Below are 56192 nucleotides of genomic sequence, written 5' to 3'. Positions count from 1 at the left end.
TGCAGGGCAGGCCAGCAGGGCGGACAGGGCAAGTGCCCGGATCACTCCGGGTCGCTGGCGTAGATCAGGCGCTCGGCGCAAGGGGCGACGCGCAGGATGTTGGTCGATCCCTGCACGTTGAAGGGCACACCGGCGGTGACGATGATCTGGTCTTCTTCGGTGGCGTAGCCGCCCTCACGCGCCGCGCGCGCGGCCGAGACCACGGCGCCCTTGAACCGGTCGATTTCGCCGGTGATGTAACACTGGCAGCCCCATGTCAGGACCATCCGGCGGGCGACGTCGATCAGGGGGGTCAGCGCAAGGATGGGCACCCGCGGGCGTTCGCGGGCCACCAGTGCGGCGGTGGTGCCCGATTGGGTGAAGCAGCAGATCGCCTTGATATCGACGGTCTCGGCGATTTCACGGGCGGCGGCGACGATGGCATCGGCAGTGGTGGAGCGCTTGATGGTGCGCGAGGCCACCATGATCTCGCGGAAATTGGGGTCGTTCTCGACCTCGAAGGCGACATTGCTCATCGTCTGCACGGCCTCGACGGGGTAGCTGCCCGCCGCCGATTCCGCCGACAGCATCACCGCATCCGCACCTTCGTAAAGGGCGGTCGCCACGTCCGACACCTCGGCCCGCGTCGGCATCGGGCTTTCGATCATCGACTCGAGCATCTGGGTGGCGACGATCACCGGCTTGGCGGCCGAGCGGCATTTGCGCACCAGACGCTTCTGGATCGGCGGCACGTTCTGCACCGGCAGTTCCACCCCCAGATCGCCGCGCGCGACCATGATCCCGTCGGACACGGCAAGGATTTCGTCGAAGGCCTTGACGGCGGCGGGCTTCTCGATCTTGGACATGATGGCGGCGCGACCATTGGCCAGCGCGCGCGCCTCGAGCACGTCGGCGGCACGTTGCACGAAACTGAGCGCAAGCCAGTCGACGCCAAGCGCGCAGACAAACTCCAGATCAGCCAGATCCTTTTCCGACAGCGCGGCCAGCGGCAACACCACATCGGGCACGTTCACGCCCTTGCGGTTGGACACCGGGCCACCGGCGATCACGGTGCATTCGGCGAAATCCGGGCCGCACGCATCGACACGCAGGCGCACCTTGCCGTCATTGACCAAAAGGCGCGCGCCCGGTTCCAGCGCCGCGAAAATCTCGGGATGGGGGAGGTTGACGCGCCGCGCGGTGCCCGGCGTCGCGTCCAGATCGAAGCGGAAGGAGGCGCCGTTCTTGAGGATATGCCCCTCGTCATCCGCGAAGACCCCGCAGCGCAGTTTCGGCCCCTGCAGGTCGGCAAGGATGGCGATGGGGCGGCCCACATCGCGTTCCACCTTGCGGATCGCGGCATGGCGGGCGCGAATCTCCTCATGGCTGCCGTGCGACATGTTCAGGCGGAAGACATCCGCGCCCGCCTGATACAGCTTGCGGATCATGTGCTCCCCGTCCGAGGCGGGGCCCAAGGTTGCCACGATCTTGACGTTGCGGTCGCGTTTCATCGGTCGTTTCCTCGTATTCTGCCGTCGTGGCCCGCGCCGGTGTTAGCGCAAACATCCCTGTTCTTACTGCTCTATGGCGCAAATCCGGTCGTCGGACAACCGGCTTGCCCCAGGCACTGGCCAAGCTTTTGCAAACTGCCTATGTCCGCAGTCGAGACACATGAGGACCATGACGACATCATGACGCCAGCCTTTGAGATCGAGGGCGCGGATCGGGGCGGGCGCTGGGTGGTGACCTGCGACCATGCCTGCAACCTTGTGCCGCCGGAGGTGGCGGAGGGCGATCTCGGCCTGCCGCAGGCCGACATGGCGCGCCATATCGCGTATGATGTCGGCGCGGCGGGGGTGGCGCGCCATCTTGCGCAGGCGCTCGACGGGCCGGTGATCCTGTCCGGGTTCTCGCGGCTGGTGATCGACCCCAACCGGGGCGAAGATGACCCGACGCTTCTGATGAAGATCTATGACGGCTCGATCATCCCAGCCAACCGCCACGCCGATGCGGCAGAGGTCGAACTGCGTCTCGACCTGTTCCACCGGCCCTATCACGCCGCGCTGGCGGGGCTGATCGCGGACCGCGACCGGCCGGTGATCGTGGCCATCCATTCCTTTACCCCGCAGTTGGTCGGCCGCCCGCCGCGTCCGTGGCATGTGGGCGTGCTTTATGCAGGCGACACGCGACTGGCCTTGCCGCTGCTGGCGCGGCTGAACGCCGAGCCCGACCTGTGCGTGGGCGACAACCAGCCCTATTCCGGCCATCTGCCCGGCGACGCGCTGGATCGCCACGCGGTGCAGCCGGGGCGGCTGCATGTCTTGGTCGAGATTCGCAACGATCTGATCGAAACACCTCAGGCACAGGCGGATTGGGGCAAAAGGCTCGCCCCGCAGCTGGTCGCCGCGCTGGCTCAGGCGGAATTGGGCAACAGTTCCGATTGATGCCCCTGCATTGTTTCGGCTTGCGGAGTGATGCGCGCAGCCTATTGACTTAATTCGATAAAAAGTAATCCCTTCGATCGCGTAACGATCATCGGGGGATGTAATCTTGGAACTTTTGCTGCTGTTTTTGCCGCTTGCGCTATTGGGTGCCCTTGGCCTTGGCGGCGACGACGATGATGATCCGGCCCAGGCAGCCACGCCGCAGGGCAACGGCATCGTCCGCGGCGGCAGCTCGGACGATGAAACCCTGACCGGCACCGCGGGCGACGACATGATCTTTGCGGCAGGCGGACCCGATTTCGTTTCCGGCGGCGCGGGCGCGGATTTCCTGTTCGGCGAAGCGGGCAACGACACGCTTGTCGGCAACGCGGGCGACGATGTTCTGCTGGGTGGTGCGGGCAATGACAATCTGCAGGGCGGCGCAGGCCGTGACCTTCTGCTGGGAGGGGCGGGCCGCGACCTGCTTTTCGGCGGTGCGGGCGATGACCTGCTCATCGGCGGCAGCGATCAGGACACGCTTTTCGGCGGGGATGGCGACGATATCCTTATCGGGATCGAGATCACGCCCGAAGCCATTGCGGACGGCATCTTTGCCGAGTTCGGGGCCGAACTGCGCAGCCAGATCGAAATCCGGCACGGCAGCGCCACCGCCGACCGGTTCGACACGCGCATCGCGGCGGCGATCTCCTCCGCGAATGTCGAGCAGCTCGCCCCGGGCGAGATCGGGTCGGTTCCGCGGCCCGACATCTTGTCGGGCGGCGAGGGCAATGACACCTTGATCGGCGATCATGGCGACGTGATGATCGGCGGCGGCACGAACACCGCTGACCTTTTCGTGGTCGTGAACCGCGGCGAGATGGCGCCCGTGACGATCCGCGATTTCGAAGCCGCCGACCGGATCGAGATCGATCCCGGCAACGCGATCGGCACCTTGTCCTTCACCAACCTCGACGAAGGCACCCTGATCCTTGTCGGCACAGAGGCGGTCGCGGTGATCGAGGGCATCTACGATCCCACCATCCTGATCCCGCGGGTGACGCTGAGCACGGCAGAACCCTTCTTGTGACGGAAGGACAGGCGTGCGCGGGCTGGGGGTGACAAATGCACCGGCCCGTCCCATCTTGGGGGGAACGCTCAGGAGACGCCGATGCCCGACCTAGACCCCGCGACCCGCACCGAACTGGAAGCCGCCGCCTTTCGTCGCCTGCTGGACCATCTCAACCAGCGCGCAGATGTGCAAAACATCGACATGATGAACCTTGCTGGCTTTTGCCGGAACTGCCTGAGCCGCTGGTATCAGGAAGCCGCAACCGAACGCGGGCTGGACATCGACAAGGAGGCTGCGCGCACCATCGTCTACGGGATGCCTTATAACGACTGGAAGGCGCAGCACCAGACCGAGGCGGACGAGGCGCAGAAAGCCGCCTTCGCCAAGTCGAACCCCGGCCATTGACCGCGACAGCCCCAGATCCAGGCATAGATCCCGGCCCGAACCCGGCCTTTGACTACCGGCCGCCCGACGCGCCGCTCGATATCGTGCATGCTGACGACCAGATCGTCATCGTCAACAAGCCCGCCGGCCTGTTGTCGGTGCCGGGCAAGGGCGATCACCTGTCCGATTGCCTGCTGGCGCGGCTGAAGGGTGCCTTTCCGACCACGCTTTTGGTGCATCGGCTGGACATGGACACCTCGGGCGTGATGGTCTTTGCGCTGACGCCGCACGCCCAGCGCCATCTGGGGCTGCAATTCGAGAAGCGGCAGATGAAAAAGACCTATGTCGCCCGCGTCTGGGGCGAGGTGGCCGAGGCTGCGGGGGAAATCGACCTGCCGATCGGCGTCGACTGGCCCAACCGGCCGCGCCAGCATGTCGATCCTGAAAACGGCCGCCCGGCGCAGACCGACTGGCGGCGTGTCCGGGTGGAGGAGGGGACGACGCGGATGCGGCTTTACCCCAAGACCGGGCGGTCACACCAGTTGCGCGTGCACATGCTGGAGATCGGCCATCCGATCCTTGGCGATCCGTTCTATGCGACGGGCGCGGCGCGCGATTACCCGCGCCTCATGCTCCACGCCGAAAGCCTGAAGCTGCGGCATCCAGACGGCGGGAAAGGGCTGCTGTTTCAGGCGAAGACGCCGTTCTGACCGAGGCGCGCTGAGCCGCAAGCCATAGCGCGTCGAGATCCCTGAGCGCGGCTGCGTCAAAGCGGTCCGCCTCTTCCCAGTAGCGCCCCGAGGGCACCATATAGCCCAGTTCGGCCTCGCGCGCCTGTGCGGCGGCCAGCGCCGGCCCATCGGGCGCGACCGGCAGCGTATCCGCCAGATCGTCGAGCGTGGCACGTGGGAACACCAGTCTGCTGTCTTGCCACGACAGGTTCACGCAAGCGCAGCCCTGTGCCGCGGCCAGCATCTGCAGCCGCGCGGCCTTGCCCTCGAGGCTTTGCAGCGTGATGTCGGCGCGCAGCGGGTCGGCGGTGCCGGTACCGTAGAAATGCGTGCGCCCGGTCGCGGCATAAACCATGTCGCAGCCGAAAAACGCCATCACGCGGGGTTTCAACGCGCCCAACGCCCAATACCCGGCGGTGAAGGCCATGGTGCCGCCCGCGTAGACGAAGCCGCCATAGGTGTTCTGCACCGGCACATAATCGCGCGCCTCGATGCGGCGCTGGCATGCCAGCAGGCCCGGGGGGCGGTGTTCGGGCGGGAAATCCTCGGGGTGGATCGACACGTCCCAATCCGGGCGCAGGCGCCAAGCGTTGTTGATCGCCACCACCTGATCGAACACCGACCGGTCCCAACTCTTTACCGCCACGGCAGCCGGACCGCTGCCGAGGATCAAGACAATCGGGCCCATGCCACGCTTCCTTCTGCCGTCTGAGTCGGAGATAGGCGGATTGCGCGACGGGACCACGACAAATTTCCGCACTGCGGCGAAACCGCAGTGCGGATGACATCAATCCCAGTCGCTGACGGTCTTGACCTCGAGGAATTCGTGGATGCCCCAAGGGCCACCCTCGCGGCCATTGCCCGATTGTTTCATGCCGCCAAAAGGCGAGCCCTTGCCGAACCCCTTGCCGTTGCATTCCACCATCCCCGACTTCAGCCGTCGTGCCATGCGGCGCAGCCGGTCCTTGTCGGTGGTCTGGATGTAGTTGGTCAGGCCATAGACCGTGTCATTGGCCATGCGCACCGCATCCTCCTCGGTGTCGAAGGGGATGATCGACAGAACCGGGCCAAAGATTTCCTCGCGGTAGATCGTCATGTCGGGCGTCACATCGGCAAAGACCGTGGGCCGGACAAAGAAGCCGCGGTTCAGGTGACCGGGCCGCCCCGTGCCGCCCGCGACCAGCCGCGCGCCTTGGTCGATGCCGGTCTGGATCAGCGTCTGGATCTTGTCGAACTGCACTTCGCTGACGACAGGGCCGATCCCGCGCCCTTCTTGGGCAGCGGGGATGACGGGGGTTTCTTCGGCGACGCGGGCGGCGATCTCCACCGCTGCCTCATAGCGGTCGCGTTGCACCAGCATCCGGGTCGGCGCGTTGCACGATTGGCCCGAGTTGTTGAAGCAGCGGGTGGCACCCCGCTTGACCGCCTTGTCGTCGGCGTCAGCGAAGATGATGTTGGCGCCCTTGCCACCAAGCTCAAGGCTCACGCGCTTGATCGTGTCGGCCGCCGCGATGGAAATAAGGCGGCCTGCCCGCGTCGATCCGGTGAAGCTGACCATGTCGACATCGGGATGGGCTGACAGCTGGCTGCCCACGCCCGGCCCGTCACCATTCACAAGATTGAACACGCCCGGCGGGATGCCCGCGGCATCCACGATCTCGGCAAAGACCAGACCCGACAACGGCGCGACCTCGGAGGGTTTCAGCACCATCGTGCAGCCCGCCAGAAGCGCCGGCGCGACCTTGAGCGCGATCTGGTTCATCGGCCAGTTCCACGGCGTGATCAGCGCGACCACCCCGATGGGTTCGTGGAAAATGCGCTCGCCCGGTGCGTGAGGCCCAAGCGGGCGGTCCCATTCCATCTCTTTCGCGGCGGCCAGAAAGCCCTCGAAATGCCAATCGCCCGAGGTGACCTGCTGCTGGCGGGACCAGTCGATGGGCGCGCCCATTTCGGCGGTGATCGCCTGCGCCATGTCCTCGGCCCGTGCGGTATAGGCGGCAAGCAGACGCTCCAGCGCGGCGATGCGCTCGGGGATCGGGGTGGCGGCCCAGCCGTCGAAGGCCGCGCGGGCGGCGGCAACGGCGGCATCGGTGTCGGCCTGATCGCCCAAGGAAATCGTCGCGCAGACCTCTTCGGTCGAGGGGTCGATGACGGGCAGCGGGCGCAGCGTGGCCGGAGCGACCCAGCGCCCGTTGATGTAGAATTCGGTGCTATGGTGCATGATCGTCTCCCATGTTCGGGGCACAGCCTGTCATCCCCGGCCGTGGGCTTCAAGGCGACAGGGCGACAGGGCAGAGGCCGCGAACGACCATCTTGCCGGGGGTGAGATCGCAAAACATACGACCGCTGTGCCGCGCTGCGGCGGAATGTCCCGACTTATTAAGAACGAGTTCGGGTTTGGGCGGTGAACCTGTCACGCAAAGTCCCTATGTGAAGAGTGATTGACGACGCAAATAAAAATGGAGCCGACCCATGGGCCTGCGCATCAACGACATCTTCCCCAACCTGACCGTCGAGACCGATCAGGGCAGCTTTGCGATGCACGACTACCAAGGTGACAGCTGGCTCATCTTGTTCTCGCACCCCAAGGATTTCACGCCGGTCTGCACCACCGAATTCGGGGCCGTGGCGCAGCTGGCCGACGAATGGGCCAAGCGCAACACCAAGGTCATCGGCCTGTCGGTCGACAAGGCCGCCGAGCATGTGAAGTGGAAAGCCGATATCGAGGCGACATCGGGCGCCAAGGCCGGGTTCCCGATCATCGCCGATGACGACCTGACGGTGTCCAAGGCGCTCGACATGCTGCCCGCCGACGCTTACCTGCCCGATGGACGCACCGCCGCCCACAGCGCAAGCGTGCGCGTGGTCTACATCGTGTCACCCGATCACAAGGTGCAGCTGATGATGACCTACCCGATGTCGGTCGGACGCAACTTTGCCGAGGTGTTGCGCGCGCTCGATGCGTTGCAGGCGACCTATGGCGTACCGATCGCCACGCCCGCCAATTGGGTGCATGGGCAAGACGTGATCGTCGCCCTGTCGCTCGACACGGAGGCGGCGCGGGCGCGGTTCGGCGAGGTCGACGTCAAGCTGCCCTATCTGCGCACGGTCAAGATGCCTGCCTGACCACTCAGGCGCAAACGTGGAAAGGCCCCGGTCACGCCGGGGCCTTTTTCTATCCACCGCTGCCGAAGCCGTCAGGCTTGAGGATACAAGTAGGCCGTCACCCCGACATCGACGTTCTCATACAGGTCGATGACATGCGCGTTGACCATTCGCACGCAACCCGACGAGGCCGAGGTGCCGATCGACCACGGTTGCGGCGTTCCGTGGATGCGCAGGTAGGTGTCGCGGTTGCCTGCATAGAGGTAGAAGGCGCGCGCGCCCAACGGGTTCTCTGGGCCGCCGGGAACGCCACCGGCGAATTGCGCATAGACCTGCGGCTCGCGGGCGATCATGTTCGCGGTCGGGGTCCACGACGGCCATTCCGCCTTGCGACCGATGCGGAAGGTGCCCGGCTCGTAAAGCCCCGGCCGCCCGATCGCCACGCCGTAGCGCATCGCGGTGCCATCGGTGCCGATGTGATAGAGATAGCGCGCCACCGCATCGACATGGACATCGCCCGCCCGCAGACCTGCGCGATGCTGCACGCGCGTCGGCATGAAGCGCGGGTGCAGACCCCAAGGATTGTTGGCATTGGGATCAGGATCGGGGCGCGTCACGGAGGCGTCGAACGACACCCGGTCCTGCGCCAGCACAGGCCCCGCAATGGCGCCGGAAAACAGCGTGGCGGTCGTGATGATGAAATGCCGGCGTGTCAGCATTGCGTCACCTCCTTCGTGTCGGGACGGAGAATCGTCATTAAATCACAGTTATATCTGTCCATTTTCCACCCTGTGGACAAGTGGCATGCACCTCACGAATTGGTCACCAGGGCAAGGCGGAGGCTTGCGACTCTGGCAGGCGGACGGCCTGACGCGGTCATCTTGTGGCAAAGCTGACACAAGACCCCCTATGTCGTGGATCAGCCGCGATGGCGCGGCATCGGGACAGACATCTGACAGTGTGCCGGACAGCGCGCGCAGGTGCCGGTTTCCCGGCCTGTGCGGGGAGCGGCCCGGTTCGGGTCTGTGCCGGGAAGACGACCGCCGGCGCGGTCCGTACCACCCGACGGACGCGTTGCGCTACGCCGGAACACAACGCGAAAAGGGCGCGCCCTTTTCTAGGCGCGCCCTCTGTCAGCTTTTTGATTCCAAGGGAAAGATCAGTCAGCCGCTTCTTCGGGCTGCTTTTCCAACTCTTTGCCGGTGGCCTGATCGACCATCTTCATCGCCAGACGGACCTTGCCGCGCTCGTCAAAGCCCAAGAGCTTGACCCAGACCTCCTGCCCTTCCTTGAGCACGTCGGAGGGGTGGTTCAGGCGCTTGTTCTCGATCTGGCTGACATGCACGAGGCCGTCACGCTTGCCGAAGAAGTTCACGAAGGCACCGAAATCGACGATCTTCACGACCTTGCCCTTGTAGATGCCGCCCTGTTCCGGCTCGGCCACGATCGAATAGATCATGTCGTAAGCCTTCTGGATCGACTCGGCGTTGGGGCTGGCGATCTTGATCACGCCATCGTCGTTGATGTCGACCTTGGCGCCCGACAACTCGACGATCTCGCGGATCACCTTGCCGCCCGACCCGATCACTTCGCGGATCTTGTCGGTCGGGATCTGCATCGTCTCGATGCGCGGGGCATGGATCGAGAACGCGCCCGGGGCGGTCATCGACTTGGCCATTTCGCCCAGGATGTGCAGACGCCCAGCCTTGGCCTGTTCCAGCGCCTTTTTCATGATCTCGGGCGTGATGCCCGCGACCTTGATGTCCATCTGGAGCGAGGTGATCCCGGCCTCGGTGCCCGCGACCTTGAAATCCATGTCGCCGAGGTGATCCTCGTCGCCCAGAATGTCGGTCAGGATGCCGTAAGAGCCGTCATCTTCCAGCACGAGGCCCATCGCCACACCGGCGACGGGTGCTTTCAGCGGCACGCCCGCATCCATCATCGACAGCGAACCGCCGCAGACGGACGCCATGGACGAGGAGCCGTTGGACTCCGTGATCTCGGACACGACGCGGATCGTGTAGGGGAAATCGGTCGAGGCGGGCAGCACGGCCTGCAGCGCACGCCATGCCAGTTTCCCGTGACCGATCTCACGACGGCCGGGGCTGCCCACACGACCCACTTCACCCACCGAATAGGGAGGGAAGTTGTAGTGCAGCATGAAGTTCTGCTTGGACGTGCCGTGCAGGGCGTCGACGAATTGCTCGTCATCGCCGGTGCCCAGCGTGGTCACGACAAGGCCCTGCGTCTCACCACGGGTGAAGAGCGCCGAACCATGGGTGCGCGGCAGAACGCCGGTCTGGCAGTCGATGGCGCGGACGGCATCGAGGGCACGGCCATCGATCCGGCGGCCGTTCTTGACCACGTCCGAGCGCATGACCATGGATTCCAGCTTTTTCAGCGCGGACCCCAGATTGGCGTCGGACAGCTGGTCCTCGGTCAGGGTTTCCTTGATCGCAGCTTTCGCGGCGGCCACGGCCGTGGTGCGTTCCTGCTTGTCGAGGATCGCGTAGGCGGCGCGCATCTGCGCCTCGCCCGCGGTCTTTACCGCATCGTAAAGCGCGGAGTAATCCGGCGGCTGGAAATCGAAGGGTTCCTTGGCGGCATCCTCGGCCAGATCGATGATCAGGTCGATCACCGGCTGGATCTGCTCATGCGCGAAGACGACCGCGCCCAGCATTTCCTCTTCGGACAGCTCATAGGCCTCGGACTCGACCATCATGACCGCGTCTTTGGTGCCCGCGACGACCAGGTCGAGACGCTGGTCGGGGTTGTTGCGCAGGTCCTGCATGTCGTCGACGGTCGGGTTCAGGATGTATTCGCCATCCTCATAGCCCACGCGGCAACCCGCGATCGGGCCCATGAAAGGCGCGCCCGAGATCGTCAGCGCGGCGCTGGCCGCGATCATCGCGACCACATCGGGATCATTGACCAGATCGTGCGACAGCACCGTGCACATCACCAGAACTTCGTTCTTGAAACCGGGCACGAAGAGCGGGCGGATCGGGCGGTCGATCAGGCGCGCGGTCAGCGTTTCCTTTTCGGACGGGCGCGCCTCGCGCTTGAAAAAGCCGCCGGGAACCTTGCCGGCTGCGTAATACTTTTCCTGATAATGGACCGTGAGAGGAAAGAAATCCTGCCCGGGCTTGGCTTCCTTGGCGAAGGTCACGTTCGCCATGACGCTGGTTTCGCCCAGTGTGGCGATGACGGAGCCATCGGCCTGACGAGCCACACGGCCCGTTTCCAGCGTGAGCGTCTCTTCGCCCCACTGCATCGACTTTTTCGTGATATTGAACATCTATCGTTTCCTGTTCGAAGGCACTCCGGGCCCCTGCCCGGTCCTTCAGTCAAATGGCGGCCCCATTGCCGCCGACCCCCTTATCATTCCATGCGCCGGGGTCAGGGCGTCACGTCTCAGATGGCCGCGCCTTACAGGTTTTCCTCGCTGTTGGAAAGCGGTTTGCAAGATCGGCAGGCCGTGCCAAGGCCGGACCGGAGCCGCGTCGGCAGCGATCCGGTGGCCGGCCCCGCATGCGCCGGCGGTGCGGCGCAAGGGCCGCAGTCAGTCACGCCCATCGGCCCGGAAATAGGCCGCCATCATCGCCGAAACGGTATCGGCCATCGCGCGCTGTTCGACCGCGCCGATGTCGGACTGGATGAGGAGCGCGCCGACATAAGCCGCATATTCCAGCTTGGCGGCCATCCGGGCGCGATCTTGGTCGATGCCGAACCGCTCGGCGTATAGCATCGTAAGGACCTGCAGCCGCCGCGCATCGGCCGCGGCCACGATGGCGGCCACGGCGCCATTGCGCCGGGCGACCTCCCGGATTCCCAGTTCGACATGGAAATCGACCTGCATCGCCATCTCGGTCAGCAGCCGCTCCTTTTCCCCGGCGCTGGCGGCGGCGGGAAAGCGCGCCACCAGCCCTTCGGTATGGGTCAGCACCCAGTGTCGTGCCATGGCTTGCAAAAAGGCGTCGTGATCGTCGAAATGATGATAGAACGACCCCCGGGTCACGCCCGCGGCCTTGCAGACAGGCGCCAGTTTGACCGCCTCGGCCCCGCCCTGTGCCAATTGGCGCAGGCCCAGATCCAGCCAATCCTCGCGCGTGAGGCGGGCGCTCACGCGAGGATGCCCCACAGGCCCAGAAACGCCACGGGAAGGAACAACCAGCCTTGCGGCAAATCCGCATGGCGCTGCCGCAAGGCGATGACGAGACCTACACCGCATAGCCAGAAGGCCGCGGCCAGCCCGGCGCCTGCGACCCCATAGGCCGCGATACCGGAAACTGCGGCGAGCGTGAAGAAAACCGCCATTGCGCCGATCGCGACCGAGGTGAAGTGCCAGCACAGGAAGTGCGTGTCGCGCACGACCGGGTCCAGTGCGCTGAGCCGCAGCGGCCGGAGGATCTGGCGGCCGCCCGCGACAAGGTGCAGGGCAAGCCATGCGGCGGACAATGCGGCGGCAAGGGTGAAGGGGATCATGGCGCCCTCCTTTCTTTGCATATCTTATGGTATGCTGTATCCGCGACGTCCATACCATTTGGTATGGTATGATCCGCCCGCGGCAAAGAAAAAGGCCGCACGCGGCGGCCCCTTTCACGATCTTGCCGGACTTTGCCTCAGCGACGGATGCCGAGACGGCCGATCAGGCTGGAGTAGCGCGCCTCGTCCTTGGACTTGACGTAGTCCAGAAGCTTGCGGCGCTGCGCAACCATCATCAGAAGGCCACGACGCGAGTGGTTGTCCTTCTTGTGGGTCTTGAAATGCTCGGTCAGGGTGCCGATGCGGCTGGTCAGGATCGCGACCTGAACCTCGGGCGAACCGGTGTCGCCTTCCTTGGTCGCGAATTCGGTCATCAGGCGCTGCTTTTCTTCGGGCGTAATCGACATCGTGGTCTCCTGTTCAAAGGGTGATGGCACAAGCCGGGATGTCGTCCAGCAGGGCCCGTGGAGGTATCGCGCACCAAGCGGCGCGGATGGGGGCGTATAGGCCCGGTCCGCAGGCTTGGGAAGAGGGCGACCCAGCCAAAATGCGAAAACTTGACCCATTCGCCGCAATACAGGACCAAACCTGCCATGGTTTCGGCGCAACCGCCCGCCAGCCTTAACTGTGATCGGTCCGGCCGGCTTCATCTTTTCGCAAGGATGCGGCACGGTCCGCTCGCACAGTCCCGTGAACGAATCACGGGGGGCGCAGGATCGCACCGCCGGACCTGCAGGGATTGTGCGGCTCGTCAGAAGGCGTTCCTCGCGGCACAGAACGTGCAACACGGTTTTTCGGGTTTTGCACGCATGGGGATTGGCGATGTTGGCGGCTGGTGGGCTTCTGATACTTCTGGCGATGGGGTATGCTGTCAGCGGCATGATCTCGGATGGTGATATCGCAGCACCGCAAGGCGCTGGCGGTGCCGCCGAACCTGACACCGCGGATGACGAGGGGCAGATGGCCGAGGGCACGGGTCTGGCCGATCTTCTGTTCGGCGACGATAGCGACGACGAGCCCGCCCCGGACGCCGAGGTCGGGCCGGATGCGCCGGATGGCGGGACGGAGCCGGACATCCTGCGCCTTGGACCCGGCGATCATGCCACGGGAAGCGCGGATGCGGATGTCTTTGCCATCGCGATGCCGGCTGCGGGCACGGAAGATGGCATCGTTGCCGACGTGCCGCGGATCAGCGATTTCGAGGCCGGCGTCGACCGGCTGATCCTCGAATTCGACGGCCTTGCAGAAGACGCGCCCGAGATTTCTCTGGACAGCGACGGCACACCCGATGCGACCACCGTTCTGGCCAATGGCCTGCCCGTGGCGCTGCTGCTGGGCGTGACGGCGATGGACCTGTCCGATGTCGAAGTGCAGATGACCGGCAGCGCCGACCCGGTCGCCGACACCACTGTGACCGACACGGGGGGCGATGACAGCATCGAGGGCCATTTTGGCGCGGATCTGATGGATGGTGGGACAAATGCCGACATGCTCGACGGGCGCGCTGCCATGGCCGAGCTTCTGGCCGGTGGGCATGACGCGATCACCGGAGGGGTCGGGCATGACACGATCGAGGGGAGCGCGGGCAATGACATGCTTGTCGGCAACGAAGGCGATGACGTGCTGCTGGGCGGCAGCGGCGCCGACGAAATCTATGGCGAAGACGGCGACGACCGGATCGAGGGCGGGGCGGGCCCCGATTTCCTTGTCGGCGGTGAAGGGAATGACAGCATCTGGGGCGGGGATGACAACGATCTGATCTTCGGCGGCGCGGGCGACGACCTGCTGTCCGGCGATGAGGGCGACGACTACCTACAAGGTGGCTTTGGCGCCGACACGCTGCTGGGCGGGGCGGGCAATGACCGGCTTGATGGTACCTTCACGACGGGCGGGTCCATTTTCGTCACCTTCGATCAAGATGAGGGCGACATCCTCGACGGCGGTGATGGGGATGACACCATCTTGATCGGCGCGCGGGACATCGCGACGGGCGGTGACGGGGCTGACAGGTTCGTGACCGGCAGCTACATCGAGACGGCCGAGGTCGCGGGCCATGTCACCGATTTCGACCCGAGCATGGATGTGATCGAGGTGATCTTCGACCCCGACCTGACGCCCGACCCGGTGATCACGGTCGAGGATTTCGACGACGGCACCGGGGCGAACATTCTGTTCGAGGGTCAATTGATCCTGAGCGTCAGCGGGGCGCAGGGGCTTGATCCGGCGCTGATCGAACTGCGCGAGGTCGTGCCCGACCGGGCAGCCTGAAGGGCCAGACCGATCAGCCGGTGAAATGCGGTAGCATCGCCGCAAGGAAGGCATCAGGCGCTTCCTCCATGGCGAAATGGCCGCATCCGCCGATCACGGTGCCGGTCACATTCTCCGCCCAAGCCCGCCAGATGGCCAGCGGGTCGCCGCGGCGCGCGGGAAACCCGTTCTGCGCCCAGACAAAACGGAGGGGCGCCGCGATCTTGCGGCCCGCGGCGCGGTCGGCCTCGTCCAGCGCGCTGTCGATGGTGGCACCAGCGCGGTAGTCGTTGCACATCGCCGCGATGCGCGCCGGGTCTGCCGCCTGCCTGCGGTAGCTGGCCAGCGCCTCGGGCGCGAAGGGTGACAGGTCGCCCGCCAAGGTCCAACTGGCCAGCGTGCGGGCGATGTAGCCCGGGCCATCGGCGGAGATCAGCGTCTCGGGCAAGGGCGCGGGCTGGGCGAGAAAGGTCCAGTGATAGGCCTTGAGCGCCAGTTCCGCAGTCCAGGCCGACCAGAAATCGGCCGTCGGCACGATTTCCACGATGCCCAGCCGGTCGATGCGGTCGGGAAGATCCAGCGCCATCCGGTAGGCCACCCGCGCGCCCCGGTCATGGCCGATGACATGGGCGCGCGCGATGCCAAGCGTGTCCATCAGCCCGGTGATGTCGCGCGCCATCACGCGTTTGGAATAGGCGTGGTTGGCGGGGTCGTTGGGCGGCACGTCGCTCTCGCCATAGCCGCGCAGGTCAGGCACGATCACGTCGAAATGGCGCGCAAAGGTCGGCGCGACGCAGTGCCAGGCCATGTGGGTCTGCGGATAGCCATGCAGCAAGATCAGCGCAGGGCCCGACCCGCCGCGATGGACCGACAGGTGCAGGCCGTTGGTAGCGACATGGGTCTTGGTGAACCCCTCAATCCCCGACATCCGCAGGCTCCCATGGTTGCGGCTGCACGTCATAGCCGATGTAGAGCGGATGCTTTGGGTGGCCCGCCTTGCTCAGCCCCAGATGCCACAGCGCCACGTCGGAACCGCGCAACATCGCCTCGACCTGCGGGCCGCGCCCCAGATGCGCGCCATGGGTGCCCCATGCGCAGATCACGCGATGTGCCCAATCCAGCGAGCCGAGAATGGCCGCGTCATTGCCGGGCCCCACCGGATCGGCGGCGGCGCGCATCACGCGGGGATCGGTGGCGCGATAGGCGAAGATGTTGAGCACGCGAAAGGCGCCATAACCCAGCGCCCGGGCGCGGCGCTCGCAGCGCTCAACGGTGGGGTCGTTCTGCACCTCGGTCGCGGTGGAGGGGTTGAGCATGACAAAGGCCGCGCGCGGCCCTGCGTCGTCCCAGACACGGGTGAGCGTGTAGCGAAAGGCCTCGCAGTCGGAATATTCCGCGACAGAGGCCGCATCGCCCTTGAGGTGCTGGCGCGTGATCATGGCCCGCTTATGCCGTGCCAAGACCCCGAGGGAAAGCCGCGCTCAGAGGTTGAACACCCGGTCGGGGTGCAACTCGCCGGCGCGCAGCCGCCCCACGGCGACTGGCAGACCCTGATACGAGGCCCAGGCCAGATCGCCGTACTCCGCCGCACCCGGCAGCACCTGACCGGGATTGCCGTTCCTGAGCCGCGCCGCGCCCGCATCGGTCGCCTTGAGTTCCGGCAGATCGGCCAGCGCCATGGCCACGGGGTGCAGCAGCGTGTCGATCTCGGGCGTGCGGGCCAGCGCCTCGATCTGGTCCATCGTCACCGCAGCCTCGATGTCGAAGGGGCCGACCCAGGTGCGGCGCAGGCGCAAGACATGGCCAAAGCACCCCAGCACCTGCCCGAGGTCGCGCGCGATGGAGCGGACATAGCCGCCCGAGCCGCAGACAAAGTGCAGCTCCGCATGATCGACGTCGGGCGTGGCAGTGAGGTCGAGCGCATCAACGTAAAGATCGCGCGCCTCCAGCTCCATCACCTCGCCAGCGCGCGCGATGTCATAGGCGCGTTCGCCATCGACCTTGACGGCGGAAAACTGCGGCGGAACCTGCCTGATGTCGCCGATGAAGGCGGGAAGCGCGGCGCGGATATCCTCGGCGCTCGGGCGCAGATCCGAAGTGGCGATGATCGCCCCCTCGGCATCGTCGGTGGTGGTGGCAGACCCCCAGCGCAGGGTGAAGTCATAGCCCTTCAGCGCGTCGCCCAGATAGGGGATGGTCTTGGTCGCCTCGCCCAGCGCCACGGGCAGCATGCCGGTCGCGTCGGGATCAAGCGTGCCGGCATGACCCGCCTTCTTGGCATCAAAAGCCCAGCGGACTTTGTTGACAACGGCGGTCGATGTCAGGCCCGCCGGTTTGTCGACCATCAGCCAGCCCGATACATCCCGTCCCTTGCGACCGCGCGCCATTGTCCGCTCCTGAACCTTGGAAAGATCGGGGGGCTACCCGCCCGACGGGGCCACGTCAACAACCGTGCCGATGATCGGCCCGATCGGCAGCCCGATATCGGCCCGCCCGATGCCCGGCGCATAAAGCCGCGAGACCCGCCCGTCGAAATAGAGCGCCTGCCGCACGCCCAATTGATCGCGAAAGAAACGCGCGAAATGGTGGAAATTCACCGGAACATCCGAGATCACCAGATGAACGATCCGCCCGCTTTCGTCCACGCCCACACCGTTGCGGATATTGCGGCTGGAGCCATCAGCGATGAAGCGCGGATGCAGGGCGCCGTCGATAACCAGCATCGGCCCCGATTGCGTGGCGTCACGACAGTCGGGCGGGTTTTCGGCAAAGGCACGGCTTTCGACGATCTGCGCCTCACCCCCGGTCAGGCACAGCACGCCATTGGGAAGGAGGCCGAAATTGCCGGGCCCGGCCGCGGTGATGACACGCATCTCCTCCACCCCGTTCTCGACGTATAGGCCGACGGGGCCGCGATCCTCGTGGAACATGCCGGCATTCATAGCCACACCAAGGCGGCGGCCGGGCGGCAGGGCCTGTTCGATGCGGGCAAAGCTGCCGTAGATCGCGCCGGCCTCGTCGCGCAGGAACAGGCGCAACTCGTCTTGCGTCAGATCGACGGCGCAGGTGGTGAAGGGCGCATTGTCAAAGACGATGGTTTCGCAGGCCATGGCGGGCGTGCCCGCAAACCCGGCCAGCAGGGCAAGGACACGGATCATTCGCCCCCCTCCGCGCCATCCCCCTCGATGTCGCGGCGCACGTCGTCGCGGTCGAACAGGGCGCGCGTCTCGTCCATCCGGTCGAAGGTCTCGTCGATCAGAAAACGCAGGTCGGGGGCGTATTTCAGCGACATGTCGCGCATGATCGCGCGGCGCAATTCGCCCCGGTTGCGGCTGAGCGCCTTGATCGCATCCTCGCGCCGTGCCCCGCCCAAGGGCATGACATAGACGGTCGCGATCTTGAGGTCGGGCGAAGTGCGCACCTCGCCCACGGTGATCGACATGGCGTTGAGCTCGGGGTCATGGACCTCGGCGCGCGACAGCACGGTCGACAAGACACGCCGGATCAATTCGCCTACACGAAGTTGCCGCTGCGACGGGCCTGCGCCCTCGGAATGCCGGTTCTTTGCCATGTCGTGCCTGTCGTTTGCTTGCCCCGCACTTAGGGCGTGCAGGGCCTGCCCGCAAGCGAGCGCTTTCCGCCCGCGCGGTGTTCCGCTATCAGCGCCGCACCGAAACGGAGGGTCGAGCCATGGCAGACAGCGTGGGCATCGCAGTGATGGGCGCCTCGGGGCGCATGGGGCGGATGCTGATCGATACGGTCACCGCGTCCCACAAGGCGCATCTTGTGGGTGTCACCGAACGGCCCGGCCACGACTGGATCGGCCGCGATCTGGGTGAAGCGCTGGGTGGGGCAAAAACCGGCGTGATGGTCCATTCCGATCCGCTGGACGTGATCGTCAAGGCGCAAGCGGTGATCGATTTCACCACGCCCGAGGCAACGCTGGCCCATGCCGCCCTGACCGCGCAGGCGCGCTGCGTACATGTCATCGGCACCACGGGCCTGACCGATGCGGATATCGCGGCCCTTGATGCGAGCGCCCGCCATGCGGTCATCGTGCGGGCAGGCAACATGAGCCTCGGGGTCAACCTGCTGACGCGGTTGGCGCAAGAGGTCGCCCATGCGCTGGACGCCGATTTCGATGTCGAGATCGTGGAAAGCCACCACCGCCACAAGGTCGATGCGCCGTCCGGCACCGCCCTGATGCTGGGCGAGGCGGTGGCGCGTGGGCGCGGCGTGAGCTTGTCGGAAGTGTCCGACCGGGGCCGCGACGGCATGACGGGCGCGCGCAAGCGGGGCGACATCGGCTTTGCCGCGATCCGGGGCGGCGACATCGTGGGCGAGCATGACGTGATCTTTGCGGGCATGGGCGAACGCATCGTGCTGAGCCATGTCGCGACAGACCGGGGCATTTTCGCGCGCGGCGCGCTTAAGGCCGCGCTTTGGGGTCAAGGGCAGGCGCCGGGGCATTATTCGATGATGAGCGTTCTGGGATTGGCGTGAATCCGCCCATTGCTTGATTTCGAGCCGGTGCTTTCTATCTGGCAAGGTCGTCATCAGCCATTGGAGAGTGTCGGTCATGACGCGTGCCATTTTTGCCGTGCCCGGCGTTGTCGTGGGCGCATTCCTGAGCCTTGCAGCCGCCAGTCCGGCCGCGGCAGAGGACTTCAGCGTGGTCAACAGTGCTGACCGCTTCGTGTCGCTGGTGAACGGACGCGAATTGCGCCGCCTTGGCATCCGGCTGAACGTGACGCCCGAGGGGCAGATCATCGGCCGAGCTTTTGGCGCCCCGGTCACGGGGGATTGGACATGGCAGGGCGGTTATTTCTGCCGCGACCTGTTCTGGAACGGGGACGATCTTGGCTACAATTGTCAGTTGGTTCAGGAAAGCGGCGACACGCTGCGCTTTACCTCCGATCAGGGGGCGGGCATGTCGGCGGACCTGACGCTGCAGTGAACGGGCGGGTGCGCCCGAAGGCCCACCAGACCCACATCGCTATCGGGGCATCGTCCCTTGCCCCCACCGTCGGTCAGAAATCGACCGCGATCCCCTTCTTCTCCCAATCGCCGTAACGCACGGGCTCCGGCCCGTCGCGGCCGCCCAGTTCCACCGGCAGATCCAGAGCCTTTGCGTTTTTCCGACGCTCCTCGGCTTCGGCCAGTGCGCGTTGCGCTTCGGGCGGCAGGTGCGACAGGTCGCGGGGGTTTGATACATCGTCGGACATGGCGGAAATCCTTGTCGTTGGCTCAGGCGTGATATACGCGCCGGGGCTTCGGGAACAAGGGTTGCGCCATGGGGCTTGAGGCGAGACAGGCGGCGATACGGACGCTGGACGCGGTGCTGCGGGAAAAACGAATGCTGGCGCATGTGCCCGCCGACACGCGATTGGTCCCTGCGGATCAAGCGCGCGCAGGGCGGTTGGTGTCGCTGGTGTTGCGCCATCTCGACCCGCTCGACGCCTGTATCGCGCCCTATCTCGACCGCAAACCGCCGCTGCCCGCACTGCTGCTCTTGCGTCTGGCCGCCGCCGAATTGCTGGTCGCGGGCGAGGATGCCCATGGCGTCGTCGACAGTGCCGTGACCATGGCCAAGCGCAACAAGGGCACGGTGCGGATGGCGGGCATGATCAATGCCGTCCTGCGCAAAGTGGCCGTGGAGGGGCCGGAGCGGTTCGCGGACCTGCCCCCGCAGGCGCTGCCGGATTGGATCGGGGGCCCGGTCAGGAAACGTTGGGGCAAGGACGTGCTGCACGCCATCGAGGCCGCGCATATGCCCCTGCCGCCGATCGACCTGACGGTGAAACCGGGCGTGACGCTTGACCTTCCCCATGCGACACAGCTGCCCACCGGCAGCTTGCGCTTTTCCGCCGGCACACAGATCACCGCCCTGCCTGGCTATGAGGACGGCACGTTCTGGGTGCAAGACGCTGCCGCAGCCCTTCCGGTGCGGCTGTTGGGCGATGTGGCGGGCGCGCGCGTGCTTGACATGTGCGCCGCGCCGGGGGGCAAGACGATGCAACTGGCGGCCTTGGGCGCGCAGGTGACGGCGCTGGACCTGTCACAGAGCAGAATGGACCGGGTGGCACAAAACCTCGCGCGCACCGGGCTGTCGGCCGATCTGATCGTGGAAGACGCCTTCGACCATGCGGGCGGCCCCTATGACGCGATCTTGCTCGATGCGCCCTGCAGCGCAACCGGCACGATCCGCCGCCATCCCGACCTGCCCCATGTCAAGGACCGGACCGAGGTCGAGCCGCTGACGCGCCTCCAGATGCGGATGTTCGACCACGCGTTGACCCTTCTGAAACCCGGCGGGCGGCTGGTGTTCTGCACCTGCTCGCTCTTGCCGGTGGAAGGGGAATTCCAGGTCACGGCCGCGCTGAAGCGGCACGAGGGGTTGCGGGTGATCCCCGCAGATGCGGTCGCGCTGGGGGGCGAGGCATCATGGCAAGGCCCCGAGGGCGGGTTGCGCCTGCGCCCTGATTTCTGGGCCGACATCGGCGGGATCGACGGGTTTTACATGGCTGCCCTCACCCGCATGTGACTCTGCCGTGACTCTGCGCGCCCCGCCGCGTATCGTGCCGCGCAAAAACCAAGACCCGAGCAGGTCCCGCCCATGTCCGAGCAACCCGACAGCGACACAGCCGCACCGCCCCCCGAGGGGCGGGTGCGCGCGGCCGACCGTTGGGCGGTCTGGCGCGCCGGTCTGACCGGGCCGCGCGTGAGTGGCTTTATCTGGCAGCCCGAACCCAGTTTCGCAGGCTCCGAGGCGCGCGGGCGGCAGCTTATGGCGGGCAACCTCGTGCTGGGCGGGCATCTGGTCGAGACGGCGGGCCGATTGCCATGGGATATCGCGCCGCCCAACGAGGCGTTTCTAGAGGGGCTGCACGGGTTCGACTGGCTCGATGATCTGGCCAGCGTGCCGGGCGGGACGGGCCGCAAGACCGCGCAGGATTGGCTGTCGGGCTGGCTCGCGCGCTACGGGCGCGGGAGGGGGCCGGGCTGGACGCCCGATCTGACCGGACGGCGGCAGATGCGGCTGATCACCCATGCACTGATGTTGATGAACGGCCAGACATCCGAGGACCGGCGAGGGTTCTTTGCCGTTCTGGCTCGGCAGGCGGGGCTGTTGCAGGCGCGCTGGCGGCAGACGCGGCGCGGCCTGCCCCGGTTCGAGGCGCTGACCGGCCTTGTCTATTCCGCCTGCGCGCTGAACGGCATGGAAACCGCACTGAAACCCAGCCTGCGCTTTCTGGCACAGGAATGCACAACGGAAATCGACGGAACCGGCGGAATCGCCACCCGCAACCCCGAGGATCTGCTGGAGGTGTTCCACCTGCTGACCTGGGTCGCAGCGATCCTAAAGGATATCGGCAAGGCGCCCGATCCGGCAGTCAACACGGCCATTGCACGCATCGCGCCGACCCTGCGCAGCCTGCGCCACGCCGATGGCACGCTGGTGCGCATGCAGGGTGGCGGGCGCGGGACGCCGGGGCGGCTCGACACGGCGCTGGCGCGGTCCAACGTGCGACCCTCCCGCCTCAAGGGGCTGGCGATGGGATATGCGCGCATGGGCGGGCGGCGGGTGTCGCTGATCGTCGATGCCGCGCCGCCGCTGCTGGGGCCGGGCAGTTTCGATGCTCATGCCTCGACCTTGGCCTTTGAACTGGTCTCGGGGCGGCAGCCGGTGATCGTGTCTTGCGGGTCGGGCAAGCGGTTCGGTACGGCGTGGCGGCGGGCGGGGCGGGCCACGGCCAGCCATTCCACGATGACGCTGACGGGCTATGCCAGCGCCCGGCTGGCGCGCGGTGGCGAACGGCAAGACCCCGAGCGGCAAGATTTCGTGAGCGGCCCCACCACCATCGAAGTGCAGGAGGCCGAGATGAAGACAGCCGAGGGGATCGCGCTGAGCCACGACGGCTGGCGCAAGACACATGGGCTGGTGCACCTGCGGTCATTGCAGCTTGACCGCGATGGCAGTCTTTTGCGCGGCGAGGACGGGCTGGCCGCGATGACCGAACGCGACCGGGTGACGCTGGACCGGGTGCTGAGGCGCCTGCCGGGCGACATCGGGTTGCGCTATGCTGTGCGGTTTCATCTGCATCCGGACGCTGCGGCCGAGATCGACATGGGCGGCACTGCCGTCTCGATCCAGTTGCCGGGGCGGGAAACATGGGTGTTTCGCTACGGTGGCGAGGCCAGGCTGACGCTGGAACCGTCGGTCTATCTGGATGGAGCGCGGGTCAAGCCGCGCGCGACAAAACAAATCGTTCTCACCGGCGCGCTGACCGGTTATGGCAGCGCGGTGAGCTGGACGCTCGCCCGCCCGGTCGGCCTCTTGCCCGCGCCGGGCGAGGACGAGACAGAGGACTGAGAGGACTTCCCCCATGACCGATACCGTGCCGCCGCTGCGCGCGCTGATTTCCGTGTCCGACAAGACCGGGCTGATCGAGTTTGCCACCGCGCTGGCGGGCCGGGGGGTCGAGCTGCTGTCGACGGGCGGCACTGCCAAGGCGTTGCGCGATGCGGGTCTGCCCGTGCGCGACGTGGCCGAGGTGACGGGCTTTCCCGAGATGATGGACGGGCGCGTGAAAACGCTGCACCCGAAGGTGCATGGCGGATTGCTTGCTTTGCGCGACAACCCCGAGCATCTGGCGGCGATGGAAGCGCATGGGATCGGCGCGATCGACCTGCTGGTGGTGAACCTCTACCCGTTCGAGGCCACCGTCGCCTCGGGCGCGGATTACGACACCTGCATCGAAAACATCGACATCGGTGGCCCTGCAATGATCCGGGCGGCGGCCAAGAACCATGCCTTTGTTGCGGTTGTGGTCGATCCCGAGGATTACGCCGATGTGTTGGCGGAACTTGCCGCCAATGGCGGGACCAAGCTGGCCTTTCGCCAGCGGCTGGCGCGCACGGCCTATGCCCGGACGGCGGCCTATGACGCGGCGGTCTCGGCCTGGATGGTGCAGGCGCATGACGACCCCGCGCCGCGCCGCCGCGCCTTTGCGGGCGTGATGAAGCAACGGATGCGCTACGGCGAGAACCCGCATCAGGATGCGGCGTTCTATGTGGATGGATCGGGTCGCCCCGGCGTGGCGACAGCCACGCAGCATCAGGGCAAGGAGCTGAGCTACAACAACATCAACGACACCGACGCGGCCTTCGAGCTGGTGGCGGAATTCGCGCCCGGGGATGGCCCCGCCTGCGCGATCATCAAGCACGCCAACCCCTGCGGTGTGGCGCGGGGCGCGACCTTGCTGGACGCCTATCGCAAGGCCTTTGACTGCGACCGCACCAGCGCCTTTGGCGGGATCGTCGCGTTGAATCAGCCGTTGGACGCGGCCACGGCGGAGGAGATCGTGAAGATCTTCACCGAGGTGGTGATTGCGCCCGAGGCTGACGAGGCCGCCCGCGCGATCTTTGCCACCAAGAGAAACCTGCGCCTGCTGACCACCGGCGCGCTGCCTGACGCGCGCGCGCCCGTGACGGCCTTCAAGCAGGTCGCGGGCGGGTTTTTGGTGCAGGACAAGGACACCGGCCAGATCGACCCCGAGGAATTGCGCGTCGTCACCAAGCGCGCGCCGACCAGCGCAGAGCTGGCCGATCTTCGGTTCGCGTGGACGGTGGCCAAGCATGTGAAATCGAACGCCATCATCTATGTGCGCGACGGTGCGACTGTGGGCGTGGGGGCTGGCCAGATGAGCCGGGTGGACAGCTCGACCATGGCGGCGCTCAAGGCCGGGCGTATGGGGACCGAGCTTGGCCTGCCCGAGACACCCGCCAAAGGGTCGGTCGTTGCCTCTGACGCGTTCTTTCCGTTCGCCGACGGTCTGCTGGCCGCGGCCGAGGCGGGCGCGACGGCGGTGATCCAGCCCGGCGGATCGGTGCGCGACGACGAAGTAATCGCTGCTGCGGATGCGGCAGGGCTGGCGATGGTCTTTACGGGCATGCGCCATTTCCGGCATTGAGAGCCAAGGGCTGATGCGCCTCAAGACGCACCTTGCACCTACAGAACACGCACGAGGGCCGATGAAACTGCTGCTGATTTCCGCCGCGATCTGGTTCGCGCTCGACCAGGTGTCGAAATACGTCGTGGTCCATGCCATGGGGCTGGCCACGCGCGGCATCATCGAGGTCTATCCGCCCTTCCTGACCTTCAAGATGGGCTGGAACACCGGGATCAATTTCGGCCTGTTCTCGGGCGGGCCCGAGATGACACGCTGGATCTTGATCGCCGTTGCCATCGCCATCACGGCTTGGCTGACATGGTGGGCCAGAAACGGTCTGACCCGGCCCATCGCGCTGATGTCGGCCGGCGCGGTGGTGGGCGGCGCGCTGGGCAACACGCTGGACCGGCTGCTTTACGGGGCTGTCGCGGATTTCCTGAACATGTCGTGCTGTGGCATCAACAACCCCTTCGCCTTCAACGTGGCCGATATCGGCATCTTCGGGGGCGCCTTTGGCTTGCTGATCTTCGCCAATGACAGCAAGATGACCCGTGACGGGGCGTGAAAATTGCGATAGACCCCGGCCCGAGACCGATTAAGGAAGCCGCGATGCCGCGCCTGATGACAACGCTGACGCTGGGGGCCGTGCTGATTGCACTGGCGGCTTGCGGGCGGGGTGATCCGCGGCTCATGAACATCCGCAACACGGAATCCGGGCCGGATGAGTTTGCGATCCTGCCGACCAACCCGATCGAGATTCCCGCCGATCTGGCCGCGCTGCCGCCGCCCACGCCGGGCGGGGTGAATCGCGTCGACCCCGACCCCGAGGGCGATGCGATCCGGGCCTTGGGCGGAAACCCCGAACGGGCGAACCGGGCTGCGGGCGATATCGTGAACTATGCGGCGCGGTTTGGCGTGACGCCAGAGATCCGGGGCACGCTGGCCGCGGAGGATCTGGAATTCCGGTCGCGCAATCAGGGCCGCGTGCTGGAACGGCTCTTCAACACCAATGTCTATTTCAGCGCCTACCGAGACCAGGCGCTGGACCGCTATGCCGAGCTTGAGCGCCTGCGCCGCGCGGGCGTGCGCACGCCTGCGGCCCCGCCGCCGGAAGCACGCCAATAAAGCAGGTCACGTCCGCGTCAGGCCCGTTGATACGGCGACGCAAGCCTTTATCTCCTGCACAACGCCTACCCTATGGAGGACTTGCATGCTGCGTCGCCTCACGCTTGCCCTTGGGCTGATCCTGACACCGATGGCCGCCCTGGCCGCAGGTGAGGTAGAGGAATTCTTTCTCGACAACGGCATGCAGGTGGTGGTGATCGAGGATCACCGTGCCCCTGCCGTCACCCACATGGTCTGGTACCGCGTGGGCGCCGCCGACGAACCGCCGGGCCAGTCTGGCATCGCGCATTTTGTCGAGCATCTGATGTTCAAGGCGACAGACACCATGACCTCGGGCGAATTCAGCCAGGTGGTCGAGGCAAACGGCGGGTCCGACAACGCCTTCACCGCGCAGGATTACACCGGGTATTTCCAGCGCGTCGCGGCAGATCGTCTGGGCCTGATGATGCAGATGGAGGCCGACCGGATGCGCAACCTGCGTTTCGACCCGGTCGAGGTGGCCACCGAACGCTCCGTGATCCTCGAGGAACGGGCGCAACGCACCGACAGTTCGGCGGGCGCGCTGTTCAATGAGCAGATGCGCGCGGCGCTGTTTTTGAACCACCCCTACGCCATCCCCATCATCGGCTGGCGCCACGAGATGGAGGGGCTGACCATCGAGCATGCGCAGGCGTTCTACGACACATGGTATCACCCCAACAACGCGATCTTGATCGTCGCGGGCGATGTGACCCCAGACGAGGTGCGCGCCTTGGCGCTTGAGCATTACGGCCCGATCCCGGCGTCCGACACCCTGCCCGAGCGCGCCCGCCCGCAAGAGCCGCCCCATATCGCCGACCGTCGTCTGATCTACGAGGATGCGCGGGTGGCGAACCCTTATGTCTCGATCCAGATGCTGGCCCCCGTGCGCGAACCCGGCGATCAGGCCGAGGCGGCGGCGCTGGTCTATCTGGCCGAGATCCTTGGGGGTGGGCAGACATCGCTCATGTCGCGGCGGCTGCAAAACGAGGAGCAGCGTTCGCTTTATGCCGCGACCTTTTACGACAGCACCAGCTTTGATCCTTCCAGCTTCAGCCTCGTGAACGTGCCGGTGCCCGGCGTGTCGCTGCAGGAGGCCGAGGCGGATCTGTGGCGCATGGTCGACATCTTTCTCGAAGAGGGGATCGACACCGATCAATTCGCCCGCATCCAGTTCCGCATCGAGGCGGGCGAAATCTATGCAGAGGATGACACCGCCGGTCTGGCGCGCGCATACGGAATGGAACTGACCACCGGTCTGAGCCTTGCCGACAGCGACAGCTGGACCGATGTTCTGGCCACCGTGACGCCCGAGGATGTGATGGCTGCGGCACAGCGCCTGTTCGATGACCCTTCGACTGTCACCGGATACCTGATGCGCCCGTCTGATCCGCAGGCCAACACGGTGGAGGTAAGCCAATGATCGCCCGTCTCGCAGCAGGTCTGTTCGCGCTGGCCCTCGGATTTCCGGCGGCGGCAAACATCGAGATCCAGCAAGTCACCTCGCCCGGCGGGGTCGAGGCATGGCTGGTCGAGGATCGGTCCATCCCCTTTGTGGCGCTGGAATTCTGGTTTGTCGGTGGCTCGGCGCTGGACCCCGCGGACCGGCGCGGCGCGACCTATCTGATGACCGGCCTGCTTGAGGAAGGCGCGGGCGAGATGGACGCGCAGGGCTTTGCGGCAGCCGTCGAAGGATTGGCCGCCAGCTTCGAATTCGACGCCTCGCGCGATGCGGTGACCGTCAGCGCGCGGATGCTGACCCAGAACCGCGACGCGGCGGCGGACATCTTGCGCGCCGCCCTTGTGGAGCCACGCTTTGACGCCGATGCGATCGAGCGGGTGCGGGGCCAAGTATTGTCGATCATCGAAGGCAATGCCCGCGATCCAAACGACATCGCAGCCACCACTTTTGCGGCCATGGCCTATGGTGACCACCCCTATGGATCGCCGCAGGAAGGCAGTGCCGAAAGTGTCGCGGCGCTGACCCGCGACGACCTGATCGCCGTGCATCGCAGTACATTGACCCGCGGCAGAGTCGCCGTCGGCGCGGCCGGTGACATCTCGCCCGAGGATTTGGGTGTCTTGATCGACCGCATTCTGGGCGATCTGCCCGCCGAGGCGCCGCCCCGTCCCGGACCGGTTGTCAACAACTTGGCGGGCGGCGTGACGGTGGTGGAGTTTCCCAGCCCGCAATCGGTGGCCTTTTTCGGCCATGCCGGCATCGAGCGGGACGATCCCGATTTCTTTGCCGCCTTCGTCCTCAATCAGGTGCTGGGCGGCTCGGGCTTTCAGTCGCGGCTGATGGGGGAGGTGCGGGTCAACCGTGGCCTGACCTATGGCATCGGCAGCTTCCTGTCTCTGGCCGACCTGTCGCCCGCGCTCTTGGGGCAGTTCTCGTCCTCCAATGAGCTGATGGCCGAAGCCATCGAAGTGGTGCGCGCGGAATGGGTCGATCTGGCGGCAAATGGCATCACGCAAGAGGAACTGGACGCCGCCGTGCGCTACATGACCGGGGAATACCCGTTGCGGTTTGACGGGAACGGCACCATCGCGGGAATTCTGGCGGCGATGCAATCCGACGACATGCCGGTCGATTACATCGTGAACCGCAACGCCTATGTGGAGGCCGTGACGCTGGAGGACGTGCAGCGTGTCGCCGCCCGGCTGCTCGACCCCGAGGCGCTGCATTTCGTGGTCGTGGGCCAACCGCAGGGCTTATCCCCCGGAAACTGACGCGGCGGGCCTTGGATCGACTCGGGGGGACATGCTAGGTTTAGGGCCATGTCTCTCGACGACCCCAAGATACGCCAAAATTCTGGCCGTCCGATCATCCGGCAGCTGGATGAGACCGCGATCAACCGGATCGCGGCGGGTGAGGTCGTGGAACGCCCCGCCTCTGCCGTCAAGGAACTGGTCGAGAACGCGCTGGATGCGGGGGCGACCCGTGTACTGGTCGAGGTGGCGGATGGCGGCAAGAGCCTGATCCGCGTCACCGATGACGGTTGCGGGATGGGCGCGGACGACCTGCCGCTCGCCCTGTCGCGGCATGCGACGTCCAAGATCGACGGGTCGGACCTGCTGAACATCCGGAGCTTCGGGTTTCGCGGCGAGGCGCTGCCCTCGCTGGGCGCCGTCGGGCGGCTGAAGATCACCAGCCGCGTCGCGGGCGAAGATGCTCATGAGATCCGCGTGTCCGGCGGCGATGTCGCGCCGCTGCGCCCCGCCGCGCTGTCGCGCGGGACCGTGGTGGAATTGCGCGACCTGTTCTTTGCCACGCCCGCCCGGCTCAAGTTCATGCGCAGCGACCGGGCCGAGATGCAGGCGATCACCGATGTGGTGAAGCGGCTGGCGATGGCGGAACCGGGCGTGGGCTTCACCCTCAAGGACGTGACCGAGGGCGAGCGCGTGATCTTGCGTGCCGAGGCCGAGAGCGGCGATCTGTGGGACGGGCTGACCGGGCGGCTGCGCGGGCTGATCGGGCGGGATTTCATCGACAACGCGGTCCGGATCGAGGCCGAGCGCGAGGGGCTGCGCCTGATGGGCTATGCCGCCCTGCCGACCTATTCGCGCGGGGCCGCGGTGGCGCAGTTCCTGTTCGTCAACGGCCGCCCGGTGCGCGACAAGCAACTGATCGGGGCCTTGCGCGCGGGCTATATGGATGTGCTGGCGCGCGACCGGCATCCGGCCGCCGCTCTGTTTCTCGACTGCCCGCCCGACCGGGTCGATGTGAACGTGCACCCCGCCAAGGCCGAGGTGCGGTTCCGCGATCCCGGCGCGGTGCGGGCGCTGGTGGTCACGGCGCTGCGGCAGGGGCTGGCGCAAGAGGGGCGGCGCGCCGCCTCAACCGTCGCCGATGGTGTCCTTGGGGCCTTCCGGCCTGAAGCCTCCGGACCCCGCATCTATCAGATGGACCGCCCGTCGCAGGCCAGCCTGATCCGCGCCCGCGACTGGCAGGCCCCGGCGTTTGAGGAAAACGCACTGCCGTGGGTGCCCTCCGCCCGTGTCGAGGACAGCGCGCCGGTGCCCGAGGCGACAGCGCGGCCCCTTGGCGCGGCCCGCGCGCAGATCCATGAGAATTACATCATCGCCCAGACCGACAGCGGCATGGTGATCGTGGATGCCCATGCCGCCCATGAACGGCTGGTCTATGAACGCCTCAAGCGCCAGATGGACGACGCGGGCATCGCCCGGCAGGCCCTTTTGATCCCCGAGATCGTGACGCTGGGGTCAGGTGCCGACAGGCTGCTGGAACATGCCGGTGACCTTGCGGCGCTGGGGCTGGTGATCGAGCCCTTCGGCCCCGGCACCATCGCGGTGCGCGAGACACCTGCCCTGCTGGGCGCGGTCGCGGTCGAGCCGCTCTTGCGCGACATCCTTGATCAGATCGACGATCTGGGCGGGTCCGAGGCCCTGCGCGCGCGGCTGGATGCGGTGCTGTCGCGCATCGCCTGCCATGGATCGGTGCGTACGGGGCGGCGCATGAGTGCCGAGGAGATGAACGCGCTCCTCCGCGAGATGGAGGCGACGCCGAAATCGGGTCAGTGCAACCACGGCCGCCCCACCTTCGTCACGCTGGCGCTGTCCGACATCGAACGGCTGTTCGGGCGAACATGATCCGGATCGGCGATGTCACGCTCGATTTCGGCGATCCGCTCACGCTGGCCTTTGCCATCTCGCTGGCCGCACTGGTCTTGCTGATTGTCCTCGTCTTGTCGGCGCTGCGTACGGCGAACCGGTCCTCGCGCATGGTCGAACCCTTGGCGCAGCATATTGGCGGTCTTGGCCGGACAGTCGAAAGTCTGGGCCAGGGGCAGGAAAGGCTGGTCGGCGGGCTGCGCCATGTGTCCGAGATGCAGGCACTGGCACAGGCCCGGATGATCGAGGCGATAGAACGTCGGCTTGAGGATGTGCAGAAAGGCATGTCCGACACGCTGCATGGCACAGCGACCCGCACCGCGCGGTCCTTGGGCGAATTGCAGCAAAAGCTCGAGCAGATCGACCGCGCGCAGGCCAAGATCGAGAAGCTTTCGGGCGATGTTCTGTCGTTGCAGGACATCTTGTCGAACAAGCAGACGCGCGGCGCCTTTGGCGAGATCCAGCTGGGGGACATCGTGGCAAAGGCCTTGCCGCCCGATGCCTATGTGTTTCAGGCGACCCTATCGAACGGCAAGCGGGCCGATTGCCTGATCCGCCTGCCCAATCCGCCCGGCCCGATCGTGATCGACGCGAAATTCCCCCTCGAAGCCTATGAAGCGCTTGTGAGAGCGGACGGGGCCGAGGCGCGGGCGCGGGCGCTTCGCGATCTTGGCGCGGCGGTGCGGGTGCATATCAAGGCCATCGCCGAGCGCTACATCATCGAGGGCGAAACCGCCGATGGCGCGCTGATGTTCCTGCCGTCCGAGGCGGTCTATGCCGAATTGCACGCCCGCCTGCCCGAGGTGGTGCGGGCGGGATTCGATGCGCGGGTCTGGATCGTGTCGCCCACCACCTGCATGGCCACGCTGAACACGATGCGCGCGGTGATGAAGGACGCGCGGATGCGCGAACAGGCGGGCGAAATCCGTCGCGCGCTGAAACAGTTGCACCGCGATGTCGGCATCATCGAGGAACGCGCGGGCAAGCTGGAAACCCATATCCGGCAGGCGGGCGAGGATGTGGCCGGGATCCTGACAGCCACCGCCCGCGCCGGCAAGCGGGCCGAGCGGCTGGACAATTTCGATTTCGAAGAACTCGCCCCCGAACCCGCACCATCAGGGGTCGTGCCGTTGCAACGCCCCTGACGCGCCGCTCCGTCAGGGGCCGCACGATTAGGGATTGCGGGCCGTGGCCTCGTTCCCGCGGAGCAAGAAGAACAGCCCGCCCGCCGTGATCAGCGCCTGAAACTGCCAGCCCAGCCAGTGCCCGCCGCCATAGACCACGACGATGACCGCCAGTGTCGAGGCCGCGATCGCGAAACCCGCCAGCCGTGTCAGCACATCGCCAGACCAATGCAGGATCAGGCCGCCGAGGATCAGCGCCGCGGGCGCTGCGAAATCGGCCAGTGTCGCCAAGGCAAAGGCCCAGAGCGCGATGCCGAAGGCCTCGGCATTGGCGGCCATGCCGCCTTCCACCTTCAAGATCCCCTGATGGACAAGGATGGCGGCCAAGGGTACGCGCAGCGCCCATTGCGCCAGACCGAACCGCGGCGACCGTTCGCTGACGCGGATGACGGTATCGAGTGCAGACATCTCAGACCTCCATTCAAACGTTTCAGAAATTTTTGAAGCCGTCTGCGCGGAGAGATAGACAGGTAGGCTGGCGGGAAAAGGGCCCGGCCCTGACAGGTCGATAACAATGGCGTCAGGATCGGGGGGACTCAGACCCGCTCGATGGCGATGGCCGTCGCCTCGCCCCCGCCGATGCAGATCGCGGCGATCCCGCGCTTTAGCCCGTGGCGTTCCAGCGCATGGAGCAGCGTGACCATGATCCGCGCCCCTGAGGCCCCGATGGGATGGCCCAGCGCGCAGGCCCCGCCATGCACGTTCATCTTGTCGCGCGGCACGCCCATCTCGTGCATGAAGGCCATGGGCACGACGGCAAAGGCCTCGTTCACTTCCCATAGGTCGACATCGCGGACGGACCATCCGAGCCTGTCGAGCAGCTTGCGCGCGGCAGGCACCGGGGCGGTGGGGAACAGGTTGGGTTCCTGCGCATGGGAGGCATGACCAAGGATGCGCGCGCGGATCTTGAGCCCCTGCGCCTCTGCGGCCCCGGCGCGCGACATGACCAAGGCCGCCGCGCCGTCCGAGATGGAGGAGGAATTGGCGGCCGTTACCGTGCCATCCTTGCGAAAGGCGGGCCTCAAGGTCGGGATCTTGTCGGGCCGCGCCTGCCCCGGTTGTTCATCCGCCGTCACCACGGCCTCGCCCTTGCGGGAGCGGACGGTCACGGGAACAACCTCGGCGTCAAAGGCGCCTGACCGGATCGCCGCCAGCGCGTTTTCCAGCGATCCCAGCGCATAAGCATCCTGAGCGTCACGGGTGAACTGGAACGCCTCGGCACAATCCTCGGCGAAGGTGCCCATGAGCCTGCCCTTGTCATAGGCGTCCTCCAGCCCGTCGAGAAACATGTGGTCCTGCGCGCTGGCGTGACCCATCCGCGCGCCACCGCGCATGGCAGGCAAGAGGTAGGGGGCGTTCGACATCGATTCCATGCCGCCCGCCACCACGATGTCGGAGCGGCCCAACGCCAGCTGGTCCCAGGCGAACATCGCGGCCTTCATGCCCGAGCCGCACATCTTGTTGAGCGTCGTGGCCGGCACCTCCTTGGGCAGGCCCGCGGCAAAGCCCGCCTGCCTCGCCGGGGCCTGCCCCTGACCGGCGGGCAGGACGCAGCCCATCAACAGCTCGTCGACCCGGTCAGGCGCGACCCCGGCATCCGCCAAGGCCGCCGCGATGGCCGCGCCGCCCAGATCGGCCGCCGTGGCCCCGGACAATGCGCCCTGAAACCCGCCCATCGGCGTCCGCGCCGCGCCTGCGATCACCACCTCGTCCGACTGCGCCATGATCCCCTCCTGCCGCTCACCGATTGGTAAGGTTTAGGTCCTAACCACAAGGACAACCTAGCAGCGGAGGTCCTGCGATGAAAATGAGTTTCGAGGCGCGCGGCGCGCTGGGTCTGTTGCATGTCGACGAGGCGCGTCTGGACGCCAGCGTCGCCATCCAGTTCAAGGACCGGTTCCGCGACCTGACAGAGGCTGTGGGGGGCGATGTGATCCTAGACCTCAGCCGGGTGGAGTTTCTGGATTCCAGCGGTCTGGGCGCGGTCGTGGCCGCGCGCAAGCTGTTGGGGGCGGGCCGTGTGCTGGAACTGTCGGGGCTTACGCCCGCGGTGGCCAAGGTGATGACGCTCACGCGGATGCACACGGTCTTTCCGATCCATGCCGATCTTGACGCGGCGCTGGCGTCCCGCGTCGGCGCGCCATGACGATGACGGAACAGATCCCCGATGATCTGCGGCGGCGGCTGGTCAATCTGCGGTTCGGCGCGACCATGGATGCGGTGCGCGAGGCGCTCTTGACGGTGGATGCCGCGCTTGCGGCGGCCGGTGCGGCGGATGATCTGCGCACCCGCGCTCAGATCGCGCTGGCGGAGGCGTGCAACAACATCGTCGAACACGCCTATGAGCCGCCGTGCGACATCGCGGATGCGGCGATCGTTCTCGACATCGCTGGCGATCCGGGCGGGTTGCAGATCACGCTGCGCGACAAGGGCCGCGCGATGCCCGAGGGGCCCCTTCCCGGGCGGGAACTGCCCCCCATCGACCCAGACGATCCGGACAGCCTGCCTGAGGGCGGGTTCGGCTGGGCGCTGCTGCGAGAAATGACGCGGGCATTGAGTCTGTCGCGGCGCAATGGCCAGAACATCCTGCGCTTTCGCTTGCTGCACAGCGACAAACCCGGCCATCTGGGTCGAAATGCCATCTGATTGCCTGATTTCGCCCGCAATGCCGCCCAGTTGCACAGGCATCCAGATCACGTAGCTGCAGAGCTTCCCTCGGCGCCGCGTGTCAAAGCCCCCACCCAGTGCGCGGCGTCGAGGTCTCTGAGCTACCACCCCCTTTCCTTCCGGCCGTATCGCTCTGCCCTTGCGCTGCCCGCACCCGGCGGTAGGTTGCGCCCCAGATCCGTGGCGCAAGGGAGGGACACACATGCGCGATTTTCATCATCCGGGCCGGTCGGCGGCCTATGCCGAGAACGGCATGTGCGCCACATCGCACCCGCTTGCGGCGCAGACCGCCATCGCCACGCTGCAGGCGGGCGGCAATGCGGTCGACGCGGCCATCGCGGGCGCAGTGCTGCTGGGCCTGTGCGAACCGGCAATGACGGGCATGGGCGGCGATTGCTTCGTGCTGATCAAGCCTGCGGGCAGCGAAGACATCATCGCGCTGAACGGCTCGGGCCGCGCGCCCGCCGCCTTGACGGGCGCCGCATTGCGCGCGCAGGGGCACACCAAGATGCCGGTCTTCGGCCACCCCGCTGCCGTTACCATACCGGGCGCGATCGACGCGTTTTGCCGTTTGTCGGCCGATCATGGCAGGCTGGGGCTGGATGCCGTGCTGGCGCCCACCATCCATTATGCCGAGGCGGGGGTTCCCGCCGCGCCGCGCGCGCAGTTTGACTGGACCCATCACCACGACACCATGACGCCGACCGCGCGCCGCCATTACCTGATTGACGGCAAGCCGCCGCGGCTGGGCGAGAGGTTCCGCCACCCCGGTCAGGCCGAGGTGCTGCGCCGCGTCGCCAAAGAAGGGCGCAAGGGCTTCTACGAGGGCGAGGTGGCCGAAGATATGGTGGCCAGCTTGCGCGCGCTTGGCGGGGTCCACACGCTGGAGGATTTCGCGGGCACTGCCTGCGATTACACTACGCCTGTCAGCGGAACCTACAAGGGGATCGAGCTGGTCGAGCATCCGCCGAACGGTCAGGGCGCGACTGCCATCCTGCTGTCCAATATCCTCGCCGAATTCGACCTGCCCTCGATGGACCCCTGGGGCGTGGAGCGCGCCCATATCGAGGCCGAGGCCACGAAACTCGCCTATGACGCGCGCGACCGCTTTTTGGCAGATGCCGATCACATGACGCGGCTGGCCTACATGCTTGACCCCGCGACGGCGCGGAAACTGGCCAGTCTGATCGACCCGACCCGTGCCATGGCCAGTGCCGCGGCCCTGTCAGAGGAAACGCACAAGGAAACCATCTACCTCACCGTCATCGACCGCGACCGGATGGCCGTGTCGCTGATCTATTCCGTGTTCAAGGATTTCGGATCTGGCATCGCGTCCGAGAAATTCGGCGTCCTGTTCCAGAACCGCGGCGCGGGCTTCACGCTGGAGGAAGGTCACCCGAACGAGGCGAATGGCGGCAAGCGGCCGATGCACACCATCATCCCGGCGATGCTCAAGCAAGACGGCCGCGTCATCATGCCCTTTGGCGTGATGGGCGGACAGTACCAGTCGACGGGGCACGCGCGGATGCTGACCAATATGGTTGATTACGGCCTTGGCCCGCAGGAGATGATCGACGCGCCGCGTTGCTTCAGCGAATACGGCGAGATGAAGGTCGAGAAGGGCTATGGCCCGGCGGTGCATCAGGGGCTGGCCGATCTGGGCCACAATGTTTCCGTGCCGCAGGTGGGCATCGGCGGCGCGCAGGCGATCCGCATCGACCACGCGCTTGGTGTGCTGGAAGGTGGGTCGGATCCGCGCAAGGACGGCATCGCGCTGGGGTATTGAGGGTCACGCGGGCGGGGGCCATGGGCCCCTGCCCCGGTCTCAGTTCAGTTGATATTCCAGCGGGTATTTCCCGTCGCTGAATTCACCGAACAGGTCGGGCAGGTCGGGATGATCGATCGGCTCGCCGCTGTCATCGGGCACGAGGTTCTGCTCGGAAACATAGGCGACGTAATAGGTCTGATCGTTTTCCGCCAAAAGGTGATAAAACGGCTGTTCCTTGACCGGACGCGCCTCTTCGGGGATCGCCTCGTACCAGTCGTCGGTATTTGCGAATTGCGCGTCGATGTCGAACACCACGCCGCGGAACGGATGCTTGCGGTGGCGCACCACCTGCCCTAGCCCGAATTTTGCCGTGCCTTTCAGCATGACGGAATACCCCCATGAAGCCTTTACTTAACGCCCGCCCGAGGGAAATGTCCATGGTCCGGACAAACGGTCGAGGGAAACAATCTGTTGGACATCATCCTTACGGTCATGGGTGTCGTGGCCCCTGTTCTGGTGCTGGCCAGCACCGGATTTGTCTGGGCGCGGGCAGGCTACGAATATCCGACCGAATTCGTGACCCGCATCTGCATGACGCTGGCGGTGCCTTGCCTGATCTTCACAGCACTGATGCGGACCGAGATCGAGCCGGCCGCCCTGACCGCGCTCAGCCTTGCGGCCTTGGCGGCCTATGCCGTGGTCATCGCGCTGAGCTGGGCGCTGGTGGCCGCGCTCCGGCTGGACCGCGCGGCCTATGTCGCGCCGCTGGCCTTCGGCAATACCGGCAACCTCGGCCTGCCGCTGGCGCTGTTCGCCTTTGGCGAGACCGGGCTGGGATTGGCGGTCGTGGTCTTTGCGGTGATGGCGGTGCTGACCTTTACGATAGGGCTTTGGCTGGTGGCCGGCGGTGCGTCGCCCGGTCGTGTGCTGCGCGAGCCGATGCTTTGGGCGACGCTGTTGGGCGGGCTGTTCCTGAGCATGGGGTGGCAGACGCCCGAATGGCTGACCCGGTCACTGTCGCTGGCAGGGCAGATGGCGATCCCGCTGATGCTGATCACGCTGGGCGTGGCGGTCGCGCGCTTGCGGCCCGGGCGCGTCGGGCGCGCGGTCTGGCTGTCGGGCGCCAAGCTGGCGCTGGGGATCACGGCGGGCGTCGTGGCGGGGCGGGCTTTCGGGCTCGAACCGATGGCCTTTGGCGTGCTGGTGCTGCAACTGGCGACCCCCGTTGCGGTCACGTCCTACCTTCTGGCCGAACGCTACCGGGCCGATGCCGATGCCGTGGCGGGGCTTGTCATGGTATCGACGCTGATGGCGATCGTGGCCTTGCCGATCACATTGGCGTTTCTCGTCTGAGCGGCTGAAACCCGGCATTCCCTCCGGGCGCGATTCCGGCTATGGTCCGCGAAACAAAAAGACCATCATATCGGGCACGAGCAGGATCATGAAACGCAGAACCCTTGTATTGGGCGCGATTTGCGCGCTTGCGGCTGGCTGTGGCCAGCGCGGCAGTTTTTCGGCCCCCCGCAGCCTCGACGATGCCTGTGCGCTTGGGCGCGAGCGCCCCAACTACTTGCGCGCAATGCAGCGCGCGGAGCGACGCTGGGGTGTGCCTGTGCATGTGCAGATGGCGACATTCCATCAAGAAAGCCGTCTTGTCGGCGACGCGCGCCCCCCCTTCCGCTACGCGCTGGACGTGATCCCGATGGGGCGGATGAGTTCGGCCTATGGCTACAGTCAGGCGCTGGATGGAACTTGGGAAGAATACCTGACCGCAACAGGCAATCGCCGCGCGCAACGGACGAACATCGAAGATGCCGCCGATTTCATGGGGTGGTACATGACCCTCACGCGGGAACGCAACGGCATCCCCCTGACGGATGCCCGCAATCAATATCTGGCCTACCACGAAGGTCATGCGGGCTATGCGCGGGGCAGCTACAACGCCAAGCCATGGCTCTTGGGTGTCGCTGATCGCGTCGCCGCGCGGGCCGAGGTCTACAGGGTTCAGCTTCAATCCTGCCGCTGAGGATCACCTTTCGCGGGACTGGATTTCCTGCGTGATGTTGAACAGACGCGCGGACAGGCGCCCGCCTTCGGTCAGTCCGCCCAGCACGACCGTGGTCTCGCCGCCGCCGTTGTCGGTGATGACCCATTGGCGCAATTCCACCGGATCACCGGTAAAGACCAGCTCGATCGTGCCGATCTCGGGCCGATCGGGATCTTGCGCCAGAACCCGCGTCGCGGTGCCGTCGTAGCGGTGTCCGATGACCATGCCCGACCGCGCCAGATCGACGTTGCGCGCAAGGATCAGGTTCAGCGGCGTTTCTGACAGCGGATAGGTTTCGGGGCGTGTGTTGGACCGGCCGTCAAAGATCGCCACCTGCTGCCCGCCCGCGATCACCAGCAGATCGTCGCCCGGATATTCGAAGCGGACGCGCCCGGGACGGTGCATGTAGATCGTGCCGGTCGAGATGGACCCGTCGGCGTTGATCTGGGTAAAGCTTCCCTGCGCGGTATCCATGTCGTTGAGGTAACGCGACAGGGCGGACAGGGGCACAAGGTCTGCGAGCGCCGGGGCGGCGGTGGCGAGACTGACGGCAAGGGCAAGAACGAGCTGCTTCATGGCCTCAAGATATGCCTTTCCTGCGCCGATTGAAGTGGGTGAAACCCGCATCACGCAACCGTCACCTATACCCCGGCGGCAGCCCGCCGTCGCTCATTCCTGCTCCGGCACGAGGATCTCGCGCTTGCCGACATGGTTGGCCCCGCTGACCAGCCCGGCATCTTCCATCTGTTCGACCAGCCGGGCGGCCTTGTTGTAGCCTATGCCGAGCTTGCGCTGGATGTAGGAGGTGGAACATTTCCGGTCCTTCACCACGATGGCGACAGCCTGATCGTACAGCGCATCCTCGCCATCCGTGTTGCCGCCCGTGTTGAGCCCCAGCACCGCGTCGATGTCGCTTTCGCGGTCGTCGTCGGGGCCTTCCAGAACCGTGCTGGCGTATTCGGGCGGGCCGAAGGATTTGAGGTGGCGTACAATCTCCTCGACCTCTTCATCGCTGACGAAGGGGCCGTGGACGCGGGTGATCTTGGCCCCGCCCGCCATATAGAGCATGTCGCCCATGCCCAGAAGCTGCTCGGCGCCCTGTTCGCCCAGAATGGTGCGGCTGTCGATCTTGGACGTGACGTGGAAGGAGATCCGCGTTGGAAAATTCGCCTTGATCGTGCCGGTGATCACATCAACCGACGGGCGCTGCGTCGCCATGATCAGGTGGATGCCCGACGCCCGCGCCATCTGCGCCAGACGCTGGATGCAGGCCTCGATCTCCTTGCCCGCGACCATCATCAGGTCGGCCATCTCGTCGACGATGACGACGATGAAGGGCATGGTGACCGGCTTGAATTCCTCGGTCTCGAACACCGGATCGCCTGTCTCGTCGTCGAAACCGGTCTGATAGGTCCGCTTGAACATCTCGCCCTTGGCGAGCGCATCTTTCACCCGGCCGTTGTAGCCGTCGATGTTGCGCACACCCATCTTGGACATCTTCCGGTAGCGTTCTTCCATCTCGCCCACGACCCATTTGAGGGCCACGACCGCCTTTTTCGGGTCGGTCACGACAGGCGAGAGCAGATGCGGGATGCCGTCATAGACGCTGAGTTCCAGCATCTTGGGGTCGATCATGATCATCCGGCATTCTTCGGGCGACAGCTTGTAGAGCAGGCTCAGGATCATGGTGTTGATCGCGACCGACTTGCCCGAACCGGTGGTGCCCGCGATCAGCAGGTGGGGCATCTTGGCCAGATTGGCGATGACCGGGTCGCCGCCGATATCCTTGCCCAAGGCCAGCGGCAGGCGCTGGTTTCCGTCGCCAAAGCTGCGGTGGCTGAGCAGTTCGCGCAGCAGCACCTTTTCGCGGTGCTGGTTGGGCAGTTCGATGCCGATGACCGAGCGGCCCGGCACGGTGGAGACACGCGCGGACAGGGCCGACATCGACCGCGCGATATCGTCAGACAGGCCGATCACGCGGCTGGCCTTGAGGCCCGGCGCGGGTTCCAGTTCGTACATCGTGACCACGGGGCCGGGGCGCACGCTGACGATTTCGCCCTTGACGCCGTAATCATCGAGCACCGATTCCAGCATGCGCGCATTTTCCTCCAAAGCCTCGTCGCTCAGGTGATGGCGCTCGATGATGTCGGCGGGGGCCAGCAGCGCCAGCGAGGGCGGCTCGTAGGCGGGTTCCGGCTTGGCCTGCAACGGTAGGGAAGGCTGGGCATCCGCCTGCGCCTGTTTCGATGTCGCGGGCTTGCGCGCGACGGCGCGTTGCATCACCCGGCGCTGCAGTTCCGTTTGCGGCAGGCTGTAGGCCAGCGGTGCGACGGGGATAGCCTCGGACGTGTCATCGTCGAGGAAGAGGTTGTCCAGATCCTCGTCGTCCAGCGGTGCGGAATAGGCAACCGGCGCGGGCGCCGGGGCCGGGGCCGGGATGGGCGTCTGCGGACGGTGCGCGGCGGTCAGCGGCGGTTCGATCCGCTGGGCCGGGTTTGCGGAAGGGGGCGGCGCAACAGGGCGCAGAGGGGCCGTGCCGGGCACGACACCCCGACGCCGGGCAGCGGCTTCTGCGACGCTGCCCGGGCGTCGGACCCGGGACTTGATGACATCGGTGATCCGGGCTCGGATCTGATCCTCGTCGGGCGGCGCGATGCGCGCCGTCGGGTCCAGCATGGGCGCTGACGGTCCGGGGGGCGGGGCGGCTACATGATGCGGTTCGGGCTCGCGCGGGCGCATCAGCGGCATGCGCGCCAGCAATCCGGACGTCGTCCGACGGACGGGCAAGATCTCGTCCTCTTCGTCGTCATGGAGGATCGGAACGCTGTGCAGCGCCGGATCGGGCGCCATAAAGCGGGGCGCTGCGGCCTCGGCACGGCGGATCGGCACCTCACGGCCGCGCTGCGGCACGAGCGGCGGGGCTGAGGCACGCGTTTCGGAGCGGGCTTCTCGCAGGGCGGCGCGGCGCGCGGCCATATGGGTCGCGGCCTGCCCGGCCCCCTGACCGGCGCTGCGCAGGCCGGTCGATAGCATTGCTCCGACCGCCAGCAGGCCGAGGATGAGGAAACGCAGGCCCCAGCCGAATTCCGCCCGGCTGACGCCCAGCACGAAAAGGCTCAGCAAGACGGCGGCCGGAAAGGCCAAGGCCGACAGCACGCGCAACCCGCTCTCGGGCGCCATAGGCATGGCGTTCAACACCGCGCCAAGGATCGTATCGCCGAACAGGCCGCCCAGCCCGAAGCTGTGAGTCCAGCCTTCGCCGGGTGCGAAACTGGCGGCAAAGATCGAGGTCAGCGCGACCGCGATCGGGATGAACAGCGCGCGGCCAATCACCCGCTCATGGCCAGACTGCAGCAGGAAACGCACACCCCAGACGGCGGCCACGACCGGCAAGAGCAGCGCACCATAGCCCATGATCATCATCAAGATTGCGGCAACGGAAGCTCCGAACCGGCCCAGCAGATTTTGCGGCACGGCATCGGTTGCGGCCATGAAATTCGGGTCATCGGGCGCATAGGACAGCAGGAGGGCGATGAGGGCCGCCGCAGAACCAAGCAGCGCAAAGCCCATGGCCTGCTGCCCCAGCCGCATCAGCGCGGCATGCGTCTGATCGTCGAGAAGTGGATCGCGCTGTCTGGTCTGATAGGCCATCGGTCCTACATCCTCATCCGTAAAGACACGCCTTGAGCCGGATCAGCCCGTCGCGCATTTCTTGTTGTTCGGCGACCATCGCCACCCGGATCTTGTCGGCACCCGGCGTCACGCCGCCGGCCTCGCGCGCCAGATAGGCGCCGGGCAAAACCCGCACACCGGTCTCGCGCCAGAGCTTCAGCGCCGCCGCCTCGCCATCGCTGACCGGCAGCCACAGAAAAAAACCTGCCTGCGGAGCGACATAGCCCGGCACATCGCCGAGGATCTCGTCGGCCATGGCGTATTTCGCGCGGTAGAGCGCGCGGTTTTCCTCGACATGGTCCTCGTCACCCCATGCGCGGACGGCCACCGCCTGCAAAGGCAGGGGCAAGGGGGCGCCGGTATAGTTCCGGAGCTGCTTCATCTCGGCGATGCAGGCCGGGCCGCCGGCGGCGAAACCCGAACGCAAGCCCGGCATGTTCGAGCGTTTGGACAGCGAATGGAACACCACCACCCGTTCGGGATCGGCGCCAGTGCGGGCCACGGCCTCAAGCGCACCGGGAGGGGGCGTGTCGCGGTACAGCTCGGAATAGCATTCATCGGCGAAGACGCGGAAATCGTGCTTTTCGGCCAAGGCTAGCAGCGCATCCCACCACGCGGCATCGGCGACCGCGCCCTGCGGGTTTGCGGGCGAACAGACATAGGCGATGGCGACCCGGTCCAGCACATCGGCAGACAGGCCCGCGTAATCGGGCAGATCGCCGGTCGCCTCGGTCGCGGGGACATAGACGGGCTCGGCCCCCACGGCCAGCGCCGCCACGGCATAGACCTGATAGAAGGGGTTGGGCATCAGGACGACGGGCTTCTTGCCGCCCTTGGTCTCGGGGCAGAGCGCGAGACAGGCGTTGAACAGCCCCTCGCGCGTGCCGTTGAGCGGAAGGACCTGACGGTCGGGCGCGACATTCACGCCGTAGCGGCGCGCGATCCAAGCCGCGATGGCGGTCTGCAATTCCGGGCTGCCGTCATTGGGCGGGTAGCGCCCCAACCCGTCGAGCGATGCCGCGATTTCATCCCCTACCCACGCGGGAAAGGGGTGGCGCGGCTCGCCGATCGACATATGGATGACCGGCCCGCCGGCGGGGTGTACGTCGAGAAGCTTTCTCAGACGCGGAAACGCATAGTCGGGCAGGTTAGAAAACCGCTCGGGAAACGCCATGTGACTGCCTCAGGTCGGGGTCATTGGTGCCCCGTTCGTGACCAGCCTACAGCCTTGCCGCAGGCCGGTCCAGAAAAAGCCGCAAGGTATCAGGCGGCTGTGGCCGTCAGGCCAATGCCGCCTCGGCCGCCGCGCCCAGCCGCAGCAGCCGTTCCTCGGCCATCGGGGGGGCCAGCATCATCAGCCCGCAAGACGGCACGCCTGCCGGGAGGGTCAGGCCGCAGAGGTTCATCAGGTTTCCGACGCGGGTGTTCCTGAGCGTCAGCAGGTTCTCGGTGACGTAGTATTGCGCGTCCGTCATCAGCCGTTCGATATGCGGCGGCAGGTTCGGGACACTGGGCAAGAGGACGGCATCATATCCTGCCGTCTCCGCCGCCCAGACCCGCCGGAGCGCGCGCAGCTTGCGCCAGGCCGCAACGAAATCGGGCGCGCTGAAATCGGCTCCGCCGCGGAACCGTTCGAGAATGCGGGCATACATCTTGTCTGGTGCGGCCTCGATCACGTCGCGCCAAGTGCCGTAGCCTTCGGTGGCGAAAAGCACAGGGGACAGGTCCATCGCCTCGGCAATACCCGCGACAGTGCCCGTCTCGATCTTGGCCCCCGCCTGCGCCAGCCGGTCGACCGCTGCCGAAAAGGCCGCACCGGGGGCCTTGCGCACATCGCCGCTGTAGGGCTCCAACACGAGAAAGCGTGCGCCCTGCAAGCTTGCGCCGCGCAGGTCGGCAGGTTTGCTTCCCTCCATCACCGCAAGCAGTTCGGCGCAATCCTCGACCGTCCGGCAGAGCGGCCCAACCGTGTCGAAGCTTTCGGCCAAGGGCACCACGCCGTGCAGGCTGAGCCGCCCATGCGTCGTCTTGAGGCCCACCAGATCGTTCCATGCGGCCGGCACCCGCACAGATCCGCCGGTATCCGACCCGATACCCGCAGACGCAAGGCCGTAAGCCACCGAGGCCGCAGCCCCCGAGGACGATCCGCCCGGCACACAGTCCCGGTCGTTCACGTTGGGCGGCGTCGCGGGCAAGGGATCCGTGTTGCCGCCATAGGCCGGGTTCAGGCCCAAACCGGAAAAGGCCAGTTCAGACATATGCGTCTTGCCCAGACACACGAGGCCCGCGCGCGTGGCGCGTTGCAAGACGTCGGCGTCTGTGTCGGGCACACGGCCTTCCAGCAGCATGGAGCCTGCTTCGGTGACGACCCCAGCGGTGTCGAACAGATCCTTCCAGCTGAGCGGCACACCGTCGAGGAGCCCGCGCCGCACGCCGTTCTTCGCCCGGTCGCGGGCAGCCATGGCCTCGGCCCGCGCACGCTCTGGCGTCAGCCGGGCATAGATGCGGGGACCGTGCTCATGCGCGCTGGCCGCTTCCAGATAGGCCTCGGCCAGATCCACGGGGTCGATTTGCCCCGCGCCGATGCCCCGCCCCAGATCGCTCGCGTTTTGCCACAACCAATTGCTCATCTCTGCCCCCTGCCCATGATGTCGCAAGCGACGCTACAGGCGGCGGGTCGCATGGACAATCCCGGCTTGAGGACCATAGTCAGTTGCATGTCACATGATGCGGATATCCTGATCGTCGGCGGCGGGTTGAACGGCCCCTGCCTCGCCTTGGCCTGCGCGCAAGCAGGGCTGAGCTCCATCGTGATCGACGCCCTGCCCGAGGATGTGCGCTCGGGCGACGGATTCGACGGGCGGTCCTATGCGCTTGCGCTGGCCTCGGTCCGGATGCTGGGGGCGTTGGGGCTTTGGGCGGGATTGAAGGATCACGCCCAGCCGATCTTGCAGATCAAGGCAAGCGACGGGCGCGCTGGCGAAGGGGCCGCGCCTTTCTTCCTGCATTTCGACAGCGCCGAGCTGGAAGAAGGCCCGATGGGTCACATGCTGGAGGACCGACATCTGCGTCGCGCGCTGCTTGACGCGATGGCGACAGAGCCGCTGGTGACGCATCGCCCCGGTATCACCGTTGTGGCGCAATCGACCGAAGGCGCGGCCTGCGTGACGCTGGATGGTGGCGAGGTTCTGACCTGCCGTCTTCTTGTCGGCGCGGATGGGCGTCGGTCAGGCACCGCCCTGCGCGCAGGGATTAAGCGGACAGGATGGGACTACGGGCAGACGGCGCTGGTCTGCGCCATTGCGCATGAGCATCCGCATGACGGCATCGCGCATCAGTTTTTCATGCCGCCCGGCCCGCTGGCGATCCTGCCGCTGCCGGGCAACCGGTCCTCCATCGTCTGGTCGGAAACACATGTCGATGCGCGCCGTCTGATGGAGGCCGGTGATGCGGAGTTCCTTGCGCATTTGCGCCCGCGCTTTGGCGAATTCTTGGGCGAGATAACGCTTGCAGGGCAGCGGTACAGCTATCCCTTGAACCTGACCATCGCCAATGCCTTCGTGGCGACTCGTCTTGCGCTGGTGGGAGATGCGGCGCATGGCGTGCACCCGATCGCGGGTCAGGGCCTGAACCTTGGGTTGCGCGACGTGGGCGCATTGGCCGAGGTGCTTGCCGATGCCACACGGCGGGGCGAGGATATCGCGGCGGCTGATGTTCTGGCGCGCTACCAGTCGTGGCGGCGGTTCGACACCGCGGCGCTGGCGATGGCGACCGATGGCGTGAACCGTCTGTTTTCCAACGACAACCCCGCCCTGCGCCTGATCCGTGACATCGGCATGGGCGCGATCAGTGCGGTGCCCGCCTTGCGGCGGGGCTTCATGCGGCAGGCCGCCGGACTGACCGGCGACCTGCCCCGGTTGTTGCAAGGGCGCGCGCTCTAGCTCAGGCCATCGAGACCCAGAGCTGGAACAAAAGGCCCGACGCAAGGGCCCCCGTCAACGAGAGCCCGATATAAAGCGCGAAGACCTGCGGTTTGGCCAGCGCCCAGACCGCCATGGCCGCCGGGATCGACGTCACACCGCCCGCCACGAGGAAGGCCATGCCCGCACCCGGCGCCATGCCCTGCCCGATGAGCCCACCGACCAGCGGCAGCGCGGCATAGCCATTGAGATAGGCAGGTACGCCCACAAGCGTCGCGGTCAAGATGGGCAGGAGCCCGTCACCGCCAAGGGCGGCCGTCACGGTTTCTGCCGGAATCCATGCCAGCATCAGGCTTTCGAGAATGAAGGCGAGCGTCAGCCACTTGGCGAGGAAGAGGGTCGTGGTCCATGCGGTCTTGCCGAATTTCGAACGGCGATCGGCCTGTTCCCAGAACCGCCAGACCACCGGTTTGGGCGCGCGGATCTTGGCGCCACCGCAGCCGCCGTTGCCGATGCCGTCGCGCAGGGGATCGGCAAAGGCACCGCCCCGCATCATCAGGTGCACGACCAGACCGCCGAACAGACCCAACCCGATGGCGGCAAAGGTCTTGGCGACAGCGAATTCAAGATCCAGCACACCTGCCGTCAGCACGAACATCGACGGGTCCATGATCGGCGAGGCCAGCCAGAAAGCCATGACTGCCGACAAGGGGACCCCCATCGCCAGAAGCGCCGCGATCAAGGGGATCACCCCGCAGGAACAAAACGGCGAGATGCCACCGGCCAGCGCCCCCAGCGCGATCATCAGCAAGGGCGCCCCGGTAAAGGCCTTGGCGATCAGGTTGTCGGCACCGGTCGCATTGGCCCATGCGGCAATGGCAATGGACAAGATCAAGAAGGGCGCTGTGCTCATCAAGGCAGATCCTGCAAACACGGCGCTGTCGCGTGCCTGCAGCGGATCGGTTACGGCCAGTGCGGCAAGGATCAGCGCGGAGGCTAGCCAGACCCGTTGATCTTGCCAGATATGGCGCAAGGTCGACCGAAGGCCGGGCGCGGCAAGGGTTGTGTCGGTCATCACCAGATCTCCAGATTTATGGATATATTCGATGCGAAAGGGCGGGACATCACGCAGCGTCCTCGGTTGGGCGCAGGGTAACGCCCGAGCAACATTCGGACGTCAGGAAACCGACCAAAGCGCGCATGGCGGGCACATCGACGCTGTTGAACACTTCGCGTCCTTGCCGGTCCTGCAAGACCAGCCCGGCATCGACCAGCGTCGACAGGTGATGGGCCAGTGTGGAGGGGGCAAGGCTCAGATGCTCGCCGATATCGCCTACGCGCAGACCGTCGGGCCCCGCCCGCACCAACAGACGAAAGATCGCCAGGCGGGCGTCATGGCCAAGAGCGGCAAGCGCGCGTGAATGGGGAGTCGTGACGGTCATGGGGTCAATATAACTACTAACCTAGTTTTGTAAAGGAGTGACTTCGCATCACCCCGGCAAGCCTGACCGTACAGATCAAAGGCGCCCGTGGTCGAGGGATGCTGGCCGACAGGCTGCAGCTTGGTGCACGGTGATCCTCTGCATAGGATCTGAGGCAAGGACGTCGGCTTGCACGGCGAAAACTGCCGCGAGCAGCGTTTGGCCAACCCCGGTAACCGATGCGGTGGACGGTGCCTTCCGGACCGGTGCCATGATACGCAACCTTGGCACATTGGTGGCGTCGGGCGGTGTCTGGCTTATCGGTTACCAACTCGGAGACTGCACAGCATCCCACTTCTGGGTGTGCAAGATGTATGGTTGAGACGATTTCGGGCACTCAAACCGCGGCGGATTGGCCAAGCCGGTCGGTACCACTGATTTTCCTTCATGGAGTTTTTCTGCCGATAAAAGCGCCAACACTGCCCCGAGGGGCAGTACATGACGTACTAATGTAATGTGCTATTTTGGTTGCGGGGACCCGCACTGGCCTTTGTCGAAATTCAATTAACGTCTAATGACGCCTCACAAAATTCTATACTATTTTCTGCTTGAGTTAACCTAGCGGGTTTGGAAGGTAACGCTCCAACCCGTCGGGAAGTCTCATGACGTCCCCCAAAATTCATTCAGTTCACTTTACCCCTGAGAACTCGGCCGCTTGAGGCAGGGCATTTCGGCAATGTTATCCTCCCTTGGAGACACGCTGTGATCGATGAACACGCCATCTGTCCCATCGTGCTGAAAGGAAACAGCGCCCTTTCCGCGGGGCATAACGCCGGTGTCGGAATCTGGGCCGTGTCGCCTTGCTCACTGATGCTTGCAAGACGAACGGCATGGATCCCGACGCATGACTGTGGCCAACCTTACCGTCATCGTCCAATGGCAAAACCAGCGCCAAGCCCACGATCTGCTCTCGTGGAACTACACCGTTACCGTCTGATCGCGACAGCACTTTTGTGAAACTAGGGGGGCAATAATTTGTGGGCAGGTACGTTCACGGGATCAGCTTATGAAGGCCAAACGGTATCCTGTGCCACGGACTGTCTCAATTGGGTCCCTGTCAAGTTTCTCGGCAAGAGATTTCCTAACCCTGCTCAAAGCCACTCGCACCAAGTCGGGGTGGGTTTGAGTTGTGGATCCGTATGCGATGGAATGAAGCTCTTCAGGGCGCCAGACATGGTCCGGGAGGTCAAACATCGGTGCGATAAGTCGATACCCGTTCAGTGGCACAGGCGCGCACACGCCATTCATCGTCAAGGTCAACGCTGCTTCGTCCAGCGTGATATCTCCAATGGTCCGACGTTGTGAAAGGCCCAGGGGACGACTGCGCCGGAGAAGAGAACGAAGCCGAAGGATAATCTCGGCCAATCCTGCGGAAGGGTGGATCGCATCCATCGCAATGCGTTGCGGCGCATCGTCCAAGAACACAGAGAATCTGTTTCTGGCGTCTTGCAGCGGTTGCAACAAGGCTACCCCGATGCTTTGGGTCCGCACCCTTTGACACAGGTATTGAACATCAGGCAAATCCGCGTTTTGGCCCAACAAGACGATATCAGGGCGCACGTCCTCAATGCATGCTCCCATCTTCGCCCTGGAGCTTGCAACAACCAACCTCGGCATCCATGGGCCGATCATTGTGACAAGTTCGGAAATTCCCGCGTCCATACCATCCACGACGCAATGAAGGGGCGCCGCGCGCGGCAAGATGTCGTGGGCCTCGACTCCGAGGATCACGCCCGGCTTCCTATCCAAGCGCGTAACCCGCGCCGCGCACGGTGCGGATCGGGTCGCCATGATCGCCCGCCTTCAGCGCCTTGCGTAGGCGGCCCACATGCACGTCGACCGTGCGGCTGTCGACATAGATGTCCCTGCCCCAGACGCGGTCGAGCAATTGCTCGCGGCTCCAGACCCGGCCCGGGCGTTCCATGAAGGCAGTCAGCAGCCGGAACTCGGTCGGCCCGAGGCTCAGCTGTTCCTTGTTGCGGTAGACCCGGTGTTCGGCCAGATCGACGAGAATATCCTCGAATTCCAACCGTTCGCCCACGGTAGCGGGACGAACCCGGCGCAACTGGGTGCGCAGACGCGCCAGCACCTCGGCGATGGAATAGGGTTTGACGATGTAGTCATCGGCCCCGGTTTCCAGCCCGCGGATCTTGTCCGTCTCCTCGGACCGGGCCGACAGCATGATGATCGGGATGCGTGCGGTCTCTGCGCCCATCTTGAGTTGGCGGCAGACCTCGATCCCCGAAACATGGGGCAGCATCCAGTCAAGCACGATCACATCGGGCGGGGTCTCACGCACCATGTCGAGCGCGATGTCGCCCGCCTCGGCGGTCATCACCTGAAACCCTTCGGCCTGGATGTTGTAGGCCAGAACCTCGCGCTGCGCAGGCTCATCCTCGACTACCAGCACCAGCGGTTCGCCAGCCATCACCGTCTTCCTTGTTACTTGGTCACGCCCGCATCATGCGGTGTGCGGTCCTGCTTGGGACGGTCCTCGTCGGGCAGATCGCCGGTCACGAGGTAGATCACCTGTTCAGCGATGGAGGTCACGTGATCGCCCATCCGTTCGATGTTCTTGGCCATGAAATGCAGATGCATGCAGGTCGTGATGTTGCGCGGATCTTCCATCATGAAGGTCAGGTATTCGCGGAACAGCGCCGAATACATCTGGTCCACGTCGATGTCGCGCGCGCGCACATCGGCGGCGAGCCCGGCATCGCGTTGGATATAGGCGTCGAGCGCGTCCTTGAGCATCAATTCCACCTGCCGCGCCATCCGCCGGAGCGAAGCGCCGGTGCCATTGACGGGCGGCTGGTCGATGATCGTCTCGGTGCGCTTGGCGATGTTCTTGGCGTAATCGCCGATGCGTTCGAGATTTGTCGACACGCGGAACACGGTCAGCACCGTGCGCAGGTCGCGGGCAATGGGCTGGCGCTGCGCGATGATACGCGCGGCCTCGTCGTTGACCATCTCCTCCAGCGCGTCGATGGCCTTGTCGCCAGCCCGCACTTCGCGCGCCAATTCCACGTCGCGCAGCTCAAGCGCTTGCGTGGCTTTGGCAATCGCGTCCTCGACAAGGCCGCCCATGCGCATGATCTGCGCCTGGATGCCTTCGAGGTCGCGGTCGAAACTTGCGACGATGTGGTCGGAATTCGGCATGGTGGTCTCCCCTGCCCTGCTCGGATGTCTGGCCTCAGCCGATCCGGCCGGTGATGTAGCTTTCGGTCCGAGGATCCTCGGGATTGGTGAATATCTTGGAGGTCTCGCCAAATTCCACGAGGTTCCCGAGATGGAAGAACGCCGTTTTCTGGCTGACGCGGGCGGCCTGCTGCATCGAATGGGTCACGATCACCACCGAATAGCTCTGCCGCAGCTCGTCGATCAGCTCCTCAACCTGCGCCGTGGCGATCGGGTCGAGCGCGGAACACGGCTCGTCCATCAACAGAACCTCGGGGCTGGTCGCCACCGCGCGCGCAATGCACAAGCGCTGTTGCTGGCCGCCCGACAGGCCCGTGCCGGGCGCGTCCAGACGGTCCTTCACTTCGTTCCACAGGGCAGCGCGGCGCAAGGAGGATTCAACTACCTCGTCCAGTTCCACCTTGGTGCGGGCAAGGCCGTGGATCTTGGGGCCATAGGCCACGTTGTCGTAGATCGATTTGGGGAAGGGGTTGGGTTTCTGGAACACCATCCCCACCTTGGCGCGCAACTGCACCGGATCGACCCTTTTGTCGTAGATGTCTTCGCCGTCGAGCAGGATATCCCCCTGCACGCGGCAGACGTCGATCGTGTCGTTCATCCGGTTCAGGCAGCGCAGGAAGGTTGATTTTCCGCAGCCCGAGGGACCGATGAAGGCCGTCACGGTCTTGTCCTCGATTTCGACATCCACGTCCTTGAGCGCATGGGTGGTGCCGTAAAAGACCTGCACTTGGCGGGCCTCGATCTTGATCTCTTTTGTGTTCACGTCGCGCTCCGTCAGTCGCATGTCGTTCATGTTGGCATCCTCCATCGGATTTACCACCTCCGCTCGAATTTGCGCCGCAGCAAGATCGCAAGAATGTTGAGAGCAAAAAGCAGGAGCAACATCACGAGGATCGCGGATTGCGCGAGCCCCTCGCGCACCGGCGCATCCTGGTTCTGCGCGAAAAGATAGACCACCGTCGGCATCGACTGCGCCTGTTCCAGAAGCCCGCCCGAGAAGGGAGAGGACAACAGCGCCGCGCCGGTCGACACCGACAATCCGATCAGCAGAAGCGGCGCGGTTTCCCCCAGCGCCTGCGCGATCCCGATGATCGTGCCGGTCAGGATGCCGGGGGCGGCCAGCGGCAGCTTGTGGTGGAACACCATCTGCACCTTGGACGCGCCCACCCCCAGCGCCGCGTCGCGGATCGAAGGCGGAACGGCCTTGAGCGAGGCGCGTGTGGCGATCACGATCGTGGGCAATGTCATCAGCGACAACACGATACCGCCCAAAAGCGCCGTGCCCCGGATCGAATTGCCAAAACCAAGATCCATCAGCGTGAACAAGATCGCAGCGCCGAGGATGCCGAAGACGATGGACGGCACGGCGGCAAGGTTGGCGATGTTGATCTCGATGAAATCGGTGAACCGGTTCTTGGGCGCGAATTCCTCGAGGTAGATCGAGGCCGCGACGCCGAAGATCAACGAAAAGACCAGCACCACCAGCATCATGTAGGCCGATCCCATCAACGCCGGGCCGATCCCCGCGATCTCGCCGCTTTGGGAATAGGGGTTGGTGAAGAAATGCCAGCGGAAGGAATTGCCGACCAGATCCGCCTCGACCATCGCGTCGACCAGCGAAAGCTGGCCGATGTCGAAGCCCGGCGGCAACTGTGCGGTTCCGACACCCGACAACTCGCCGCTGAGGTAACGGGTGACGGCGATATCGATGGGGACGCCGACGGTTTCGGAGGTGCCGACAAGGTCGGGATTGTCGACCAGCCGGTCGCGCACATCGCGGCGGTTCGTGGCGTAGATTAACGCAGACAGCGCCGCGTCGTCGAACTGGGCAGGCTGGCGCAAGGCACCTGCCGCATCGAGCAGCGCCTGCTGATAGCCTGTCGCGGCCAAGGCGGCGACCGCATCAGCCCCGCCCGCGGCATCGATGGCTGCGACCGTCGCCGCCGCGTCGTCGAACCCCACATCGGTCAATGCCTGCGCGGCGGCATCGCGCGCCGCCAGCGCCGCATCTGCGTCATCCCCGCTAAGCGCCGTCGCGGCCGCGCGCAGCGCGCTGCCGGCTTGCCCGAAGACACGCGCTGCATCGGCCGGGGCACCCGCCGCCTCGACCACCACACCGCCGCCGGTGAGGCCCGCGGCATCAAGCGCCGCGACAGCCTCGGCCACCCACCGCCGTTCCACGGTGCCTTCGATGTCGATGCCGGCCTCGACCAGCGTTTGCCGCAGCGAGTTGGTGAAAATCCCGCGCTCGAACCCGGTGCGCAGGTTGATCCCGCCGATTTCCGCAGGATCCACGTCCCCGCCGTCGGGGTTCAGGATGGCCGGATCGTAGAACAGTTCGATCTGCGCCTGATACTGGAACAGCGCCGGAACGCCGCGCGACACGATGGACCACAAGAGCACGGCAAGAAAAAACAGCACGACCGAAATCGCGGCCAGACCCAACCAGCGCAGGGTCGCCCCGGCGCGGTGGCGTTTGCGCACCAACGCCGTTTGCGTCAGCAAGGAGGATTTGGCTTTGGGCGCGGGCGTCGCCCCGGACAGGCTTGCGTCGGACATCAGTCGTACTGCTCCCGGTATTTGGCGACCATGCGCTGCGCCAGAAGGTTCAGGCCCAGCGTGATGAAGAAAAGCGTGAAGGCGAGCGCGAAGACCGCCAGAACGTCGATGGAGTCAAACCCCGATCCCTCGCCGGTCAGCACGGCGACGATGCGGGTGGTCACGGTCACAACCGCGCCAAAGGGGTTCGGCTCCAGCCCCTGCACATTCGACAGCGCGCCCGCCGCCAGAACAACGATCATGGTCTCGCCGATGGCGCGCGAGGCCGCCAACACGACCGCGCCGACGATGCCCGGCAGCGCGGCAGGCAAGATGACCTTGGTCACGGTTTCGGCCTGCGTTGCACCCAGTCCCAACGACCCGTCGCGCATGGCCTGCGGCACGGCATTGATCACATCGTCCGACAGCGACGAGACGAAGGGCACCAGCATCATGCCCATCACGACGCCCGCCGTCATCACCGAGACGGTGTTGGGCATGACGGTCGCGCCCACCACGGCCTGCAAGAACGGCCCGATCGTGATCAGCGCGAAGATCCCGTAGACGATGGTCGGCACCCCTGCGAGGATTTCCAACGCGGGCTTGACCCAGGCGCGCGCCCATTTGGAGGCGAATTCCGACAGGTAGACTGCGGCCAGCAGCCCAAGCGGAACCGCCACCAGCAAAGCCACCAACGATATGTAGAGTGTGCCCCAGATCAGCGGCAGGAAGCCCAGCACCGATTCATATTGGCCATCGCGACCTTCGGGGATACCGGCCACGTCGCCCGCAGGCGCCCAAGCCATCCCGAACAGAAAGTTGAAGAACCCGTATTCGCGGAAAAACGTGATCGAGGGCACGGTGATCGCGGACAGAATCGCGATGGTCGTCAGGATCGCCATGGTCGAGGCGAAGATCAGGAACCCGACGATCCAGCGCTCGACCACGGTGCGGGCGCGGAAGTCGAGCGAGATAGCCCTGAGCGCGAGGACAAACCCAAACACAGTCAGCGCCAGTGCGACAAGAGGCCCCGCGGTGGCCATGCGCGCATTGAACCGGCGCAGGTCCTGCGCCACGGTCAGCATGCCTTGGGTCACCGACGATCGGACCACCTGCCCGTCGGCGCGCAGGCGGTCCTGCAGAGGCGCCAGATCGGCCCGCCACCGCTCGATGTCGGCCTCATTCGCGTTGCCATTGGCGATGTAGCCATCAATGGCGACCGCCAGCCCCTTGACCGTGGCAACGAACTGCGTGCGCAGAACCTCCTCGCGGATTTCGATTTCCCGTTCGGTCAGGCCCTCGCGTTGCTGCAGGGGAACCTGCACATCCTGCAGTTCATCGGGAATGATCGCGTTGGCATAGATGTTCGACACGACGCCCGTGCTGAACACCCAGACAATGATGAAAAGTACGGCAGGCGCGACGGTCGCAAAAACGACATGCCAGCCGTGCTGGTTCGGGCGCGAATGCATCGAACGGGGTGCTGCTTCGGACAGGGTCCTCGCGCGGCGATACCCCAGCAGATAGCCCGCGACCGCCAGCACGAAGATGACTAGCAGCACCACGGGAAAGGTCAAGAAAGCGCCCATCGCGAACCTTCGAACTTGTCTCGGGCAGCGTGCCGCCCGGTGTGAGGAGGGGCGGCCCCCGCAATCAGGGACCGCCCGGTCATCAGATCCGGATCAGATCAGCGCAGGGCTGCAACCATCGCCTGCGTTTCCGCCAGCGCCGGGTCGGGCACGAGGCCGTATTCGGACAGCGGGCCGCCGGGGCCTGCGATCTCGTCGGAGATGAAGAATTCCACGAACTCGAGCAGGCCGGGGATGACGCCGATATGCTCTTGCTTGATGTAGAACTGCAGCGGACGCGACACCGGGTACTCACCGACCGAGATGGTCTCGGTCGACGGGGTCACGCCGGACATCGTGGCGACCTGCAGACGGTCGGTGTTGTTCTCGTAGAACGACAGGCCGAACACGCCCATGCCGGTCGGGGTCGAGTCGAGGTTGGCCAGCGTCTGGGTGTAGTCGCCTTCGATGTCGACCGAACGGCCATCGGTCCGGACGGCCATGCAGGCATCCTCGGCGGTGTCTTCGTCGACACCGGCAGCCAGCATCGCTTCGAAGAAGCCGCCCTGCTCGCACCCTGCCAGCAGCACGTTTTCGTCAAAAACTTCACGGGTGCCGTGGTTGGTGCCCGGGATGAAGGCGTTGATTTGCTGGTCGGGCAGGTCGCCCGCAACGCCCATCGACTGCGCGACGGCAGCGGCTTCGGCCCAGGTGGTCAGGGTGTTGGGAACCAGGGCGCCGTCGATGAAGTGCTCGGCGGCCAGCGCGATGTGCCAGTGAACCGGCTCGAACGCGAAGGAGGGACCGTTGATGTCCGAGGCGAAGACAATGCCGTCATAGCCAAAGCGCACTTCGATCGGGGTCACGCCTGCGCCCATGCAGCTTTCGCGCTCGGTCACGCTCATCAGCGAGGAGGAGTTGGCGATGTCGATGGTGCCTTCGCCCACGCCTTCGCACAGCATGCGACGGCCGGTCGACGAACCGCCGCCCTCGACCACGGGGGTGGCGAAATCGGTTTCAGCGCCAAAGGCTTCGGCGACGATGTTGGCATAGGGCAAAACGGTCGAGGAACCGGCGGCCTGAACGTTCGTGCGCGTTTGAGCGACAGCAGAGGTTCCGGCGCAGACGGCGATGACCGCGATCGCAGCCGTTGAAAACTTGAGATGAGACATGATCTTCTCCTTACATTCGTTCCAGGGCGGCGAGCACCCTCGGTGGCCGAGTAGCTACGCGAGATGACAGTCGTATATCGAAAATGATACAGTTTTGTGACAAGGGGCAACGCGACGGGTTCCGCCAAAAGCCCCAGCTTCAAGCAGTCCGGTTCTCAGGGTGCAGAGCAGTGCCAAAAACTCTTGCGAACAGCAGTCGGCACATACATCTCCGCCCCTTGCGAAGGTGACGACAGGTTCAACGCGTCCTGCCCAAAGCTGCCGTCGGCGTGGCGTTGCAGCGAATGTCTGCATCGATCAGAGGGCGATCTGAACGGCAGCTCAGGACCAGTGACGTTGCCCCCAACTTTTATCCAGCGTGAGCGAGACTCCGGGTTTGAGTTTTCCCTGTTGGGGCGGTTTGGGCAACGGGGGCTGGCGCGGAGCTTTGCGGGTTGCGCAGCGTCAGGCCCCGTTGCGGGGTGAAGGTCTGGGCGAACTCGGTAGGCGTCTGCCAGCCGAGGCGGGAGTGGGGGCGTTCGGTGTTGTAGTCCATGCGCCAGGCCGCGAGCGTGGCGCGGGCATGGTTCAGGGATGCAAACAGCGTCTCGTTCAATAGCTCGTCCCGGAGGCGACCATTGAAGCTCTCGATGAAGGCGTTCTGGGTCGGCTTGCCCGGCGCGATGTAGTGCCAGTCGATCTTGCGGTCATCGGCGAAGGTCAGGATCGCGTTCGAGGTGAACTCGGTTCCATAGCATGTTGGGAATGACGCGCCGTAGAAGGTTATGGCCGCCTGCTGCGCAATTCTGGAGGCTGCGCAGGCGGCCATAACCGGGTCTCGGGT

General features: G+C 65.6%; 55 protein-coding genes (1 of these 55 running past the window's edge). 23 read left to right on the top strand and 32 right to left on the bottom strand.

Annotated features, from left to right (window positions below):
• A protein-coding gene (locus C7455_RS11320) for a hypothetical protein (RefSeq protein WP_109668313.1) crosses the window boundary here: on the bottom strand, window positions 1-45 show its beginning. Its footprint begins 486 nt before the window's first position; only the first 45 of its 531 coding nucleotides appear in the window; it begins with the start codon at window positions 43-45; its stop codon lies off the left edge, out of view.
• Complete coding sequence (pyk, locus tag C7455_RS11315) at window positions 42-1490, bottom strand: pyruvate kinase (protein ID WP_109668311.1); 1449 nt, start codon at window positions 1488-1490, stop codon at window positions 42-44. Before pyk ends, C7455_RS11320 begins: the two co-directional genes overlap by 4 nt.
• 141 nt (window positions 1491-1631) lie before the next feature.
• Between pyk and C7455_RS11310 the strand changes: the two genes are divergently transcribed.
• From C7455_RS11310 to C7455_RS11295, 4 genes are all read left to right on the top strand, one after another.
• Window positions 1632-2423, top strand: coding sequence for an N-formylglutamate amidohydrolase (locus tag C7455_RS11310; RefSeq protein WP_425450639.1), 792 nt, complete (start codon window positions 1632-1634; stop codon window positions 2421-2423).
• 106 nt (window positions 2424-2529) lie between these two features.
• The gene (locus C7455_RS11305; protein ID WP_109668308.1) at window positions 2530-3489 is read left to right on the top strand and encodes a calcium-binding protein; all 960 of its coding nucleotides are present in this window, start codon (window positions 2530-2532) and stop codon (window positions 3487-3489) included.
• Between the two features lie 81 nt (window positions 3490-3570).
• Complete coding sequence (locus C7455_RS11300) at window positions 3571-3876, top strand: DUF1244 domain-containing protein (protein ID WP_109668306.1); 306 nt, start codon at window positions 3571-3573, stop codon at window positions 3874-3876.
• On the top strand, window positions 3873-4565 hold the full coding sequence (locus C7455_RS11295) for an RluA family pseudouridine synthase (RefSeq protein WP_245904308.1): 693 nt from the start codon (window positions 3873-3875) through the stop codon (window positions 4563-4565). The genes C7455_RS11300 and C7455_RS11295 overlap by 4 nt, the downstream gene beginning before the upstream one ends.
• Here C7455_RS11295 and C7455_RS11290 read toward each other — a convergent pair.
• A complete protein-coding gene (locus tag C7455_RS11290) occupies window positions 4483-5274 on the bottom strand; it encodes a hypothetical protein (protein ID WP_245904307.1) in 792 nt (263 codons plus the stop codon). The genes C7455_RS11295 and C7455_RS11290 overlap by 83 nt on opposite strands.
• A gap of 99 nt (window positions 5275-5373) precedes the next feature.
• Window positions 5374-6807, bottom strand: coding sequence for an aldehyde dehydrogenase family protein (locus C7455_RS11285; RefSeq protein WP_109668305.1), 1434 nt, complete (start codon window positions 6805-6807; stop codon window positions 5374-5376).
• 251 nt (window positions 6808-7058) lie between these two features.
• On the opposite strand from C7455_RS11285, the gene C7455_RS11280 reads away from it, so the two are divergent.
• Window positions 7059-7712 (top strand): peroxiredoxin, encoded by a 654-nt coding sequence (locus tag C7455_RS11280; protein WP_109668302.1) that lies wholly within the window; start codon window positions 7059-7061, stop codon window positions 7710-7712.
• Window positions 7713-7783: 71 nt separating this feature from the next.
• On the opposite strand, the gene C7455_RS11275 is transcribed toward C7455_RS11280, so the two are convergent.
• The 5 genes from C7455_RS11275 to rpsO form a co-directional block, all read right to left on the bottom strand.
• The gene (locus C7455_RS11275; protein WP_109668300.1) at window positions 7784-8410 is read right to left on the bottom strand and encodes a L,D-transpeptidase; all 627 of its coding nucleotides are present in this window, start codon (window positions 8408-8410) and stop codon (window positions 7784-7786) included.
• Between the two features lie 440 nt (window positions 8411-8850).
• Window positions 8851-10989 (bottom strand): polyribonucleotide nucleotidyltransferase, encoded by a 2139-nt coding sequence (pnp, locus tag C7455_RS11270; protein ID WP_109668298.1) that lies wholly within the window; start codon window positions 10987-10989, stop codon window positions 8851-8853.
• A gap of 264 nt (window positions 10990-11253) precedes the next feature.
• Entirely contained in the window at window positions 11254-11817 is a 564-nt protein-coding gene (locus C7455_RS20155) for a TetR/AcrR family transcriptional regulator (protein ID WP_170119063.1), read from the bottom strand.
• A complete protein-coding gene (locus C7455_RS20150; RefSeq protein ID WP_170119062.1) occupies window positions 11814-12176 on the bottom strand; it encodes a hypothetical protein in 363 nt (120 codons plus the stop codon). Before C7455_RS20150 ends, C7455_RS20155 begins: the two co-directional genes overlap by 4 nt.
• A 137-nt stretch (window positions 12177-12313) precedes the next feature.
• Entirely contained in the window at window positions 12314-12583 is a 270-nt protein-coding gene (gene rpsO / locus C7455_RS11260) for a 30S ribosomal protein S15 (protein WP_109668293.1), read from the bottom strand.
• A gap of 415 nt (window positions 12584-12998) precedes the next feature.
• Between rpsO and C7455_RS11255 the strand changes: the two genes are divergently transcribed.
• Window positions 12999-14444 carry a calcium-binding protein gene (locus C7455_RS11255; protein WP_109668291.1) on the top strand — a complete coding sequence of 482 codons (1446 nt, stop codon included), beginning with the start codon at window positions 12999-13001 and terminating at the stop codon, window positions 14442-14444.
• A gap of 13 nt (window positions 14445-14457) precedes the next feature.
• On the opposite strand, the gene C7455_RS11250 is transcribed toward C7455_RS11255, so the two are convergent.
• From C7455_RS11250 to rbfA, 5 genes are read right to left on the bottom strand one after another with little or no spacing between them, the layout of a single operon-like run.
• A complete protein-coding gene (locus C7455_RS11250; RefSeq protein WP_109668288.1) occupies window positions 14458-15351 on the bottom strand; it encodes an alpha/beta fold hydrolase in 894 nt (297 codons plus the stop codon).
• Complete coding sequence (locus C7455_RS11245) at window positions 15338-15862, bottom strand: DUF1643 domain-containing protein (RefSeq protein WP_109668286.1); 525 nt, start codon at window positions 15860-15862, stop codon at window positions 15338-15340. The genes C7455_RS11250 and C7455_RS11245 overlap by 14 nt, the downstream gene beginning before the upstream one ends.
• 42 nt (window positions 15863-15904) lie before the next feature.
• The gene (gene truB, locus C7455_RS11240) at window positions 15905-16810 is read right to left on the bottom strand and encodes a tRNA pseudouridine(55) synthase TruB (protein WP_109668285.1); all 906 of its coding nucleotides are present in this window, start codon (window positions 16808-16810) and stop codon (window positions 15905-15907) included.
• A 33-nt stretch (window positions 16811-16843) separates the two neighbouring features.
• Complete coding sequence (locus tag C7455_RS11235; RefSeq protein WP_109668283.1) at window positions 16844-17581, bottom strand: phosphodiester glycosidase family protein; 738 nt, start codon at window positions 17579-17581, stop codon at window positions 16844-16846.
• Window positions 17578-17994, bottom strand: a complete 417-nt coding sequence (rbfA, locus tag C7455_RS11230; protein ID WP_109668282.1) for a 30S ribosome-binding factor RbfA — start codon at window positions 17992-17994, stop codon at window positions 17578-17580. Before rbfA ends, C7455_RS11235 begins: the two co-directional genes overlap by 4 nt.
• Before the next feature lie 119 nt (window positions 17995-18113).
• Here rbfA and dapB point away from each other — a divergent pair, with 119 nt between their 5' ends.
• Window positions 18114-18926 (top strand): 4-hydroxy-tetrahydrodipicolinate reductase, encoded by an 813-nt coding sequence (gene dapB, locus C7455_RS11225; RefSeq protein ID WP_109668661.1) that lies wholly within the window; start codon window positions 18114-18116, stop codon window positions 18924-18926.
• A gap of 76 nt (window positions 18927-19002) precedes the next feature.
• Entirely contained in the window at window positions 19003-19380 is a 378-nt protein-coding gene (locus C7455_RS11220; RefSeq protein WP_245904306.1) for a dihydrodipicolinate reductase, read from the top strand.
• A 73-nt stretch (window positions 19381-19453) separates the two neighbouring features.
• Here the strand turns inward: C7455_RS11220 and C7455_RS11215 are convergent, their stop codons facing one another.
• Complete coding sequence (locus C7455_RS11215) at window positions 19454-19648, bottom strand: DUF1674 domain-containing protein (protein WP_109668280.1); 195 nt, start codon at window positions 19646-19648, stop codon at window positions 19454-19456.
• Window positions 19649-19716: 68 nt separating this feature from the next.
• Between C7455_RS11215 and C7455_RS11210 the strand changes: the two genes are divergently transcribed.
• The 9 genes from C7455_RS11210 to C7455_RS11170 all read left to right on the top strand — a co-directional run bounded on the left by C7455_RS11210 (window position 19717) and on the right by C7455_RS11170 (window position 31299).
• Window positions 19717-20967, top strand: coding sequence for an RsmB/NOP family class I SAM-dependent RNA methyltransferase (locus tag C7455_RS11210; RefSeq protein ID WP_109668279.1), 1251 nt, complete (start codon window positions 19717-19719; stop codon window positions 20965-20967).
• 72 nt (window positions 20968-21039) lie between these two features.
• Window positions 21040-22797, top strand: coding sequence for a heparinase II/III family protein (locus tag C7455_RS11205; protein ID WP_109668277.1), 1758 nt, complete (start codon window positions 21040-21042; stop codon window positions 22795-22797).
• Between the two features lie 13 nt (window positions 22798-22810).
• On the top strand, window positions 22811-24397 hold the full coding sequence (purH, locus tag C7455_RS11200) for a bifunctional phosphoribosylaminoimidazolecarboxamide formyltransferase/IMP cyclohydrolase (RefSeq protein WP_109668275.1): 1587 nt from the start codon (window positions 22811-22813) through the stop codon (window positions 24395-24397).
• A 61-nt stretch (window positions 24398-24458) separates the two neighbouring features.
• Complete coding sequence (locus tag C7455_RS11195) at window positions 24459-24941, top strand: signal peptidase II (RefSeq protein WP_109668273.1); 483 nt, start codon at window positions 24459-24461, stop codon at window positions 24939-24941.
• A 44-nt stretch (window positions 24942-24985) separates the two neighbouring features.
• A complete protein-coding gene (locus tag C7455_RS11190; RefSeq protein WP_109668272.1) occupies window positions 24986-25501 on the top strand; it encodes a DUF3035 domain-containing protein in 516 nt (171 codons plus the stop codon).
• 85 nt (window positions 25502-25586) lie between these two features.
• Entirely contained in the window at window positions 25587-26942 is a 1356-nt protein-coding gene (locus C7455_RS11185; protein WP_109668270.1) for a M16 family metallopeptidase, read from the top strand.
• Window positions 26939-28252, top strand: coding sequence for a M16 family metallopeptidase (locus C7455_RS11180; RefSeq protein ID WP_109668269.1), 1314 nt, complete (start codon window positions 26939-26941; stop codon window positions 28250-28252). The genes C7455_RS11185 and C7455_RS11180 overlap by 4 nt, the downstream gene beginning before the upstream one ends.
• A 48-nt stretch (window positions 28253-28300) precedes the next feature.
• The gene (mutL, locus tag C7455_RS11175; protein ID WP_109668267.1) at window positions 28301-30133 is read left to right on the top strand and encodes a DNA mismatch repair endonuclease MutL; all 1833 of its coding nucleotides are present in this window, start codon (window positions 28301-28303) and stop codon (window positions 30131-30133) included.
• A complete protein-coding gene (locus tag C7455_RS11170; protein WP_109668265.1) occupies window positions 30130-31299 on the top strand; it encodes a DNA recombination protein RmuC in 1170 nt (389 codons plus the stop codon). The genes mutL and C7455_RS11170 overlap by 4 nt, the downstream gene beginning before the upstream one ends.
• 27 nt (window positions 31300-31326) lie before the next feature.
• Here the strand turns inward: C7455_RS11170 and C7455_RS11165 are convergent, their stop codons facing one another.
• Window positions 31327-31746 (bottom strand): hypothetical protein, encoded by a 420-nt coding sequence (locus C7455_RS11165; RefSeq protein ID WP_109668263.1) that lies wholly within the window; start codon window positions 31744-31746, stop codon window positions 31327-31329.
• A gap of 128 nt (window positions 31747-31874) precedes the next feature.
• Window positions 31875-33062 (bottom strand): acetyl-CoA C-acyltransferase, encoded by a 1188-nt coding sequence (locus C7455_RS11160; RefSeq protein ID WP_109668261.1) that lies wholly within the window; start codon window positions 33060-33062, stop codon window positions 31875-31877.
• Between the two features lie 77 nt (window positions 33063-33139).
• On the opposite strand from C7455_RS11160, the gene C7455_RS11155 reads away from it, so the two are divergent.
• The 3 genes from C7455_RS11155 (at window position 33140) to C7455_RS11145 (ending at window position 35791) form a co-directional block, all read left to right on the top strand.
• Window positions 33140-33484, top strand: coding sequence for an STAS domain-containing protein (locus C7455_RS11155; protein WP_109668259.1), 345 nt, complete (start codon window positions 33140-33142; stop codon window positions 33482-33484).
• A complete protein-coding gene (locus tag C7455_RS11150) occupies window positions 33481-33984 on the top strand; it encodes an ATP-binding protein (RefSeq protein ID WP_109668257.1) in 504 nt (167 codons plus the stop codon). The genes C7455_RS11155 and C7455_RS11150 overlap by 4 nt, the downstream gene beginning before the upstream one ends.
• A 223-nt stretch (window positions 33985-34207) precedes the next feature.
• Entirely contained in the window at window positions 34208-35791 is a 1584-nt protein-coding gene (locus tag C7455_RS11145) for a gamma-glutamyltransferase family protein (protein WP_109668256.1), read from the top strand.
• A gap of 39 nt (window positions 35792-35830) precedes the next feature.
• On the opposite strand, the gene hspQ is transcribed toward C7455_RS11145, so the two are convergent.
• The gene (gene hspQ / locus C7455_RS11140; protein WP_109668254.1) at window positions 35831-36157 is read right to left on the bottom strand and encodes a heat shock protein HspQ; all 327 of its coding nucleotides are present in this window, start codon (window positions 36155-36157) and stop codon (window positions 35831-35833) included.
• A gap of 87 nt (window positions 36158-36244) precedes the next feature.
• Between hspQ and C7455_RS11135 the strand changes: the two genes are divergently transcribed.
• Entirely contained in the window at window positions 36245-37126 is an 882-nt protein-coding gene (locus tag C7455_RS11135; RefSeq protein WP_109668252.1) for an AEC family transporter, read from the top strand.
• A gap of 88 nt (window positions 37127-37214) precedes the next feature.
• Window positions 37215-37799 carry a transglycosylase SLT domain-containing protein gene (locus tag C7455_RS11130; protein WP_109668250.1) on the top strand — a complete coding sequence of 195 codons (585 nt, stop codon included), beginning with the start codon at window positions 37215-37217 and terminating at the stop codon, window positions 37797-37799.
• Between the two features lie 3 nt (window positions 37800-37802).
• On the opposite strand, the gene C7455_RS11125 is transcribed toward C7455_RS11130, so the two are convergent.
• The 4 genes from C7455_RS11125 to C7455_RS11110 form a co-directional block, all read right to left on the bottom strand.
• The gene (locus C7455_RS11125) at window positions 37803-38396 is read right to left on the bottom strand and encodes a LolA family protein (protein WP_109668248.1); all 594 of its coding nucleotides are present in this window, start codon (window positions 38394-38396) and stop codon (window positions 37803-37805) included.
• A gap of 93 nt (window positions 38397-38489) precedes the next feature.
• Window positions 38490-41471 (bottom strand): DNA translocase FtsK, encoded by a 2982-nt coding sequence (locus C7455_RS11120; protein ID WP_109668246.1) that lies wholly within the window; start codon window positions 41469-41471, stop codon window positions 38490-38492.
• Between the two features lie 13 nt (window positions 41472-41484).
• Complete coding sequence (locus C7455_RS11115; protein WP_109668244.1) at window positions 41485-42666, bottom strand: aminotransferase class I/II-fold pyridoxal phosphate-dependent enzyme; 1182 nt, start codon at window positions 42664-42666, stop codon at window positions 41485-41487.
• Between the two features lie 106 nt (window positions 42667-42772).
• Window positions 42773-44122 carry an amidase gene (locus C7455_RS11110; protein ID WP_109668242.1) on the bottom strand — a complete coding sequence of 450 codons (1350 nt, stop codon included), beginning with the start codon at window positions 44120-44122 and terminating at the stop codon, window positions 42773-42775.
• A 51-nt stretch (window positions 44123-44173) separates the two neighbouring features.
• On the opposite strand from C7455_RS11110, the gene C7455_RS11105 reads away from it, so the two are divergent.
• On the top strand, window positions 44174-45433 hold the full coding sequence (locus C7455_RS11105; RefSeq protein WP_109668240.1) for an FAD-dependent monooxygenase: 1260 nt from the start codon (window positions 44174-44176) through the stop codon (window positions 45431-45433).
• Between the two features lies 1 nt (window position 45434).
• Here the strand turns inward: C7455_RS11105 and C7455_RS11100 are convergent, their stop codons facing one another.
• From C7455_RS11100 to C7455_RS11055, 10 genes are all read right to left on the bottom strand, one after another.
• Complete coding sequence (locus tag C7455_RS11100) at window positions 45435-46487, bottom strand: permease (protein WP_211315485.1); 1053 nt, start codon at window positions 46485-46487, stop codon at window positions 45435-45437.
• A gap of 49 nt (window positions 46488-46536) precedes the next feature.
• Window positions 46537-46854: an ArsR/SmtB family transcription factor gene (locus C7455_RS11095; RefSeq protein WP_109668237.1), complete on the bottom strand. Its 318-nt coding sequence runs from the start codon at window positions 46852-46854 to the stop codon at window positions 46537-46539.
• A 1038-nt stretch (window positions 46855-47892) separates the two neighbouring features.
• Window positions 47893-48141, bottom strand: a complete 249-nt coding sequence (locus tag C7455_RS20685) for a helix-turn-helix domain-containing protein (RefSeq protein ID WP_425450642.1) — start codon at window positions 48139-48141, stop codon at window positions 47893-47895.
• A 493-nt stretch (window positions 48142-48634) separates the two neighbouring features.
• Window positions 48635-49321 (bottom strand): phosphate regulon transcriptional regulator PhoB, encoded by a 687-nt coding sequence (gene phoB, locus C7455_RS11085; RefSeq protein ID WP_211315484.1) that lies wholly within the window; start codon window positions 49319-49321, stop codon window positions 48635-48637.
• Window positions 49322-49335: 14 nt separating this feature from the next.
• Window positions 49336-50052, bottom strand: a complete 717-nt coding sequence (gene phoU, locus C7455_RS11080; protein ID WP_109668231.1) for a phosphate signaling complex protein PhoU — start codon at window positions 50050-50052, stop codon at window positions 49336-49338.
• Between the two features lie 34 nt (window positions 50053-50086).
• Complete coding sequence (pstB, locus tag C7455_RS11075; RefSeq protein ID WP_109668656.1) at window positions 50087-50884, bottom strand: phosphate ABC transporter ATP-binding protein PstB; 798 nt, start codon at window positions 50882-50884, stop codon at window positions 50087-50089.
• A gap of 20 nt (window positions 50885-50904) precedes the next feature.
• Window positions 50905-52650, bottom strand: coding sequence for a phosphate ABC transporter permease PstA (gene pstA, locus C7455_RS11070; RefSeq protein ID WP_109668229.1), 1746 nt, complete (start codon window positions 52648-52650; stop codon window positions 50905-50907).
• Window positions 52650-54218, bottom strand: a complete 1569-nt coding sequence (pstC, locus tag C7455_RS11065) for a phosphate ABC transporter permease subunit PstC (protein WP_109668227.1) — start codon at window positions 54216-54218, stop codon at window positions 52650-52652. Before pstC ends, pstA begins: the two co-directional genes overlap by 1 nt.
• A 98-nt stretch (window positions 54219-54316) precedes the next feature.
• Window positions 54317-55369 (bottom strand): PstS family phosphate ABC transporter substrate-binding protein, encoded by a 1053-nt coding sequence (locus C7455_RS11060; protein ID WP_109668225.1) that lies wholly within the window; start codon window positions 55367-55369, stop codon window positions 54317-54319.
• A gap of 349 nt (window positions 55370-55718) precedes the next feature.
• Window positions 55719-56192, bottom strand: a 474-nt coding sequence (locus tag C7455_RS11055; protein WP_245904305.1) for an integrase core domain-containing protein, incomplete at its 5' end; no start/stop codon positions are given.

It is taken from the genome of Roseicyclus mahoneyensis (genome assembly GCF_003148775.1).
In the GTDB taxonomy this organism is placed as follows: domain Bacteria; phylum Pseudomonadota; class Alphaproteobacteria; order Rhodobacterales; family Rhodobacteraceae; genus Roseicyclus; species Roseicyclus mahoneyensis.
Note: the sequence above shows the minus strand (reverse complement) of the source record. Positions and strands in the feature narration are given on the sequence as shown.

Bases quoted from the DNA above. Each gene is read 5' to 3' on its own strand.
- pnp (WP_109668298.1), bottom strand. From the start codon at position 10,989: ATGTTCAATATCACGAAAAAGTCGATGCAGTGGGGCGAAGAGACGCTC.
- C7455_RS11060 (WP_109668225.1), bottom strand. From the start codon at position 55,369: ATGTCTCATCTCAAGTTTTCAACGGCTGCGATCGCGGTCATCGCCGTC.
- truB (WP_109668285.1), bottom strand. From the start codon at position 16,810: ATGGCGCGCGGTCGCAAGGGACGGGATGTATCGGGCTGGCTGATGGTC.
- pstA (WP_109668229.1), bottom strand. From the start codon at position 52,650: ATGTCCGACGCAAGCCTGTCCGGGGCGACGCCCGCGCCCAAAGCCAAA.
- C7455_RS11290 (WP_245904307.1), bottom strand. From the start codon at position 5,274: ATGGGCCCGATTGTCTTGATCCTCGGCAGCGGTCCGGCTGCCGTGGCG.
- C7455_RS11145 (WP_109668256.1), top strand. From the start codon at position 34,208: ATGCGCGATTTTCATCATCCGGGCCGGTCGGCGGCCTATGCCGAGAAC.
- rbfA (WP_109668282.1), bottom strand. From the start codon at position 17,994: ATGGCAAAGAACCGGCATTCCGAGGGCGCAGGCCCGTCGCAGCGGCAA.
- pstC (WP_109668227.1), bottom strand. From the start codon at position 54,218: ATGGGCGCTTTCTTGACCTTTCCCGTGGTGCTGCTAGTCATCTTCGTG.
- C7455_RS11095 (WP_109668237.1), bottom strand. From the start codon at position 46,854: ATGACCGTCACGACTCCCCATTCACGCGCGCTTGCCGCTCTTGGCCAT.
- C7455_RS11125 (WP_109668248.1), bottom strand. From the start codon at position 38,396: ATGAAGCAGCTCGTTCTTGCCCTTGCCGTCAGTCTCGCCACCGCCGCC.
- phoB (WP_211315484.1), bottom strand. From the start codon at position 49,321: ATGGCTGGCGAACCGCTGGTGCTGGTAGTCGAGGATGAGCCTGCGCAG.
- C7455_RS20685 (WP_425450642.1), bottom strand. From the start codon at position 48,141: ATGAATGGCGTGTGCGCGCCTGTGCCACTGAACGGGTATCGACTTATC.
- C7455_RS11170 (WP_109668265.1), top strand. From the start codon at position 30,130: ATGATCCGGATCGGCGATGTCACGCTCGATTTCGGCGATCCGCTCACG.
- C7455_RS11110 (WP_109668242.1), bottom strand. From the start codon at position 44,122: ATGAGCAATTGGTTGTGGCAAAACGCGAGCGATCTGGGGCGGGGCATC.
- C7455_RS11280 (WP_109668302.1), top strand. From the start codon at position 7,059: ATGGGCCTGCGCATCAACGACATCTTCCCCAACCTGACCGTCGAGACC.
- C7455_RS11255 (WP_109668291.1), top strand. From the start codon at position 12,999: ATGTTGGCGGCTGGTGGGCTTCTGATACTTCTGGCGATGGGGTATGCT.
- C7455_RS11190 (WP_109668272.1), top strand. From the start codon at position 24,986: ATGCCGCGCCTGATGACAACGCTGACGCTGGGGGCCGTGCTGATTGCA.
- C7455_RS11155 (WP_109668259.1), top strand. From the start codon at position 33,140: ATGAAAATGAGTTTCGAGGCGCGCGGCGCGCTGGGTCTGTTGCATGTC.
- C7455_RS11160 (WP_109668261.1), bottom strand. From the start codon at position 33,062: ATGGCGCAGTCGGACGAGGTGGTGATCGCAGGCGCGGCGCGGACGCCG.
- rpsO (WP_109668293.1), bottom strand. From the start codon at position 12,583: ATGTCGATTACGCCCGAAGAAAAGCAGCGCCTGATGACCGAATTCGCG.
- pstB (WP_109668656.1), bottom strand. From the start codon at position 50,884: ATGAACGACATGCGACTGACGGAGCGCGACGTGAACACAAAAGAGATC.
- C7455_RS11310 (WP_425450639.1), top strand. From the start codon at position 1,632: ATGTCCGCAGTCGAGACACATGAGGACCATGACGACATCATGACGCCA.
- C7455_RS11150 (WP_109668257.1), top strand. From the start codon at position 33,481: ATGACGATGACGGAACAGATCCCCGATGATCTGCGGCGGCGGCTGGTC.
- C7455_RS20150 (WP_170119062.1), bottom strand. From the start codon at position 12,176: ATGATCCCCTTCACCCTTGCCGCCGCATTGTCCGCCGCATGGCTTGCC.
- C7455_RS11250 (WP_109668288.1), bottom strand. From the start codon at position 15,351: ATGTCGGGGATTGAGGGGTTCACCAAGACCCATGTCGCTACCAACGGC.
- dapB (WP_109668661.1), top strand. From the start codon at position 18,114: ATGGCAGACAGCGTGGGCATCGCAGTGATGGGCGCCTCGGGGCGCATG.
- phoU (WP_109668231.1), bottom strand. From the start codon at position 50,052: ATGCCGAATTCCGACCACATCGTCGCAAGTTTCGACCGCGACCTCGAA.
- C7455_RS11100 (WP_211315485.1), bottom strand. From the start codon at position 46,487: ATGACCGACACAACCCTTGCCGCGCCCGGCCTTCGGTCGACCTTGCGC.
- C7455_RS11165 (WP_109668263.1), bottom strand. From the start codon at position 31,746: ATGTCTGCACTCGATACCGTCATCCGCGTCAGCGAACGGTCGCCGCGG.
- hspQ (WP_109668254.1), bottom strand. From the start codon at position 36,157: ATGCTGAAAGGCACGGCAAAATTCGGGCTAGGGCAGGTGGTGCGCCAC.
- C7455_RS11105 (WP_109668240.1), top strand. From the start codon at position 44,174: ATGGACAATCCCGGCTTGAGGACCATAGTCAGTTGCATGTCACATGAT.
- C7455_RS11235 (WP_109668283.1), bottom strand. From the start codon at position 17,581: ATGATCCGTGTCCTTGCCCTGCTGGCCGGGTTTGCGGGCACGCCCGCC.
- C7455_RS11195 (WP_109668273.1), top strand. From the start codon at position 24,459: ATGAAACTGCTGCTGATTTCCGCCGCGATCTGGTTCGCGCTCGACCAG.
- C7455_RS11115 (WP_109668244.1), bottom strand. From the start codon at position 42,666: ATGGCGTTTCCCGAGCGGTTTTCTAACCTGCCCGACTATGCGTTTCCG.
- C7455_RS11275 (WP_109668300.1), bottom strand. From the start codon at position 8,410: ATGCTGACACGCCGGCATTTCATCATCACGACCGCCACGCTGTTTTCC.
- C7455_RS11180 (WP_109668269.1), top strand. From the start codon at position 26,939: ATGATCGCCCGTCTCGCAGCAGGTCTGTTCGCGCTGGCCCTCGGATTT.
- C7455_RS11245 (WP_109668286.1), bottom strand. From the start codon at position 15,862: ATGATCACGCGCCAGCACCTCAAGGGCGATGCGGCCTCTGTCGCGGAA.
- C7455_RS11185 (WP_109668270.1), top strand. From the start codon at position 25,587: ATGCTGCGTCGCCTCACGCTTGCCCTTGGGCTGATCCTGACACCGATG.
- C7455_RS11220 (WP_245904306.1), top strand. From the start codon at position 19,003: ATGACGCGTGCCATTTTTGCCGTGCCCGGCGTTGTCGTGGGCGCATTC.
- C7455_RS11285 (WP_109668305.1), bottom strand. From the start codon at position 6,807: ATGCACCATAGCACCGAATTCTACATCAACGGGCGCTGGGTCGCTCCG.
- C7455_RS11130 (WP_109668250.1), top strand. From the start codon at position 37,215: ATGAAACGCAGAACCCTTGTATTGGGCGCGATTTGCGCGCTTGCGGCT.
- C7455_RS11205 (WP_109668277.1), top strand. From the start codon at position 21,040: ATGTCCGAGCAACCCGACAGCGACACAGCCGCACCGCCCCCCGAGGGG.
- C7455_RS11300 (WP_109668306.1), top strand. From the start codon at position 3,571: ATGCCCGACCTAGACCCCGCGACCCGCACCGAACTGGAAGCCGCCGCC.
- purH (WP_109668275.1), top strand. From the start codon at position 22,811: ATGACCGATACCGTGCCGCCGCTGCGCGCGCTGATTTCCGTGTCCGAC.
- C7455_RS11210 (WP_109668279.1), top strand. From the start codon at position 19,717: ATGGGGCTTGAGGCGAGACAGGCGGCGATACGGACGCTGGACGCGGTG.
- pyk (WP_109668311.1), bottom strand. From the start codon at position 1,490: ATGAAACGCGACCGCAACGTCAAGATCGTGGCAACCTTGGGCCCCGCC.
- C7455_RS11215 (WP_109668280.1), bottom strand. From the start codon at position 19,648: ATGTCCGACGATGTATCAAACCCCCGCGACCTGTCGCACCTGCCGCCC.
- C7455_RS11120 (WP_109668246.1), bottom strand. From the start codon at position 41,471: ATGGCCTATCAGACCAGACAGCGCGATCCACTTCTCGACGATCAGACG.
- mutL (WP_109668267.1), top strand. From the start codon at position 28,301: ATGTCTCTCGACGACCCCAAGATACGCCAAAATTCTGGCCGTCCGATC.